This is a genomic window from Kribbella sp. NPDC020701, assembly GCF_055562215.1.
In genome coordinates, this window is the sequence record NZ_JBVHFT010000012.1 from 1 (window position 1) to 57,671 (window position 57,671).

47 protein-coding genes, 1 tRNA gene and 1 other RNA gene are annotated in these 57,671 nt (G+C 69.3%); 22 read left to right on the forward strand and 27 right to left on the reverse strand.

Going from position 1 to position 57,671, the window contains the following annotated elements:
* Window positions 1-183: 183 nt before the first annotated feature.
* Window positions 184-681: an NUDIX hydrolase gene (locus tag ACZ3HV_RS26890; protein WP_465687870.1), complete on the forward strand. Its 498-nt coding sequence runs from the start codon at window positions 184-186 to the stop codon at window positions 679-681.
* 15 nt (window positions 682-696) lie between these two features.
* Here ACZ3HV_RS26890 and ACZ3HV_RS26895 read toward each other — a convergent pair whose 3' ends face one another.
* Both ACZ3HV_RS26895 and ACZ3HV_RS26900 read right to left on the reverse strand, forming a co-directional pair.
* Window positions 697-873 carry a hypothetical protein gene (locus ACZ3HV_RS26895; RefSeq protein ID WP_465688365.1) on the reverse strand — a complete coding sequence of 59 codons (177 nt, stop codon included), beginning with the start codon at window positions 871-873 and terminating at the stop codon, window positions 697-699.
* 63 nt (window positions 874-936) lie between these two features.
* Window positions 937-1,686 (reverse strand): helical backbone metal receptor, encoded by a 750-nt coding sequence (locus tag ACZ3HV_RS26900; protein ID WP_465687872.1) that lies wholly within the window; start codon window positions 1,684-1,686, stop codon window positions 937-939.
* Between the two features lie 292 nt (window positions 1,687-1,978).
* Between ACZ3HV_RS26900 and ACZ3HV_RS26905 the strand changes: the two genes are divergently transcribed.
* Window positions 1,979-2,515 (forward strand): histone H1-like repetitive region-containing protein, encoded by a 537-nt coding sequence (locus ACZ3HV_RS26905; protein WP_465687874.1) that lies wholly within the window; start codon window positions 1,979-1,981, stop codon window positions 2,513-2,515.
* A gap of 161 nt (window positions 2,516-2,676) precedes the next feature.
* Here ACZ3HV_RS26905 and ACZ3HV_RS26910 read toward each other — a convergent pair whose 3' ends face one another.
* Entirely contained in the window at window positions 2,677-2,865 is a 189-nt protein-coding gene (locus ACZ3HV_RS26910) for a hypothetical protein (RefSeq protein ID WP_465687876.1), read from the reverse strand.
* 53 nt (window positions 2,866-2,918) lie between these two features.
* Between ACZ3HV_RS26910 and map the strand changes: the two genes are divergently transcribed.
* Window positions 2,919-3,767, forward strand: a complete 849-nt coding sequence (gene map / locus ACZ3HV_RS26915; protein WP_465687878.1) for a type I methionyl aminopeptidase — start codon at window positions 2,919-2,921, stop codon at window positions 3,765-3,767.
* Between the two features lie 5 nt (window positions 3,768-3,772).
* Here the strand turns inward: map and ACZ3HV_RS26920 are convergent, their stop codons facing one another.
* Genes ACZ3HV_RS26920 through ACZ3HV_RS26930 form a run of 3 tightly spaced genes read right to left on the reverse strand, consistent with a single transcriptional unit; the run spans window position 3,773 to window position 6,491 of the window.
* Window positions 3,773-4,231 carry a GNAT family N-acetyltransferase gene (locus tag ACZ3HV_RS26920; protein ID WP_465687880.1) on the reverse strand — a complete coding sequence of 153 codons (459 nt, stop codon included), beginning with the start codon at window positions 4,229-4,231 and terminating at the stop codon, window positions 3,773-3,775.
* A complete protein-coding gene (locus tag ACZ3HV_RS26925) occupies window positions 4,231-4,998 on the reverse strand; it encodes a hypothetical protein (RefSeq protein WP_465687882.1) in 768 nt (255 codons plus the stop codon). The genes ACZ3HV_RS26920 and ACZ3HV_RS26925 overlap by 1 nt, the downstream gene beginning before the upstream one ends.
* A complete protein-coding gene (locus ACZ3HV_RS26930) occupies window positions 4,995-6,491 on the reverse strand; it encodes a S10 family peptidase (protein ID WP_465687884.1) in 1,497 nt (498 codons plus the stop codon). The genes ACZ3HV_RS26925 and ACZ3HV_RS26930 overlap by 4 nt, the downstream gene beginning before the upstream one ends.
* A gap of 100 nt (window positions 6,492-6,591) precedes the next feature.
* Between ACZ3HV_RS26930 and ACZ3HV_RS26935 the strand changes: the two genes are divergently transcribed.
* Window positions 6,592-6,954, forward strand: coding sequence for a DUF952 domain-containing protein (locus ACZ3HV_RS26935; protein ID WP_465687886.1), 363 nt, complete (start codon window positions 6,592-6,594; stop codon window positions 6,952-6,954).
* Window positions 6,955-6,963: 9 nt separating this feature from the next.
* An RNA gene (gene rnpB / locus ACZ3HV_RS26940) (RNase P RNA component class A) lies at window positions 6,964-7,363 on the forward strand.
* Between the two features lie 149 nt (window positions 7,364-7,512).
* On the opposite strand, the gene ACZ3HV_RS26945 is transcribed toward rnpB, so the two are convergent.
* A complete protein-coding gene (locus tag ACZ3HV_RS26945) occupies window positions 7,513-8,247 on the reverse strand; it encodes a DUF899 domain-containing protein (protein WP_465687888.1) in 735 nt (244 codons plus the stop codon).
* Between the two features lie 88 nt (window positions 8,248-8,335).
* Here ACZ3HV_RS26945 and ACZ3HV_RS26950 point away from each other — a divergent pair, with 88 nt between their 5' ends.
* Window positions 8,336-9,493 (forward strand): alpha/beta hydrolase family protein, encoded by a 1,158-nt coding sequence (locus ACZ3HV_RS26950; protein WP_465687890.1) that lies wholly within the window; start codon window positions 8,336-8,338, stop codon window positions 9,491-9,493.
* Window positions 9,494-9,538: 45 nt separating this feature from the next.
* Here the strand turns inward: ACZ3HV_RS26950 and ACZ3HV_RS26955 are convergent, their stop codons facing one another.
* On the reverse strand, window positions 9,539-10,024 hold the full coding sequence (locus tag ACZ3HV_RS26955; RefSeq protein WP_465687892.1) for a GNAT family N-acetyltransferase: 486 nt from the start codon (window positions 10,022-10,024) through the stop codon (window positions 9,539-9,541).
* A 53-nt stretch (window positions 10,025-10,077) separates the two neighbouring features.
* Between ACZ3HV_RS26955 and ACZ3HV_RS26960 the strand changes: the two genes are divergently transcribed.
* Window positions 10,078-10,644 (forward strand): TetR/AcrR family transcriptional regulator, encoded by a 567-nt coding sequence (locus tag ACZ3HV_RS26960; RefSeq protein WP_465687894.1) that lies wholly within the window; start codon window positions 10,078-10,080, stop codon window positions 10,642-10,644.
* Here the strand turns inward: ACZ3HV_RS26960 and ACZ3HV_RS26965 are convergent.
* The 5 genes from ACZ3HV_RS26965 to ACZ3HV_RS26985 form a co-directional block, all read right to left on the reverse strand.
* Complete coding sequence (locus ACZ3HV_RS26965) at window positions 10,633-12,069, reverse strand: RNB domain-containing ribonuclease (protein WP_465687896.1); 1,437 nt, start codon at window positions 12,067-12,069, stop codon at window positions 10,633-10,635. The two genes, ACZ3HV_RS26960 and ACZ3HV_RS26965, sit on opposite strands and share 12 nt — an antisense overlap.
* Before the next feature lie 61 nt (window positions 12,070-12,130).
* Window positions 12,131-13,249, reverse strand: a complete 1,119-nt coding sequence (locus ACZ3HV_RS26970) for a bifunctional RNase H/acid phosphatase (protein ID WP_465687898.1) — start codon at window positions 13,247-13,249, stop codon at window positions 12,131-12,133.
* Window positions 13,250-13,325: 76 nt separating this feature from the next.
* The gene (locus ACZ3HV_RS26975; RefSeq protein ID WP_360369186.1) at window positions 13,326-14,039 is read right to left on the reverse strand and encodes a zinc ribbon domain-containing protein; all 714 of its coding nucleotides are present in this window, start codon (window positions 14,037-14,039) and stop codon (window positions 13,326-13,328) included.
* A gap of 66 nt (window positions 14,040-14,105) precedes the next feature.
* Window positions 14,106-14,939: a Nif3-like dinuclear metal center hexameric protein gene (locus ACZ3HV_RS26980; protein WP_465687900.1), complete on the reverse strand. Its 834-nt coding sequence runs from the start codon at window positions 14,937-14,939 to the stop codon at window positions 14,106-14,108.
* 18 nt (window positions 14,940-14,957) lie between these two features.
* On the reverse strand, window positions 14,958-16,586 hold the full coding sequence (locus ACZ3HV_RS26985; RefSeq protein ID WP_465687902.1) for a glycoside hydrolase family 13 protein: 1,629 nt from the start codon (window positions 16,584-16,586) through the stop codon (window positions 14,958-14,960).
* Window positions 16,587-16,695: 109 nt separating this feature from the next.
* Between ACZ3HV_RS26985 and ACZ3HV_RS26990 the strand changes: the two genes are divergently transcribed.
* Window positions 16,696-17,907 (forward strand): ROK family protein, encoded by a 1,212-nt coding sequence (locus tag ACZ3HV_RS26990; RefSeq protein ID WP_465687904.1) that lies wholly within the window; start codon window positions 16,696-16,698, stop codon window positions 17,905-17,907.
* On the opposite strand, the gene nagZ is transcribed toward ACZ3HV_RS26990, so the two are convergent.
* The gene (gene nagZ, locus ACZ3HV_RS26995; protein ID WP_465687906.1) at window positions 17,888-19,375 is read right to left on the reverse strand and encodes a beta-N-acetylhexosaminidase; all 1,488 of its coding nucleotides are present in this window, start codon (window positions 19,373-19,375) and stop codon (window positions 17,888-17,890) included. The genes ACZ3HV_RS26990 and nagZ overlap by 20 nt on opposite strands.
* Window positions 19,376-19,610: 235 nt before the next feature.
* Between nagZ and ACZ3HV_RS27000 the strand changes: the two genes are divergently transcribed.
* Complete coding sequence (locus ACZ3HV_RS27000) at window positions 19,611-20,540, forward strand: ROK family protein (RefSeq protein ID WP_465687908.1); 930 nt, start codon at window positions 19,611-19,613, stop codon at window positions 20,538-20,540.
* A gap of 375 nt (window positions 20,541-20,915) precedes the next feature.
* Window positions 20,916-21,224 carry a hypothetical protein gene (locus tag ACZ3HV_RS27005; protein WP_465687910.1) on the forward strand — a complete coding sequence of 103 codons (309 nt, stop codon included), beginning with the start codon at window positions 20,916-20,918 and terminating at the stop codon, window positions 21,222-21,224.
* 166 nt (window positions 21,225-21,390) lie between these two features.
* Here the strand turns inward: ACZ3HV_RS27005 and ACZ3HV_RS27010 are convergent, their stop codons facing one another.
* From ACZ3HV_RS27010 to ACZ3HV_RS27020, 3 genes are all read right to left on the reverse strand, one after another.
* A complete protein-coding gene (locus ACZ3HV_RS27010) occupies window positions 21,391-31,995 on the reverse strand; it encodes an amino acid adenylation domain-containing protein (RefSeq protein WP_465687912.1) in 10,605 nt (3,534 codons plus the stop codon).
* Window positions 31,996-32,387: 392 nt separating this feature from the next.
* Entirely contained in the window at window positions 32,388-32,981 is a 594-nt protein-coding gene (locus tag ACZ3HV_RS27015; RefSeq protein ID WP_465687914.1) for a hypothetical protein, read from the reverse strand.
* Window positions 32,978-33,859 carry a nuclease/transposase family protein gene (locus ACZ3HV_RS27020; RefSeq protein WP_465687916.1) on the reverse strand — a complete coding sequence of 294 codons (882 nt, stop codon included), beginning with the start codon at window positions 33,857-33,859 and terminating at the stop codon, window positions 32,978-32,980. Before ACZ3HV_RS27020 ends, ACZ3HV_RS27015 begins: the two co-directional genes overlap by 4 nt.
* A gap of 696 nt (window positions 33,860-34,555) precedes the next feature.
* On the opposite strand from ACZ3HV_RS27020, the gene ACZ3HV_RS27025 reads away from it, so the two are divergent.
* Window positions 34,556-34,629: transfer RNA gene (locus tag ACZ3HV_RS27025), tRNA-Val, on the forward strand.
* Window positions 34,630-34,703: 74 nt separating this feature from the next.
* Here the strand turns inward: ACZ3HV_RS27025 and ACZ3HV_RS27030 are convergent.
* Together ACZ3HV_RS27030 and ACZ3HV_RS27035 are read right to left on the reverse strand one after the other, a co-directional pair.
* Complete coding sequence (locus ACZ3HV_RS27030; RefSeq protein ID WP_465687917.1) at window positions 34,704-35,168, reverse strand: peroxiredoxin; 465 nt, start codon at window positions 35,166-35,168, stop codon at window positions 34,704-34,706.
* 1 nt (window position 35,169) lies between these two features.
* Window positions 35,170-35,625 carry a DUF3052 domain-containing protein gene (locus ACZ3HV_RS27035; protein ID WP_465687919.1) on the reverse strand — a complete coding sequence of 152 codons (456 nt, stop codon included), beginning with the start codon at window positions 35,623-35,625 and terminating at the stop codon, window positions 35,170-35,172.
* Between the two features lie 254 nt (window positions 35,626-35,879).
* Here ACZ3HV_RS27035 and aceE point away from each other — a divergent pair, with 254 nt between their 5' ends.
* From aceE to ACZ3HV_RS27060, 5 genes are all read left to right on the forward strand, one after another.
* Complete coding sequence (aceE, locus tag ACZ3HV_RS27040; RefSeq protein WP_465687921.1) at window positions 35,880-38,651, forward strand: pyruvate dehydrogenase (acetyl-transferring), homodimeric type; 2,772 nt, start codon at window positions 35,880-35,882, stop codon at window positions 38,649-38,651.
* A gap of 147 nt (window positions 38,652-38,798) precedes the next feature.
* Window positions 38,799-39,104, forward strand: a complete 306-nt coding sequence (locus ACZ3HV_RS27045; RefSeq protein ID WP_360369218.1) for a hypothetical protein — start codon at window positions 38,799-38,801, stop codon at window positions 39,102-39,104.
* A complete protein-coding gene (locus tag ACZ3HV_RS27050; RefSeq protein WP_465687923.1) occupies window positions 39,101-40,186 on the forward strand; it encodes a flavin-containing monooxygenase in 1,086 nt (361 codons plus the stop codon). The genes ACZ3HV_RS27045 and ACZ3HV_RS27050 overlap by 4 nt, the downstream gene beginning before the upstream one ends.
* A 33-nt stretch (window positions 40,187-40,219) precedes the next feature.
* On the forward strand, window positions 40,220-41,836 hold the full coding sequence (locus tag ACZ3HV_RS27055; RefSeq protein ID WP_465687925.1) for a LuxR C-terminal-related transcriptional regulator: 1,617 nt from the start codon (window positions 40,220-40,222) through the stop codon (window positions 41,834-41,836).
* A gap of 74 nt (window positions 41,837-41,910) precedes the next feature.
* Window positions 41,911-42,444, forward strand: a complete 534-nt coding sequence (locus ACZ3HV_RS27060; protein ID WP_465687927.1) for a hypothetical protein — start codon at window positions 41,911-41,913, stop codon at window positions 42,442-42,444.
* On the opposite strand, the gene ACZ3HV_RS27065 is transcribed toward ACZ3HV_RS27060, so the two are convergent.
* Window positions 42,410-43,420: a pirin family protein gene (locus ACZ3HV_RS27065; protein ID WP_465687929.1), complete on the reverse strand. Its 1,011-nt coding sequence runs from the start codon at window positions 43,418-43,420 to the stop codon at window positions 42,410-42,412. The genes ACZ3HV_RS27060 and ACZ3HV_RS27065 overlap by 35 nt on opposite strands.
* On the reverse strand, window positions 43,417-44,460 hold the full coding sequence (locus ACZ3HV_RS27070; protein ID WP_465687931.1) for a PHP domain-containing protein: 1,044 nt from the start codon (window positions 44,458-44,460) through the stop codon (window positions 43,417-43,419). Before ACZ3HV_RS27070 ends, ACZ3HV_RS27065 begins: the two co-directional genes overlap by 4 nt.
* Before the next feature lie 30 nt (window positions 44,461-44,490).
* Between ACZ3HV_RS27070 and ACZ3HV_RS27075 the strand changes: the two genes are divergently transcribed.
* From ACZ3HV_RS27075 to ACZ3HV_RS27100, 6 genes are all read left to right on the forward strand, one after another.
* Window positions 44,491-45,693, forward strand: a complete 1,203-nt coding sequence (locus ACZ3HV_RS27075; RefSeq protein ID WP_465687933.1) for a PucR family transcriptional regulator — start codon at window positions 44,491-44,493, stop codon at window positions 45,691-45,693.
* 78 nt (window positions 45,694-45,771) lie between these two features.
* Window positions 45,772-46,965 (forward strand): acyltransferase domain-containing protein, encoded by a 1,194-nt coding sequence (locus tag ACZ3HV_RS27080; protein ID WP_465687935.1) that lies wholly within the window; start codon window positions 45,772-45,774, stop codon window positions 46,963-46,965.
* A 118-nt stretch (window positions 46,966-47,083) separates the two neighbouring features.
* Window positions 47,084-48,079: a beta-ketoacyl-ACP synthase III gene (locus tag ACZ3HV_RS27085; RefSeq protein WP_465687937.1), complete on the forward strand. Its 996-nt coding sequence runs from the start codon at window positions 47,084-47,086 to the stop codon at window positions 48,077-48,079.
* Window positions 48,080-48,172: 93 nt separating this feature from the next.
* Entirely contained in the window at window positions 48,173-48,421 is a 249-nt protein-coding gene (locus ACZ3HV_RS27090) for an acyl carrier protein (protein WP_130446978.1), read from the forward strand.
* Between the two features lie 136 nt (window positions 48,422-48,557).
* Entirely contained in the window at window positions 48,558-49,793 is a 1,236-nt protein-coding gene (gene fabF / locus ACZ3HV_RS27095; RefSeq protein WP_465687940.1) for a beta-ketoacyl-ACP synthase II, read from the forward strand.
* A 153-nt stretch (window positions 49,794-49,946) separates the two neighbouring features.
* A complete protein-coding gene (locus ACZ3HV_RS27100; protein ID WP_465687942.1) occupies window positions 49,947-51,377 on the forward strand; it encodes a carboxyl transferase domain-containing protein in 1,431 nt (476 codons plus the stop codon).
* Between the two features lie 13 nt (window positions 51,378-51,390).
* On the opposite strand, the gene ACZ3HV_RS27105 is transcribed toward ACZ3HV_RS27100, so the two are convergent.
* The 6 genes from ACZ3HV_RS27105 to ACZ3HV_RS27130 form a co-directional block, all read right to left on the reverse strand.
* Window positions 51,391-52,098: a hypothetical protein gene (locus tag ACZ3HV_RS27105; RefSeq protein ID WP_465687944.1), complete on the reverse strand. Its 708-nt coding sequence runs from the start codon at window positions 52,096-52,098 to the stop codon at window positions 51,391-51,393.
* Window positions 52,099-52,355: 257 nt separating this feature from the next.
* Window positions 52,356-52,853, reverse strand: coding sequence for a DUF3145 domain-containing protein (locus ACZ3HV_RS27110; protein WP_134118487.1), 498 nt, complete (start codon window positions 52,851-52,853; stop codon window positions 52,356-52,358).
* Window positions 52,854-53,152: 299 nt separating this feature from the next.
* Complete coding sequence (locus ACZ3HV_RS27115) at window positions 53,153-54,310, reverse strand: NAD(P)-binding domain-containing protein (RefSeq protein ID WP_465687946.1); 1,158 nt, start codon at window positions 54,308-54,310, stop codon at window positions 53,153-53,155.
* A 187-nt stretch (window positions 54,311-54,497) separates the two neighbouring features.
* Window positions 54,498-55,451: a VWA domain-containing protein gene (locus ACZ3HV_RS27120; RefSeq protein WP_360369260.1), complete on the reverse strand. Its 954-nt coding sequence runs from the start codon at window positions 55,449-55,451 to the stop codon at window positions 54,498-54,500.
* Complete coding sequence (locus ACZ3HV_RS27125) at window positions 55,451-56,413, reverse strand: DUF58 domain-containing protein (RefSeq protein ID WP_465687948.1); 963 nt, start codon at window positions 56,411-56,413, stop codon at window positions 55,451-55,453. Before ACZ3HV_RS27125 ends, ACZ3HV_RS27120 begins: the two co-directional genes overlap by 1 nt.
* 29 nt (window positions 56,414-56,442) lie before the next feature.
* Window positions 56,443-57,477 (reverse strand): AAA family ATPase, encoded by a 1,035-nt coding sequence (locus ACZ3HV_RS27130; RefSeq protein ID WP_465687950.1) that lies wholly within the window; start codon window positions 57,475-57,477, stop codon window positions 56,443-56,445.
* Between the last annotated feature and the right edge of the window lie 194 nt (window positions 57,478-57,671).

Genomic DNA, 57,671 nt, shown 5'->3' on the forward strand with positions numbered 1-57,671 from the left:
TCCAATGAACCGGGGCCTGCTACCCGGCGCTCCGGTACCTACCGGGACGGGACTCACACCCGCCGGCCTGGCCCAGCTTCCAGAACGCAACATGCTTTCGATCCTAGGTGTCCGCGGCAACAACTGTGAGACGCGCCGCATCGGGCGACGCGGAACCTCCTGTGTCGTCTAGCGTTTTGTCGTGTGAGCGAATCCCGATTGCCACCACCCGGCACCGTCGTACGGCGTACGACGGCCCGCGTGCTGCCGGTGCGTCCCGACGGCAAGGTGTTGCTGCTGCACGGCTGGGATCCGCTGAAACCACAGACGCCGTACTGGTTCACCATCGGTGGCGGCGTGGAAGCCGGCGAGACGGTCACCGAGGCGGCCAGCCGGGAACTGCGCGAAGAGGTCGGCATCCTGCTGCCGGCCGAGGCGCTCGGCGCGCCGGTGGCGACGAACACGATCGAGTTCGAGTGGGGCGGGTGCCCGATCATCCAGCACCAGACGTTCTTCGCGGTCGCGGTGGACGGCGTCGACGTGACGTTCGCCAACCAGGAGGAGCTCGAGCTGCAGACGATCAGCGCGCACGGCTGGTGGTACGGCGACGACCTCGAGGCGACCGGTCAGGCCGCACACGTCACCATCCCCGAACTGCTCCGCCGCGCCGCCGACGCGATCACGCTGCGCCGCGCGTCCTAGCCCGGGATCACCTGCTCAGCGCTTGCGGGCTTGTTTCAGCACCTTCTTCGGGACCTTCTTGTCCACCTCGTAGTGCGTGCGGTCGAGCCGCTCGGCACAGCCGGCCTTGCTCAGGCGCAGCAGGACGACCGGGCACTTCTTGCACCTCGGCTTGTCCTTGCAGCACTTCTTCTTCGCGGTCATCGACGGCACGCAGCGAGTGTAGGTGAGGCATACCTAACCGTCTAGCTGAGAGGGCAACGACCGCGTCACACGTCACTGCAGCTGGCCGCTGAGCAACTCCCGCGCCTCGACGAGCGACGGCCCGTACCAGGTGAGATGCCGCCCGGACACGCACTTCGCCGGCCGCGTGAATGCCTCCGGCCCATCGCTCGGTGAAAAGGCATAAGGCTCGTCCGGCAACACCACGATGTCGTAGGCGGGTAACGCATCCGGGTCGATCCGCGGATAACGTTCACCGGATTCACGCAGCACGTTGTCGATACCGATCCTGCTGAGCAGATCACCCGCGAACGTGTCCCGCCCCAATGCCATCCATGGTCTACGCCAGATTGGTACGACGGCCCGCCGGCGCTTCCCGTCGTACGGCGTACTCCACACAACGCGCGCGTCGTACAGCCATCGGGGAACGTCTCCGATGATCGCGGACAGCATGCGACTCAGTGAGTCGAGTGATTCGCCGACAGTCATCGGTGCGGTCACCCAGACCGCGATTCCACTCGCACGCAACGCGTCGAGATCGACCTCACGATTCTCTTCGGCGTTCGCGAGTACGACATCGGGAGCGAGTTCGCGGATGCGCTCGAGGTCGGGATTCTTGGTACCACGAACACGCGTCACGTCGAGGTCCGCGGGATGTGTGCAGTAGTCGGTCGCACCAACGATCAGCGATGCGTGGGTGGCCGCGATCGACTCGGTCAACGACGGCACGATGCTCACTACGCGCGTCACCGCGGACGGCATCGCAACGACGTTGCCGAGGTCGTCGTAGGTGCTCTCTCGCACGTCTGTCACCTCTGTTCGCGGAGGACGTTGCCGACGACAACACTCCCCGATTGCACCGTTCGGCACGCAGATTGTGCGCGTGTCGCCAAGAATTTCTTGAGCACCTCGGGCATGCTCGGAACGCTGCGGAATCCCTTCTGCACAAGGATTTTCGGCATTTGCCCGCTGCTATGCGGCTCACACGCCTTAACCTGCGGACGTTTCGGGTGCTTTACGTAGCGCACAAGTGTTGTCATCATCATGACGACGAGGAATCCACCGTGGTTTTCCTCAGCCGCACCAAGGAGGCAGAGTGCCAGCCAAGAAGGCAGCCGCAGGGAAGGCGACAGCCAAAAAGGCTTCTCCCGCCAAGAAGACTGTCGCCAAGAAGGCCAGCGCCGCGAAGACGACAACCGCGCGCAAGGTCAGCGCAGCGAAGAAGACAGTGACGAAGAAGGTGAGTGCGGCAAAGAAGACGACCGCCGCCAAGAAGACGGTGGCGAAGAAGGCGCCGGCCAAGAAGGTCACCGCCAGGAAGACCGTCGCGAAGAAGGCCCCGGCGAAGAAGGCCCCGGCCCGCAAGACCGTGGCGAAGAAGGCGCCGGCCCGCAAGGTCGCCGCCAAGACGACGACGGCGAAGAAGACCGTGGCCAAGAAGGCGCCGGCGAAGAAGACGGTCGCGAAGAAGGCGCCCGCCAAGAAGACCGTCGCGAAGAAGGCCCCGGCCAAGAAGGTCGCCGCCAAGAAGGCGCCCGCGCGCAAGGTCGCGGCGAAGAAGGCGCCGGTGCGCAAGACCGCGGTGAAGAAGGCTCCGGCCCGCAAGACCGCGGCGCGGCGGGTCACCCGCTGAAGCCGACGTCCACACGACGTCAACTGACACCAAACGCCAAGGGGCACCACCATCACCGGTGGTGCCCCTTGCTGCATCCTCAGGCCTCGCTACAACCACCGCGGAGCGGGGTGTGTCGGTCGTAGTTCCACCGCTCCAGCCACCGCGCGCAGCGCGGTGTGTCAGTCGTCGTTCCAGTTGGGGTCGTTGTCCCAGGACTCGTTGCGTTCCTGGACTTTCTCCAGCGCCCGCGCGGCTTCCTCCGGCGAGTTGTACGGGCCGAGCCGGTCGCCCGACCTCGCCCCCTGGTATTGCTCGACCTTGCCGGTCTTGGTGTTGTAGTACCACTCGTTGCTGTGATCGTCGCTCATCTGGATGACCACCTCCCGGGAGTCTTGTCGCAGCTCACTAGAATGATCTCACCATGTCGACTATCACTCCCGGCATCATCTCGCCGCGCCGCGAAGTACCCGCCTCCATCCCGCGCCCGGAATACGTGGACAAGCCGTCCCCCACGCCGTACGACGGTTCCTACGTCACGGCACCGGAGTTGGTGGACAGGATGCGGGTCGCGAGCAAGCTGGCCGCGCAGGCGCTGCAGGCGGTCGGTGCGGCGGCGAAGCCCGGAGTCAGCACCGACGAGCTGGACGCGGTCGGCCACGAGTACCTGATCGAGCGCGGCGCGTACCCGTCGACGCTCGGCTACCGCGGCTACCCGAAGTCGCTGTGTACGTCGGTCAACGAGGTGATCTGCCACGGCATCCCCGACAGCCGTCCCCTCGAGAACGGCGACATCGTCAACGTCGACATCACGGCGTACCTCGACGGGGTCCACGGCGACACCAACGCGACGTTCCTGGTCGGCGACGTGGACGACGAGAGCCGGCTGCTGGTCGAGCGGACGCAGGAGGCGCTGAACCGCGGCATCAAGGCGGTCAAGCCCGGTCGCAAGGTCAGCATCATCGGCCGCGTGATCGAGTCCTACGCCAAGCGCTTCGGGTACGGCGTCGTCCGCGACTTCACCGGTCACGGCATCGCCACGTCGTTCCACTCCGGGCTGATCATCCCGCACTACGACGACGAACGCTTCGACGACGTGATCGAGCCCGGCATGACCTTCACCATCGAGCCGATGCTCACCCTCGGCACCTACGACTACGACCTCTGGGACGACGGCTGGACCGCCACCACCAAGGACAAGTCCCGCACCGCCCAGTTCGAACACACCCTGGTAGTCACCGACACCGGCGCCGAAGTCCTCACCCTCCCGTAACGCATCTACCCGTCGTGAAAGTTGAGGGCGTTGTAGAGGGTGAGGGCGGGCGTGTTGTTGTCGTCGACTCTTAGGGCGATGGTGACGGCGGAGCAGGTGCTGAGTAGTTGGCGGGCGACTCCGTGGCGGCGGTGGGTTGGGGCGGTGAAGAGTTCGATGATGAAGGGGCAGTCCGGGGTGTCCGGCCAGGGGGCTCGTTCGACCACGAGCAGTGCGCCGACGAGCTGATCGTCGAGCCAGGCCAATCGGCTGAGGTTCAGGTCCAGGACGCCGTACGCGCCGTCGAAGCTGAGCTGGATGTCCTCGACTGCCTCTGTCTCGGTCGACGCGGCGACGCCGGGCTCGTAGGCCTCGAAGTACAACCGGCCCAACGCGGGGATGTCCGCGACGGACGGCGTCCGGAGCACGACACCTGGCACCGAAGGTGTGTCCATCGGACCAGGTGCGCGGACGAGGATGCCCATCAGAGCTCCGTGGCCGAGCCGATCACCGTCCGGCCGAACTCGACCGACTGGCGCACCTCAGCGACGGTGAAGGCGGCCTCGTGCCCGGCGCGGTGGTCGATCGCGCGCGTACAGAGACCGGCGTACGACGGGAACGTGGCGACCGCGTGCTCCCCGGCCGCGGTCTTGGACACAATGTTGCCAGTGGCAAGCAACGCGTGCAGCCGCGGGATCCCGAGGACGTACCAAGGGATGATCCACCCGTCGACCACCTGATCGTCCGCGAAGTCGGCGAAGTGCTCCTCGAGACGGTCGAGCATCGGCGTCCAGTACGACGTGAGGTTCGCGCGGGTGTGGTCGACCAGCGCTTGGTGATCGTCGTGGACCGTCAGCCCCGGCACCTCCCGGACGGCCAGCGACTGACGCGCCAGCTCCGACCACAGCACCGGACTCACAGTGCCGGCCTGCGCCGGATCCTTGAACTCTCCGTCGATCGTGTAGACCACCGGCGTACTGCGATCCGGCGCGACCGCCAACGCATCAGCCGTGAGATACGTGACGTCGAAGTACGGGCGCTCAGGAAGCTTCTCGTGGATCGGGCGGACGTTGGCCTCGGTCACCGGTCCGTCGACGACGACCACACCGTCGATGTCGCTGCGACCGGCGTGGAAGTCACCCAACGGGATCGAGCCCGTGAGGTAGAACCCGAGGATCCGTCCAGGCAGCACGTCGTCGGTCAGCGCGAGGTACTGCGAGGTGATCGCTTCGACTTCGGCGGGCAGCTTCATCGGTTGGAGGCCGCCTGGATGAACGCGGCGAGATCCTCGGACTGCCGGACCCGGGACTCGTCGTGGACGTACATCATGTGGCCGGCCGCGTAGTACTTCGTCTCGATGTTGCCGACCAGTTCGGCCGGGATCTGCAGGCGGGAGAGCGTGTGCTCGGTGGCGAAGTACGGCGTGGCGCCGTCGTAGTGGCCGGATGCCACGTGGATCTTGAGATGCGGGTTGACGCGCATCGCCTCGGCGAGTTTGTCGGCAACACTGATCTGCTGGCCCTCGAACTCCTTGAACGACCAGTTCTTCGCCGCCTCGAAGTTGAGGATCTCGTACGGCAGGTCGTTCTGGTACCCGAGCTCCATCCGCACGTAGTGGTTCAGCGCGGCCGTGTACGGCCCGGTGATCGCGCTGAACGACGGGTCCTTGCCCTGCCGTTCGCCACCCGAGTCCGCATCCCAGCCGAGGAAGCGACCGTCCAGCCGGCCGACCACCTGGCGGCGTGACCGCAACAGCTCGGCGAAGAACCGGCCGTGCTCGATGCGCAGGTTCACCCGGTCGATGTAGTCCTCGCTCAGCCCGGTCAACGAGGCCAGCCGGGTGACCACCTCGGCCCGGTAGTCCGCCGGGATCCGGTTGCCCTGGGCAAGCGCATTCGGGTACCGCCCGGCCGCGAACCGCTCGGCGTCGGCCAGCACGTCCTCCAGAGAACGGTCCGGCACGAGACCGTGGTAGTGCGCGATCGCGGCGTACGACGGCAGGAACAACGTGTACGGCAGGTCGTTGCCCGGCGTGAAGTCGAGCGTGCCGAACTCGAGAACGGCCGAGATCAGCATCACCCCGTTCAGGTACATCCCGTAGCGCTCCTGCAGATGCGCGGCCAGCCCGGCGGCGCGCGTCGTACCGTACGACTCGCCGGCCAGGAACTTCGGCGACATCCACCGCCCGGTGCGCGACGTCCACAACCGGATCACCTCGCCGACCGACTCCAGGTCCTGCGTGAACCCGTGGTACTCCCCCGGCTTCTCGCCTTCGACGGCCCGCGAGTACCCGGTCGACACCGGGTCGATGAAGACCAGGTCGCTGTGCCGCAGCAGGGTCTCGGCGTTGTCCACCAGCGAGTACGGCGGCGGCGCGAGCTCACCGGCGTCACCCGACACGACTCGGCGCGGGCCGAGCAGGCCGAGGTGCAGCCAGATGCTCGACGACCCCGGCCCGCCGTTGAACGCGAACGTCACCGGCCGCTCGGCCGCGTCCGCGTCGTCGAGCGTGTACGCGGTCACGAACACCTCGGCCTTCGGCTGGTACCCGTCGAACTTGCCGTCGGTGAGCACCTCCTGGCGCAGCACGATCCGCCCGGTACTCGCGGTGTAGTTGAGCTCGCGCCCGTCGATCGTCAGCGAGTGCTGGGTCGTCACCAGATCGTCGACCGGCTTCGGCGGCGCCGGCGTACCGGACGTCGGCGATGACGCGGGCGTGGACTCAGCGTTCTCCTCCGTAGCCATGCCGAGCACCTTAGTTCACCTGCTGGATCCGGGCCTTTCTCGTCCGGACACTGCCGCCGTGATCCACGCGTCGGCGCGCTGCCACCACTAGCCTGTGGGCATGGCGACGATTCTGCATCTCGCGTTTCCGGACCAGTGGGCGGCCGCACGGGAGGCGGGCAGCTATCGGTGGTCGACGCGCGGCAAGAGCCTCGACGACGGCGCGACGTTCATCCACGCGTCCCGCCCGGAGCAGGTGTCCATGGTGGCGAACTTCGTGTACGACGACGTGGACGAGCCACTGTGCCTGCTGGTGATCGACACCGAGCGCCTCGTGTCGGCGGTGTGCGAGGAGCAGGTGGCGGAGCAGTTGTTCCCGCACATCTACGGACCGCTCAACCTCGATGCGGTCGTCGACGTACGCCCGTACGAACGGGGTGCTGACGGCCGCTGGCCCGCGGTGACCGCGCAGGCCGTATCCTGAGTGACGGAACGGGTCGGTCGGGCGATCGCGTCGCCCGCGACAGCGGGCGCCGAGGAAAGTCCGGACTCCACAGGGCAGCGTGGTGGGTAACGCCCACCCGGGGCAACCCGCGGGACAGTGCCACAGAGAACAGACCGCCAGCGGCTCCGATGAACCCCGTGGTTCATGGGAGTGCGGGTGAGGGTGAAACGGTGGTGTAAGAGACCACCAGCTCCGCAGGTGACTGCGGAGGCTCGGTAAACCCCACGTGGAGCAAGGCCAAGAAGGGCGATGGGCAACCACCGTCCGCGCGAGCGTCCGAGGGCTGCCCGCCCGAGCTCGCGGGTAGGCCGCTCGAGGTGCCCGGCAACGGCCACCGTAGATGGATGATCGCACGCGACAGAATCCGGCTTACAGACCGACCCGTTCCCCCCAACCCCCCGGTGAACTCTCGGGGCCCTGCACCCCTCCTGGTGGCCTGAGACAAGCAATAACCTGTCCAACCCCACCACGACCTGTCCCAGCTCACAACGCCCGCCCGGCACCGCAGACAGGCTGAGGCGGGCTGGATCAGTCCACCTAGTGGCAGTGGGCCTCGTCTTGCGGGGCGGGGATTCGGCCCGGGGGCTTTTCCCAGGGTTCTTGGCGGCCGAGGGGGGTGAAATCCAGCGCGGTGGGGGTGAAGGTCATGGCGTCGGGGCCTCGGCCGTAGGTGGAGTAGGTGTGGTGGATGGCGTTGCCGGTGTGGAGGAAGCAGCTCAGGCCGTGGAGGTCGAAGGGCTGCTGTGTCTGGGTGTGGGCGTTGTTGGGGAGCAGGCCCCACTCGGCCTTCGTGCGGTAGTTGTACTCGAAGGGGACGACCGACTCGTCCAGCGTGACGTGGAAGTCGTAGTTGAAGTCGCTGCCGTACGACGAGTACCAGGGGAAGCTCCACCCACGCTCAGCCTGGTAGGCGGCCAGCTTCTCGTACGGCGCCCGGGACACGAGCGCGAACGTGGTGTTCCTGCTGTGGAGATACTCCAGCGACCCGATCTCGTCGACGAAGCCGGTGCAGTTCGGGCAGCCGCGGTCCCACTCGGGCTGGAACATGAAGTGGTAGACGACCAGCTGTAGCCGGCCTTCGAACAGGTCCGCCAGGCCCGCCGAGCCGGATGGTCCGGTGAACACGTACGGCTTGTCGACCAGCACCATCGGCAACTCACGACGGCGCGTGTTCAGCGCGTCGCGGCGCTTGGTGAACTCCTTCTCCTCCGCCAGTAGCGCCTTGCGCGCGACCAGCCATTCGTCCCGGGACACGACATCCGGAAGATCCATCACAATTCCTCCATCGCTCAGCACTGATATCGGTAACGTCGGAGCCGAGATCCGACTTTCGACACCGTCCGAGTGGCACGCTTGGGGTATGGCGCGCAGAGGACTCCGCCGGATGCGCACGGGGATCGTGATCCTGGTGCTGTGCGCCCTGCTCGCAAGCGCCGGGTACGTCGGCTGGATCATGGTGAAACGGTCTGAGCCGGTATCGCTGCCCGAGCCGACCGGGAACTTCCAGGTCGGACGCCGTACGTTCGAGTGGACCGACTCCCCGCGCCGCGACCCGTACGCCGATGGGCCGCGGAAGCTCTCCGTGTGGCTCTGGTACCCGGTCGCCAAGGGCACCACCGGCCGCAAGGTCGAGTACGCCCCCGGCCTCTGGAACGGACTCCGCCTGAAGGCACCGCTGGCGCTGTTCCAGGGACCGTTCAACACGCTCGAGGACCGAGCCCTGGATCGCGTCGCCATCGCACCCGGCCGCTTCCCCGTCGTGGTGCTGATGCCGGGGATGGGACTGTCCGCGCCGATGTACGCGAGCCTCGCCGAGGATCTCGCCAGCCACGGCTACCTGGTCGCCGGCGTGACCCCGACGTACAGCGCGAACCTGACCGTCCTCGACGGGCAGACGATCGCAGGCAAGCCGGACGCCAACCCGCCGAACCTCGGCGAGAGCAACGAGCAGGCGCAGAAGGTCGGCGATCACCTCGTCGGCGTCTGGGCCGCCGACGCACGGTTCGCGGCCGACATGGTGGCCAGGCAACTACCGAACAGCGTCGAGCCCTCGATCGGACCGTCGTACGTCGGGCACTCCTTCGGCGGCGCGGCTTCGTTGGAGGCCTGCCGGCTCGACCAGCGGTGTGCGGCCGCGGTCGATCTGGACGGTGCGCAGTTCGGCGACGTGGTGACCAAAGGTGTGCAAGCACCGATCCTGCTGCTCGGCGCCGATGACTCGTGCATCACCAGCGTGTGCGGCCCGGACGCGAAGACCGACGCGGACCGCAACCGCGCCCTCTCGTTGCTCAAGGCAAGCAGTGGTACGTCGTGGTGCGCGACGGTCCCGGGCACCCGGCACTTCAACTTCACCGACTACGGCGCCTACTACCTGGCGTACCCGCTCCGGAAGTTCCTGCCGCTCGGCACCGCCGGACCCCGCCACGCACTCACCGTCCAGAACGGCTACATCACCACCTTCTTGTCGCACGCGATCTACAACACGCCGACCCCCGGCGCTCCCGCCTGCGCGACCTGACGCTCGCTCAACGCGAGAGCACGCCGGCGCTGAACGGCGAGTAACTCAGAGGTCGATCTCGTACGTCTGCCCGACCAGGCTCTGGCCCCACAGCTCGTGGGGTTCGGAGCCGGTCAGGCGGAAGCCGCGCGACAGGTAGATGTGCCGCGCCGCGACCAACGGTTCGTTGGTCCACAGCACCATCCGCTTGTACCCGGCCCCGCGCGCGAAGGCGAGGCAGGTGTCGACCAACTCGGCACCGAGGCCGAGACCGCGCGCGGCCGGCGTCACCAGGAGCAGCCGCAACTGAGCGGTCGCCTCGTCCGGACCCCGGACACAGAAGATGCTGCCGGCCCGCTCCCCGTCCACCTCGGCGATCCAGGCGGCCTCGCGCTCGTCGTCGTGCTCGGCGCCGTACGCCGAGACGATCTGCGTGATCAGCACCTCGTACGGCAGGCCCCAGCCGTACTCGGCCGCGTAGATCTCGGCATGCGACTGCACCACCCAGCCGAGATCTCCCGGCGTTCCCAGCTTCCTGATCAGTTTCGTCATCGATCCCAACCCGTTCTACTGACACGACTGTTTCAGTACGCGATACTAGCCCTGTGCCGACCACGAAGCCAGCCCCTTCCGCGCGCCAGCAGGAACTGCTCGAGCGCGCGTACGCCTACTCGCTCACCCACGGGCTGGCCGACCTGTCGCTGCGACCGCTGGCCACCGCGATCGGCTCCAGCCCGCGCGTGCTGCTGTTCCTGTTCGGCAGCAAGGACGGCCTGATCCGCGCCCTGCTGGCCCGCGCCCGCGTCGACGAACTCGAGCTGCTCCGGCAGCTCGACGAGCGGTACGACGAACCGCCCGGGCTGACCGTGGTCGCGCGGGAGCTGTGGACGTGGCTGGCGGAGCCGGAGCGCCGGCCGCTGATGAAGTTCTGGGTCGAGGCGTACGGGCGTTCGCTGGTCGCGCCGGACGGTCCGTGGGCCGATTACGGTCGCTCGACCGTCGACGACTGGCTCGAGCTGCTCAAGGCCAGTCAGCCCGATCCAGGATCCGCCGCGGCCGAGGCACGGCGTACCGGCGTCCTCGCGATGCTGCGCGGTGCGTTGATCGACCTGCTCGCGACCGGCGACCTCGATCGCACGACCGCGGCGGTCGAGGACTACCTACGGGATTAGCTCGAAAGCGACGGTCCGCTTGGCGATGTCGGCCTCCACCAGCTTCACGCGAACCGCCTGACCGAGCGGCAACGGTGCCGTACCGGTGACGCGGCCTTCGATCGCGAGCGTGGACAGCGCGACGATCCCGCGGGTGTTCTCGCGTTGGTCGACGTCGGTGATCACTCCGTCGAAGGCGGACCCGATGTGGTCCGCGACCAGGCCGGCCTCGACCATGCTCACGATCGAGCGCTCGTACGCGTGCGCCCGCCGATCCGCCTCGTCCATCACCTTCGGGATCTCGTCCATCGACTCGCGCACCCAGGCCGGCACCTCGGTGCCCGCGGACAGCGCGACGCAGATCTCGCCGGTCCACCGATCCACCAGGCGTCGCAGTGGCGCGGTGACGTGCGCGTAGTCCGCCTTCATCGCGGCATGTTCCGGAGTCTCGGGCACACTCCCCGCGAACGCCGTGTACCCGGCGCCACGGAACAGCACTGTGCACGCCGCCAGCATCGCCGCGTGCGCCGGCACCTTCGGATCCAGTCCGTGGATGAATGCGGCGTACGACGTCTCGTCCGGCCAGACGATCCCGAGGGCCTTGGCGGTGTTCCCCAGCTTGCGGCGAAGGTCGTCGTGCGACTCGGGCAGTGTGCGCAGGATGCCGATCTTGCCCTTCATCATCAAGTCGGCCGCGGCCATGCCGGTGAGCAGCGAGATCTGCGCGTTCCACCCCTCGACCGGCAGCGGCGCGCGGAACTCCAGACCCCAGCCGTGGTTGGAGGTGACGACCTCCTGGTCCGGGATGGGCAGGTTGACGCCGCCGCGGTCGAGCTCACGCTGCTCGCGCAGCTTGCCGACCTCGCGCAGCAGTTGAATGGACTCCGACGCGTTGCCGGCGTCGAGATCCTTCTGTACGCCGGCGTAGTTCAGCTTGGCCCGCGACTTCACCAGCGCGCGTTCACACACGACGCCCGTACCTTCGCCCGTCGCGTCGACGGTGATCGTCCACAGCAACGCAGGACGGATCTGGTCGGCCAACAGCGACGCCACACCCTCGGACAACTCCGGTGGGTGCAGCGGAGTCCGCTTGTCCGGGGCGTACAGCGTCTCGCCCCGGCGGCGGGCCTCCTGGTCGATCGGATCGCCGGGCTGGACGAACGCTGCGACGTCCGCGATCGCGTAGTGAACCGTGTATCCGTCGCCGGTGCGCTCGATGTGCAAGGCCTGGTCGAGATCCATCGAGTCCGGTGGGTCGATGGTGACGAACTCGATGTCGGTCCGGTCCAGCTCGGGCAGACGCGGGTTCTGCGCCGCCGTGAGCGCCGCGGCGACCACCTCGGGTGGGAACTCCGCCGGCACCTCGAGCTCACGCCTGATGTCCTGCAGCGACGCCCGGAAAACCTCAGGAACGTCTTCCGCGAAGTGAACCCTCTGCAGCGGCACGTGAGCTCTCCGTCCTCATCAGCGCACGTCGGTGTGCGTCTGAGGTCAGACTAGCGAGGTACTAGGGCTGCACGTTGAAGGAGCGGAGTGACGCGAGGCCGTCGGCGTACCAGTGGATCTCGGTCAGGGTTGCCGGGCGCAACTCCATCCGGAACAGCGAGCTCATCGGGGCCTGCAGCACCGACCGGACCATCAGCTTGATCGGCGTGACATGGGTGACCACGACGACGGTCTTGCCGGGGTACTTGGCGAGGATTCCGTCCCGGGCCGACCGGGCCCGCCGGGCGCAGGTGTCGAACGACTCGCCTCCGGGCGGCGCGACCGCGGTCGAGTCCAGCCACGCGTTCATCGCGTCCGGCCACTTCTGCTGGATCTCGGCGAACGTGTGCCCGTCCCAGTCGCCGAACGCGACCTCTCGCCAGTTGTCGTCGACGACCGCGTCGAGCCCGAGCTTCGCCGCGACGACCTCGGCCGTCTCCCGAGTCCGTCGCATCGGCGACGTCACCAGCGCATCGACGCCACCGATCCGGGACAGGTACTCGGCGGCTGCCTGCGCCTGAGCCCGGCCGGTGTCACTCAACCCGGGGTTGTCACCACCAGAGCCCGAGAACCGCTTCTCGGCGGTGTGCGGCGTCTCGCCGTGCCGCAGGAAGATCAGCTGGGTCGGCGGCTCGGCCTGTGCACCCCAACCCTGCAACGCCCTCTGCAGATCCGTCGGCTCCTTGGCCACCGTCGGCGCGGGTCCGGCCGGCTCCGGCGTGAGCGGAATGTCCACACCGTCGAGCGCCATGTTCGCCAGCGCGTCGGCGGCCGCGTTCTGAGCGCGCGGCACCCAGGTCCACTCGGTCCCGAACGGCGCCAGGCCTTGCGCCTTGATCGCCAGCGGCTGAAGGTCCGGATGCTTGATCCGCCAGCGGCCGGCCATCTGCTCGACGACCAGCTTGGAGTCCATCCGGACCTCGATCGAGGCGTCCGGCGCGTACTCCGCAGCCAGTTGCAGACCCGCGATCAGACCGGAGTACTCGGCGACGTTGTTGGTCGCGATCCCGAGCGTCTTCCCGTCCTGCGCAATCACTTCACCGGTCGCCGCGTCGCGCACCAGAGCGCCGTACGCCGCCGGTCCCGGGTTCCCGCGCGAACCACCATCGGCCTCCACGATCACATGGGAAGGACCGCTCATCCACGTCCTCGCTTCGCTCCGGGCGCGGATGAGACACGATGCGCGCTGTGCTTGATGATGAGCTCGCTACGCTCGCTCATACCGCGCTCTCCGACGTTCGCACGAGGATCCGTCCGCACTCTTCACAGCGCAGTACGGCGTCCGGCGCGGCGGCCTTGATCACGTTCAGGTCGGACGGCGCGAGCTCCATCCGGCAGCCCATGCAACGCTTGCCGACCAGTGGCGCGGCACCGATCCCGCCGTTGTGCTCCCGCAGCCGCTGGTACTGAGCGATCAGGGCGTCCGGCAGCTCGGCGGCGACCGTGGCTCGCTTGTCACCCAGCTCAGCACGCTGCTCGTCCAACTCCTTCAGCGCGGCGTCCCGGGTGGTCTCCAGCTCGGACTGCTGGCCCGCGAACGCCTCGGCGCGGGTGCGCAGATCCGCCTGGACAACCTCGGCCGCCTCGAGCTTCTCCATCACCTCGAGCTCGGCGTCCTCCAGGTCGGAGATCCGGCGCTCCAGCGACCCGATCTCGTGCTGCAGGTTCTCCAGATCCTTCGGCGAGGTGATCTGGCCGGAGTCGATGCGCTGCTGGTTCCGTGCCTTCCGCTGACGGACCTGATCGACATCGGAGTCGGCCTTCTTCTGCTCCCGCTGCAGGTCGCTGACCTCGGTGTCCGCGGTGACCAGGTCGCGATCGACGACGGCCTTCTCCGCGACCAGGGCGGTCAGGGCCTGGTGCTCGGGCAGTGATTTGCGCTTGTGCGCGACCTGATCCAGCTGCAGGTCGAGATCCTGCAGGTCCAGCAACCGGCGTTGGACGGCGGGCTCGGCGTTCAGAGTCGGCTCCTTAGATCGTTCAGTTGTCAGGTGCGCTCAGAACCGCAGGGTCCATGCGTCCGTGCAGAGCGTCGAGATGTGAGTGTCCACGGTACTGCCTCGGGCTGCCAAGCCTTCGACCAGGAGTCGCTCCGCGTCCCGCAACCACGGCCATTCGCTGGCCCAGTGTGCGACGTCGACCAGCGCGGGATCGTCGTACGCGCGGGCCTCGGTCGCCGGGTGATGCCGCAGGTCGGCCGTGAGATAGGCGTCGACCCCGGCGGCCCGGACGCGCTCGAACTCCGAGTCGCCCGCTCCCCCGACCACGGCGACGGTCTCGATCATCCGCTCCGGATCCCCGGACACACGGACGCCGTGCTCCGTACGCGGAAGCCTGTCGGTGACCAGTCGGGCGAACTCCTTCAGCGGCAGGGCTTCCGCGAGTACGCCGACCCGGCCGCCACCGCGCTGACTCCACAGCTCGTCCGTCGGGTCGGACGGCATCGGCTTGAGCGGACGGGTGTCCCGCAGGCCGATCGCGGCGGCGAGCGCGTCGCTCACGCCAGGGTGCGCGTTGTCGGCGTTGGTGTGGCAGACGTGCAGCGCGGTGCTGCTCCGGATCAGGTCGTGAATGACCCGACCCTTCGGCGTCGTCGCGGCCACGCTGCTGACCCCGCGCAGCAACAGGGGGTGATGGGTGACGAGGAGATCGAAGTCACCCTCGATCGCCTCGTCCACCACGGCTCGCATCGGATCCACGGCGAACAGGATCCGTCGTACCTCTTGTTCCGGATCGCCGGTGACCAGCCCGACCGCGTCCCAGGACTCCGCCCAGGCGGGGTTGTAGAGCCGGTCGAGGACAGCGATCACATCAGCGAGGATGGGGGTCACGACCCCCATCCTGCCGCATCAGATCAGCCAGGCAGTCGTGTCACTCGGGAGCTTGTCGCCCTCCAGCGGACCGCTCGACAGCACGACCGCGGCGTCGGGCAGTTCGACCGGTGCGGCGCCGAAGTTCGTGATGGACTGCCACCCGCCGGGACGGGTGAAGTGCAGGACCCAGTCGGTGCCGTCGACCCAGGTCAGCGAGTTGCTGGCCTGGAGTCCGCGGCGAACGGCGAGAGCCTTGCGGTACAGGCTGAGCGTCGACTCCACGTCGCCCTCCTGCGCCTCGACGGAGTACGCGCCGAACCACTTCGGCTGGACCAGGTGCGACCCGCCCGAGCCGAAGCCGAACGACAGCCCGCCGACCGTCCACGGGATCGGCACCCGGCACCCGTCGCGGCCCTTCTCCGCACCCTTGGAGCGGAAGTACGCCGGGTCCTGCAGGTTCGCCGCCGGCAGTTCGCCGACCTCCTGCAGACCGAGCTCCTCACCCTGGTACAGGTACGCCGATCCCGGCAGCGCGAGCATCAGCAGCACCGCGGCCCGGGCCCGGCGCAGTCCGAGCGCGACGTCGTTCGTCGGGTCGGTTCCGTCGCTCAGCAGCCAGTCCTTGCCGTCCTGCCAGCCGCCCTTCGGGTTCTTCGGCAGGCCGTACCGGGTCGCGTGCCGGACCACGTCGTGGTTGGAGAACACCCAGGTCGACGACGAGCCGTTCTGCTCGGCCTGCGCGAGGTTCTCCTCGATCACCTTGCGGAACTTCTCGTACTCCCAGTCGGCCTGCAGCAGGTCGAAGTTGAACGCCTGCCCGAGCCCGTCGGCACGCGCGTACCGGGCCCGCCGGGCCGCCGGTACGAACGCCTCCGCGACCGCGGACCGGGGCGGGTCGTACTCGTTCAGCACCATCCGCCAGTCCCGGTAGATCTCGTGCACGCCGTCCTGGTCCCACAACGGGTGCTTGCCGTTCGACTCCGACTGCCGGGGCAGCGTCGCCTTCGCCGGGAACGGCTCGGACAGGTCCTTCACCAGGGCGTGCGCGACGTCGACGCGGAACCCGTCGACCCCGCGGTCGGACCAGAACCGCAGCGTCTGGACGAAGTCCGCCCGGACGTCCGGGTGCGCCCAGTTCAGGTCGGGCTGCTCGGCCGCGAACATGTGCAGGTACCACTGGCCGTCGTCGGTGCGTGCCCAGGCCGATCCGCCGAACACCGAGTCCCAGTCCGACGGCGGCTGGTCGCCCTCGCCGTCACGGAAGATGTACCGCTCCCGGGCCGGCTCGCCCTTCGCGGCGGCGAGCGCCTCGGTGAACCACTCGTGCCGGTCGGAGGTGTGGTTCGGGACGATGTCGACGATCAGCTTGATGTGCTCCGCGTGCAGTGCCTCGACCAGCCGGTCGAAGTCGTCCAGGGTGCCGAGCCGCGGGTCCACGTTGCGGTAGTCGTCGACGTCGTACCCGCCGTCGGCCAAGGCGGACGGGTAGAACGGGCTCAGCCAGACAGCGTCGATGCCCAGCGCCACCAGGTACGGGACTCGGCTGATGATGCCCGGCAGGTCACCGACGCCGTCGCCGTTGGAGTCGGCGAAGCTGCGCGGGTAGATCTGGTAGACGACTGCCTGCCGCCACCAGTCGGGGTCGGTCGTCTGCGGACTGGTCACGATGCCTCACTCGGATGTCAGTCTTGCCCGGATGTTTATATAGGCTCTAAATTTAGAATCTGCAGTATTCTGCGCACGGAACCACGACGAGGTCAAGAGGGCTTTTTTCATGGCGAAACCACCAGCCACGCCGCCGACGGCGACGCCGCCGATGCTGCGCCGGGTGAACGCGGGGAAGTTACTCGGCGTGCTGATCCGGACCGGGGTGATGACCGGCACCGGCCTGATCGAGGCGACCGGGATGACCCGCGCTACCGTGCACGCCGTCTGCAACGACCTGATCTCGATGGGCTGGGTGATCGAGCACGACCCCGGCCGCGACGACGTCTCGGTGGGCCGGCCATCACGGCGGTTCGAGTTCAACAGCCGGGCCGGCTTCGTGCTCGGCATCGACCTCGGCGCCGCCAAGACCACGGTCCTGCTCACCGACCTGCGCGGCGCGACGATCGCCAAGGCCGGGCGCTCGGTGGCGGACGTCACGCCGGCGCAGCGGACCGAGCTCGTGCACGAGACGGTGGTCGAGGCACTCGCGTCCGCCGGCGTCACCGACGGCGAGGTGCTCGCGGCCGGGGTCGGCGTCGCGGCGCCGGTCGACCGGGACGGAAACATCCTGGTCGACGACGAGTTCTGGCGGCGGTTCGACGCCGGGCTGGCGAACCGGCTGACCGAGCTGCACGGCTGGCCGGTCCTTCTCGAGAACGACGCCAACCTGGCCGCGCTCGGCGAGCATTGGCGCGGTGTCGGGCGGGAGGTCGACGATCTCGTCGTACTGCTGGCCGGCGAGCGGTTCGGATCCGGCCTGATGGACTCAGGCCGGCTGCTGCACGGCAGTCGCGGTGGTGCGGGCGAGATGGTTTTCCTCAAGCTCGTCGAGGGCGTCGGCGACACCCACGGTATCGCCCGCATCGCCCGCGAGCGCGGCGCCGAAGCGGTCGCCGACCCGACCGTCGAGACCACGCTGCGCAAGCTGGCCGACGACGATCCGGTCACGGCCGAGCTGGTGTTCATTGCCGCGGCCGACGGCGATGAGGTCGCCCTAGGGATCCTTCAGGACGTGGCCGGACGGACCGCCCGGGTGGTGGCAACGCTCGGCATCCTGTTCAACCCCGAGCTGGTCGTCCTCGGCGGCGCCGTGGCCGAGGCGGCCGCGGCGCTGCTCCCCGACCTCGAGCGGCAGCTGGCCGGCTTCACCAGTACGCCGCCGCGCGTCGCCGTCTCGTCCCTCGGCGACGCGATCGTCTCGGTCGGAGCGGTCCGGCACGCCCTCAACTACGTCGAGCAGCGCGCCCTGGACCTACACCTCAGCTGCCGGCCCGAGTAAGCGCCTTCGCAACCGCCTCCAGCACGATCACGTTGCGGCCGGAGGTGGTCGCCGAGCAGATTCCGGCCGGGACGATGGCCCGATCCTCGGGGATGCCTGTGCACAGCACGAAGACGTCGTCACCGCGGCCCTGCACCAAGTGAGCCAGTGCGTCGCGCATCCACGGCGTACGCACGGCGTCCTGGACGGCGATGACCAACGGCCGGCCCTCGGCTGCCTCGGCTGCTGCCGAGATCGCGTCGCCGGCCGGGGAATCGGCCTCGGACAGGTGATGCACGCCGCGCAGCACCACGCCGTCCGATGCGGGCGCGACGCGGGCGAAGACCTCCGGAAGCCCGCTGAAATAAGGGTTCCAGGCCGGGTGCAGCCCCTGGGCCAGATCGATCACGTACGGCGCCGCACCGAAAGCGGGGAACGTCTGGCCGGCCACGACGCGGGCGGCGACCTCGCGGATCGGCGCACCGTCCAGACCGGGCTGCCAGGTGCGCTGGGCGAGCGTGGCGGCGAGCGCGCGGACCCGGGCCGCGGCGTCCGCGACCCGGTCGGCGGCGAGCGTACCGTTGCCGACGGCATCGACCACGCGGGCGGTCAGCGTCCGCGGGTCGGCGGATCCGACCGCGATCATGGCCAGATCCGCGCCGGCCTTGATCGACGCGACCGCGGCGTCCTCGATCGAGCGGGTCTTGGTGATCGCCTGCATCTCGAGGGCGTCCGTGGTGATCACGCCGGTGAAGCCGAGCTCCGCACGCAGCAGGCCGGTCAGCACCCGGTGTGAGAGGGTCGCCGGCTGGTCGTCGTACGCCGAGAAGACGATGTGGGCGCTCATCACGACATCGGCACCGGCCGCGATCGTGGCCCGGAACGGGGCGAGCTCGACGGCCTGGACCTCCTCGATCGAGCGGTCGACCCGGGGCAGGCCGATGTGCGAGTCGACAGCGACGTCGCCATGGCCCGGGAAGTGCTTGGGACAGGCCGCGATGCCGGCCTCGTGCACGCCCTCGACGAACGCGACGCCATGCCGGGAGACCACGTCCGCGGTCGTGCCGAACGAGCGGGTCGAGATGACCGGGTTGGCCGGGTTGCTGTTCACGTCGACCGACGGCGCGAGCATCAGGTCGATCCCGAGCGACGCCAGGGTGGCGGCGGCGTCCCGGGCGGAGGCCCGGGTCAGGTCGACGTCGTCGAGATCGCCGAGTACGCGCGGCGACGCGAGCGGCCACCGGTTCGCCGGGGCGAGGTGGCTGAACTCACCGCCCTCGTGGTCGATCGCGATGATCAGGTCGGGTCGCTCGGCCCGCAGCGACGCCGTCAGGGCGGCGACCTGGTCGGCGTCGGCAACGTTGCGGGTGAACAGGATCACCCCACCGAGCCCGCCGGCGACGGCGCGGCGCAGCTCATCGGGGGCGGTCGTCCCGGGCAGACCGACGATCAGGGCGCCGGCGGCATCACGATCCAGTTCATCACTCATTGGCCTACCCTCTCGTGCCCGCGAATCGGGCGCCACCCCGGGCCGGACCGTCACGGACAGCTAATAATTAGCCGTCTCTGAAGGCCTTCAGTGCGATCGTTGTCAGGACCTGCCATGGCACATAATTGCCTTGTTCCTGCGGGTTCGCCAGGGATTCCTTCAATTGACCCCTGTCTGTCCGGGCCGACTACGGATAACGTTGTCTCTCGACCTTGACCGCCCTGACGGGGGGACGATGAGCGACGAAGCAGCGATGGCGCAGGGAACCGTACTCGGGATCGACATCGGCGGCACGAAAATGGCCGCCGCTCTGGTGTCCGCGGACGGCACCATCCGCACCGGTGACCGGATACCAACCCCGGACGGTGACGCGGATGCGGTGTTCGCTGCGCTCGCGGAGTTGATCGAACGGGTCCGGGGCGACGCCTCGCCGCTCGCGGTCGGGATCGGATCGGCCGGACCGCTGGACCAGCAGCACGGGCTGGTCTCGCCGGTGAACATCACCGGCTGGCGGAACTTCCCCCTGGTCGATCGGGTACGCGCGGTGGCCGGCGACGTACCCGTGACGCTCGGAGTGGACGGGCACTGCTTCGCGCTGGGTGAGTTCTGGACCGGCGCCGGGCGGGATGTCGACACGCTGCTCGGCATCGTGGTGTCGACCGGGGTCGGCGGCGGACTGGTCGTCGACGGCAAGCCGCTGATCGGGCAGTCCGGGAACGCCGCGCACATCGGTCACGTGGTGATCGACCAGGACGGCGAGGCGTGCGCGTGCGGGTCGTTCGGGTGCGTCGAGGCGTACGCGAGCGGGCCGCGGATGGTTGCCCGGGCCAAGCGTCGCGGCTGGCGTACGGACGAGGACGTGGATGCGGAGGTCCTGGCGGCGGACGCGGCGGCCGGCGACGAGTTGGCGGTGGCGACCTTCGACGACGGCGCGCAGGCGCTTGCCGCCGGCATCGTCGCAACGGCGGTCACGGTCGACCTGACTACGGTCGTCATCGGCGGCGGGGTGGCGAAGGCGGGTGCGGTTCTGTTCGACCCTGTGCAGGCGTGGGTGAAACGCCTGGCCCAGCTCCCTTTCGTCACCGACCTCACTGTTGAGCCCGCCCAGCTGGACAACGCCGGCCTCCTCGGCGCCGCCCACCAAGCCTGGTCCGTCCTGGCCTGACCCGCTGCCCCGTCCCGTCACCGCCCATGTGCTGGGGGTGGCGGGCATTTCAGCGTCGGCACACAGAATTCGCGCGCGCAAAAGCTTCTCGCGCGCACCTTTGCGCAATTTTTACCGAATCCCCGAAACCGTGTAACGACGGCCCCGTTCCACGCGATGCAACGGATGGATGGGGTGGGGGCACGTCATCCAGGGTCGGTCAAGGGGGGCCTGGACCGGCTGGAAATGGTTGATCGAGGGGGGCCTTGGATCAGCCGAACGCGTGAGCGGCGGGCGAGGAAACTCTCCCGCCGCCCTCGCGAAACCCACAGCAGTGAGGCATCCAGTCAGCCAGCGTTGTCCTGGGCAACGCTCGACCAGAGAGACACAGTCCGGATGGACGTCGCGGTTCTCCTGCTGTTCGCTCTCTTCTTCACCGCACTGGTCGTTACCACGACATCGCGGTACGACGTTCTGCGCGGCTCGATCCGGCGCCCGCGAGCGGTCGTGGCCCTGGCCGGTGGGAACGACGCACTGTCCGGTGGGAACGGAAGCGGTTCGGCCGGCGTCGGATCATCGGCCGGTGGTGCCGGATCCACGGCCGGATCCGCACTTGCGGTCTACTCCTTGCTCGTCTGCCTGATCAGTGCCTCATCACTGTTCCGCCGGCGAATGCGGAGTGCGATCGATCCTCAGGAGGGATGAGGATCGTCGCGGGTTCTGCACCGCGGACGGCGGACCGGTGGTTGCGGGAGGGCCTCCACCGACCTGACCCCCCGTCCACGGTGCAAAACCAAACGTCCTGGGCCAAGACCTCGCCCGGACTTCGTTCGGGCGGGCTCGAGCCACTCGGCTCGAGCCTTCTTACCTCTTACGGCCTGAGCCATTCCGGCTCGGGGAGCAGGCTGCGGTCCAGGCGGCCGTTGTCGTCCAGCGGGAGCTCCTCGATCGGGATCAGATCCGCGGGGACCAGGTAGATCGGGAGCTCCTTGCCCAGGTCGAGCATCAGCCGGGCCAGGACCGCGGGGTCGCTGTCCTCCAGGACGACGTACCCGATCAGGCAGGTGTCACCACCCGGGTCCGCACACGCGACCACGACCGCGTCGATCACACCGGGCTGATCGGCCAGCACGTGCTCGGTCTCGCCCGGCTCCACGCGGTGGCCGCGGATCTTGACCTGGTCGTCCGCGCGACCGAGGTACTCCAGCGTCCCGTCCATCCGCCAGCGACCGAGATCGCGGCTGCGGTAGAGCCGACCGCCCGGATGACCCGGGTCCGGCACGAACGCGCGCTCGGTCTCGTCCGGCCGGCCGATGTAGCCCTGGGCAACGGCCGCACCACCGAGGTGGATCTCGCCGACCGCACCGACCGGCACCGGCCGCAATGCCTGGTCCAGCAGGCGTACGACGACGCCCTCGACCGGACGCCCGATCGACGGCCGGTCCTCGGCCGGGTCGACCTCGTGGATCGTGGTGACGATCGACGCCTCGGCCGGCCCGTACTCGTTGAACAGCCCGCAGTCCGGATGCGCCTCGAGGAAGTCGCGCACCTTGTGCGTCAGGACCATCGCCTCACCGCCGGCGACGATCTCGCGCAGCGCGGGCAACTCGGGCAGCCGGCGCATCGTCGCGAGCAACGCCGTCAACGGGCTGAACGCCATGAACAGCCGCTCGACCTTGTGATCCCGCAAGGCCGCGACCACTGCGTCCGGGTCGTACCGATCGTCCTCGCCGATCAGGACGAGCGCAGCACCGGAAGCGAGCGTGGTGAACATCTCCTGCACGTGTACGTCGAAACCGAACGACGTCCACTGCAACGTCCGCAGCGACCGCCGGGTCCGCAGGTAGTGCCGGACCAGGTTGACCGGGCCGCGGTGCGGTACGACGACACCCTTCGGGTTCCCGGTCGAGCCGGACGTGTAGATGCAGTAGGCAACATCATCGGCCGCGGCCCGCACCGGCGGCGCCTGCCGCGCCCGCGGGTCCCCATCCGTCGCGGCGACCGGGACCAGTCGCACCCCGAGCCGATCGGCCAGCGCCGCATCGTCGCCGACCAGCGCGACCGCGGATGCGTCCTGGATCATGAACGCCCAGCGGGATTCGGGTACGCCGGGATCCAGCGGCAGGTACGCCGCACCCGACTTGAGAACGGCGAGCACGGCGACGACCAATTCGGTGCCTCGGGCAACGCGGACGGCGACGAGCTGCCCCGGTTTCACGCCGAGGTCGGTCAGCTGCCACGCGACCGCGTTCGACCGGCGGTCCAGTTCGGCGTACGTCAGTTCTCGATCGCCCTGGATGAGCGCGATCGCGTCGGGGGTGCGGGCGACCTGCTGCTCGAAGAGGGTGTGCAGTCCGCTGAGTTCGCCGGCGACCACGGCGTCACGACGTACCCGGCCGAGGAGGCCCGTCGGCTCCACATCCCCCTCGAGCTCGCGGAGTGCTTCCAGGTCGGACTCGATCGGGAGCATCAGGTCGGGCAGGCGCAGCCGCGGGCTGGTCGTTGCCCGGCGCAACACTGCCTCGAGGTACGCGAGCAGGCGGTCGATGGTGCTCTGGTCGAACAGTCCGGACCGGTAGTCCGCCGTACACGTGATGCCCGCGCCGTGGTGGGTCAGCCGCAACCGCAGGTCCACTGTCGCCGGGAGCTCGTCGTCGCCGTCCTCGAACTCGACGAGGATCTGGAAGAGCGGGTCGCGTTCGAAGAAGGCGAGGTCGGCGCCGGCGTGGTCGAACGCGCCGGTCGCGACGTCCCGGACGCGCTGGGCGAGCTCGCCGAGGTCGGGTTCACCGGAGAGGTCGATCCGGAGCGGGAGCGCGCGGCGGGTCGTCGTCGAGGTGTCGCCCTGCGGACGGGTCAACGCGGAACCGATGGTCACGTCGTCCTGCGCCGCGAACCGGCCGAGCACGGTGCCGACCGCCGCGAGCATCGTCATCAGCGGGCTGACCTTGCGCTCCCGGCTGAACACGAACACCGCGTCGCCGAGCTCCTCGTCCAGCTCCTGCTTGACCGAAGCCACCCGCGGCTCGACCGCCGGCCACACCCGATCCGCCGGCAACACCAACGGCTCAGCCCCGGCCAGCGCCAACTCCCAGTACCCAAGATCCCGCCGCCGCGCAGCCTCCGCGGCCCCCGGTACGACGCCCGCCTCCGCGACATCCGATCCCGCCGCCTCGCCGCCGGACTCACAGACGGCAGCCCCGCCCTGCGCGGACCCGCCCTGCGCGGACCCGCCTTGCGCGGACACGCCCTGCGCGGACTCGGCTGACGGGACGCCCGGCTCGCCTTCAGCGGACTCGGTAGCGCCTCGCTCAGCCGCTGCCCCGTCGGCCCGTGCTGCGTCGCCCTCGACTGGTGCGGCGGGCTCGTCTGTGGAGGGTTCCGCCTCGGCGCCTTCTGGTGCGGTGTCGTTGAGGAGCGCGAGTTGTTCGCGCATCAACTGCGTGACACCGTCGACCAACTGACCCGCTACCCGGAGCTGCTGCGACATCAGCGCAGCCATCCCAGTGCCCGGCAACTGGGCTTCGCTCGTCGCAGCCGCAGCCTCATCCACCTTCGCCGCCAACTCGGCCAGCCCGGACCCCAACACCGCCAGCGCAGCCCGCGGATCCCGAGCCGGCAGCTCTTCCTCGGCTACGACGTCGTCGGCATCCGGCTCGGTGTCTGCCGGCACGACAGCTTCCTCGACCGGCGCAGCAATGTCCTCCGACGCCGCAGCAGACTCGACCGCCTCCGCAGCCTCCACCAACTCAGGTCCAGCAGCCGCCGCCGAGACAACCCCGGCAGCCGCTACCGACTCAGCCCCGGCAGTGTCGACCTCAGCCCCGGCAGCGTCCACCGACTCAGCGGCGGCGGCGTCCGACTCGGTGCCTTCGGCAACAGTCGCGACGGCGGTGGCGAGCTTGTGCGGGGTGCTGTAGCTGCCGAACAACTCGTCGGCTGTGAGCTCGACCGCGAAGCGATCGTTGATCTGCGAGATGACCGGCGCCAGCTTCTCCGGCGTCGCGCCGAGTTCGGCGAAGGTGTGGTCGACGGTGAGGTCGTACGGGTCGAGGTTGAGCTCCGCACAGGTCAGGTCGAGGATCGCGTCGAGCGAGTCGCGATAACGCTCGGCCGACACCTCGTCACCGGCCAGCGAACCAGCCTGCGCGAAGTAGTCCGCGTCGATCTGATGCGTCTCGGCCGGCAATGCGAACGGCGACCGCTCCGCGGCCTCGTCCACCGGCTCGACTTCTGCCGCAGCCGATTCGTCCGGCGGATCCAGCGGAATCCGCTTCACCGCGGCACTCGACGGCTCGAACACCACCGCCTGCGCCCGCGCCGCCCGCTCGAACGCAGTCGGCCGCGCCACACCGGCGTCCGCGGCACCCGCCGTACCCACGGCCGCAACTGTCACGGACGGATCGACCGGGTGGTGGACGCGACGGAACGGGTACGTCGGCAGCGGCACGCGACCGCCGTCCGGATAGACCTTCGACCAGGTGATCTCCGTGCCCTGCTCGTACAGCTCGGCGAGTCCGTTCATCGTCGCGAGCACCGCATCCTGGCCCAACCGCTGCGCCGGGATCCACGTGCTGTTCGGCGCGATCCGTCGACCGGCAGGACTCAGTACGGCGTCCGGCCCGAGTTCCAGGAACCGCCGGCAACCAGCCGCCGTGACTGCCTCGACCGCGTCACCGAACAGCACCGGCTGCCGCAGCTGCCCGACCAGGTAGTCACCGTCCAGCACGGTCCCGGACTCGAGCAGATCACCGGACCAGCTCGACACCATCGGCGTCCGCAGCGGCTCGAGCGTGATCTCCCGGACGATCTCCGCGAAGTCGGCCAAGATTGGATCGACCAACGAACTGTGGAACGCCCGATCCACGTCCAGCCGCTGCCACGCGACCTCCAGCCGGTCCAGCTGCGCGGCGAGCTGCCCGACGATCACCTCGGACCCGGTCAGCACGAACGACTGCGGACCGTTGCCTGCAGCAACTTCGACGCCGGTCGTCTGCGCGAGTTCGCGGACTCTGTCGGCATCCGCGCGTACGGCGACCATCGCGCCAGGCACCGTGCCACGCTGCATCAGTTCGCCGCGCTTGGCGGTCAGCCGTACGCCGTCCGCCAGTGACAACGCGCCGGCCACGCACAGAGCGGCGTACTCCCCCACGCTGTGACCGACCACCAGCGCGGGCTGCACACCGAACGACTGCCACAACCGCGCCAGCGCAAGCTCGAACGCGAACAACGCCGGCTGTGCGGTCTCGGTCGGCCAGACGCCTTCCGACCCGGCAGCCGGTGTCAGCAACAGCTCGAGCAGGCTGCCGCCGGTCTCCTCGTGGTAGACGCGGTCGCACTCGTCCAGCACCGATCGGAACGCCGGGAAGCGCGCGGCCAGCCCAGCCGCCATCCCACGACGCGCGGCGCCCTGTCCGGTGAACGCATAGCCGAGTGGGCCGGGTCCACCGCGCGGGACCTCAGCTGCCTGGGCGGAGCCGAGTGCGTCGACCAGCTCGGCTTCCGTGGAGCCCGCGACCGCGATCCGGTGCCGGTGCGCGGGTCGGCCGAGCGCCGCCGTACCAGCGAGGTCGATGAGGCGGTGACCGGTGCCATGGCCGAGGTCGGTGCGGTACAACTCGACCAGGTCGGACAGTGCGTCCGGATCCGGGGCCGACAGCGCGAGTACGACAGGGCCGTCGTCGCCGCGGCGGATCTGCCGGGGCGCCTCCTCGAGGATCACGTGGGCGTTCATGCCGCCGGCGTCGAGGGCGCTGACGCCGGCGCGCAGCGTCGTACCGGCTTCCCAGTCGCGTACGTCGGTGCCGATCACGAACGGGCTGCCGTCGAGGGCGAGGTCCGGGTTCGGCGCGGTGTAGTTGATGGTCGGGACCAGCATCCGGTGCTGCAGCATCAGGATCGTCTTGATCAGGCCGGCCATGCCCGCGGCGCTGTCGAGGTGGCCGATGTTCGGCTTGACCGAGCCGATCGTGCAGAAGCCGACCTGGTCGGTGTGCAGGCGCAGCGCTGCCGTCAGGGCCTTGACCTCGGCGGCGTCCGCGGTGGGGCTGCCGATCCCGTTCGCCTCGATGTAGCTGAGCGAATCCGCCGCGAATCCGGCCCGCTCCAGCGCGCGCTCGATCAGCTCGACCTGGTTGCCCGACGGGGCGTCCTCGTTGCTGACCGCGGTGCCGCGGATGACGGCGTACACCGTGTCGCCGTCGGCGATGGCCTGGTCGAGGCGCTTGAGCAGAACAGCGGCGACGCCGTTCCCGCCGACCGTGCCGTCGGCGTCCGCGGCGAACGCACGGACCTGGCCGCTCGGCGACAACACCGACTCCGGCGTCGGCTGATAACTCGTTGCCTGAGGCACCTGTACGGCGGCGGCCCCGGCGAGCGCCAGATCCGCGTCACCGGACCGCAGTGCCTGACAAGCGAGGTGTACGGCGACCAGCGACGAGGACCACGCGGATTGGACGCCGATCGCCGGCCCGGTCAGCCCGAGACGGTAGGCGACGCGCGTGGCGATCGAGTCGCGGGACTGGTGCTGGCGGTTGTAGAGGTTCATGCCGGAGCCGGCGAAAACGCCGACCCGGCTCGAGGTCCCGGCGTACCCGCCGTGCTCGAGCGCCTGGTGACAGACCTCGAGGAACAGCCGCTGCGCCGGTTCCATCAACTCGGCCTCACGATCGCTCAACCCGAAGAACTTCGCGTCGAACGACTCCACGTGGTCGAGCACCCCACTGACCGCGACCATCCCGTCCCCGACCTGCCCCACCTCCTCAGCCGAGAACCGCCGAACGCTCTCAACCCCGCCCACAAGGTTGTCCCAGAACTGCTCCAGCGTCTCCGCCCCCGGAAACCGCCCAGCCACCCCCACCACAGCCACCGGCTCCACCACCACACCGCGCGCCCCCGCCACACCAGAAGCCGCCAAAGCCGAGCGCCCCGCCGCCCGGGCAGCACCTCCCCCAACTCCCGCCGCAGCCCGAGCCTCAGCCCCAGCAGCATCTCCCGCAGTCCCCGCCGCAGCCCCAGCCCCCGCTACGCCCGCAGAACCCGACCCACCCGCCAGCCCCGTCACACCCGCACCAGCCACCGCGCCGTCAGCACCTTGTGCCATCTCAGCAGCCGACGCCGACTCAGAAGCCGATCCAGCCACCGAATCCGACGCAGTCGCCAGAGCCGCCGGAATACCAGCACCCACCTCGCCAACCGCCGCGGACTCATCCCCCGCCGCAGCCTCATCCCCGGCCGCGGACTCATCCTCCGGCGCGGTCGCAGAAGCCGATCCGCCCGCAGCTACATCGTGAACCCGCGGGGCCTCAGCAGCCGACGCGACCACCAAACCCCCCGCCGTCGTAGGAGCCGCCTCAAGCGCCGGCCGAGACTCGCCGTCGGCGACCGACCCAGACTCAGCGTCGGCGACCGGCGCAGGCTCGCCCTCGGCGACCCCCTCGGACTGCCCCTCACCGACAGGCTCGGCCTCGGCGACACGCTCGGGTTGTGCCCCGGGCTCGACAGCTGACTCGGCGTCCGCTTCGGGTCCGGCCTGAGACTCGGCTTCGTCCGCGACCTCGACGACCGGCTCGGACTGCGCCTCACCGACAAGCTCGGGGTCGGCGACAGACTCGGGCTGTACCTCAGGCTCGGCAGCTGACTCGGCCTCTGCTTCCAGTCCGGTCCCAGCCTCAACTTCGTCGCCGACCTCGGCGACCAGCTCGCCTTGCACCTCAGGCTCGGTGGCCGACTCGGCGTTCGCTGCCAGTCCCGTCTCCGGCTCAGCTTCGTCCCCGACCTCGGCGGGCTCAAGCCCGCCGTCTGGGGTGTCCACCGCCGGCTCGATCGGCTCGGGCTCACCGAGTACCGCAGCCTCGACCGGTACGTCGACCTCCGGCTCCACGACCACCGCAGCCGCACCCTGCTGGACCGCACCCGGCTCCGCCGCCGCATCACCCTCGACCACGGCCTCCGCAGCCGCGTCCGGCTGTGTCAGCCCCTCCGCCTCGGCCGCCGCCTCCGCGTCAACGTCTCCCGCCGACGCGCCCTCGGTCGACGCAGACGACTCCTGCGCAACATCTGCCAGCGCAGGCGACTCCGCCTCCGCCTCGTCCTCCGCAGTCGGCGTCGCGCCCTCCGCAGCCACCTCGGGCTCGGACTCGATGTCTGGCGCAACCTCAGCCACGACCGGTGCAGACGACTCCGATTCCGCAGCTGCCTGTGCGCGCACCTCTGACTCGACCGCGGCCGACGCCTCAGTCGGTGCATCCGACTCCGGGCGCGCGTCATCCTCCGCAACAGGCGTCAGCTTGCCGTCCCCAACTGCCTCTGGCTCGACGTCTGCCGCAAGCTCACCCACGGCCGGTGCAGGCGGCTCCGCGTCCGCCGCCATCTCGTCGTCTGCAATTGGGGTCCCCTCGCCAGCCGCCTCCGGCTCGAGCCCGACCTCGGTCGCCTCGGCATGTGCAGACGGCTCTGGGTGCGCCTCGTCCTCTACAGTCGCCGCCTGATCGCCCTCCCCGGCTGCCTCCGGATCGACCTCTGCGCCCGTCTCCCGCTGCTCGAGTTCTGCAGTCGGCTGCGGGCCCTCCTCCGTCAGCTCGGCTCTTGCCTCGGCCGCCTCGGACTCGGCGACTTGCTCGGCTGACTCGGGGTTGGTGGATTGGTCGGCTGAGTCGTGCTCGGCGGGTGCTCGGTCTTCGGCGGACTCGGCGTCGGCGGTTTCGTGGTCGGCTGCTGGCTGGGCGACCTCGTGAGCGTCGTCTTCGCCGGGCGTGGGGTTGGGCTCGGGCTCGGGCGCGAGTACTGCTTCCGGGGTGGGCTCGGCCTGGACGGGCTGGAGCTCGGTGTCCGCCTCGATCCGAGTGAGGATCTGAGTATCCGGCTCCGACGACGCGTCGAGCTCGGCTGTCTGCTCGGTAGGCTCGGGCTCTTCGTCGGCTCCTGCTGTCGAGGGCTCGGGTGCCGAGTGGTCGGCGGGGGCGGCGGGTTCAGCGGCACCCGGCTCGGCGGCTTGGTCGGCTCGCTCCTGCCGCGCGGCTTCGTCGGTCAGCTCCGGCTCAGCCTGGTCGATCAGCTCCGGTTCGGCTTCGTCGGCCGGGTCGTCGGCGGGCTCCGTGAGTACCTCAGATGCGGCGGACTCGGTCAGGGCCTCGGGTGTGGCAGGCGGCGCCGGCTGTTGTTGCGACTGCTCGGGGTCTGTTGGATTGAGGGCGAAGGCTTCGCTGTCGAAGTACGCGCCGTGCTCGTCGTCTGGTTGTGTGGAGAATTCAGCCGACTGGTCGGGCTGCTGTGCCTGCGAGTCCGAGGTCTGTGTGTGCTCCGGCTCCGTAGCAGCCTCGGGCCTGGCGGACGCTGGCTCTTTCGTGGGCGCGGAGTCGGCGGGTGCAGACGCAGGTTCGGTTGACGCCAGCTCGGCGGGGGTCCCGGCGGCCGCAGGCTCCGCGGGTGCAGACGCAGGCGCGGCTGAGTCCGCGGGAGCGGGAGCAGCGGACGCCGGCTTGGCTGGGGTTGGCTCGGCGGGGGCGGGCGTGGCGGGTGCCTGGTCGGGGCGGGCGCCGAGGGTGGGGCGTTGGGGTGGGGTGGGGATGGATTGCTGGAGGGTGCGTTTCCAGGCGAGGCGGACGACGGGGAGTTCGGTGGTGCGTTCGGAGGGGTCCTCGTCGGGGGCGGCGGAGGGGCCTTCGCCGGTGGGGCCGGAGTCGGAGCTGGCGCCGGCGGGTTCGATGTGGGGGCCGTGCGGGGTGATCAGGCTGCCGTCGATCCACCGTTGTTTCAGGAGGGGGCGGAGGATCTTGCCGCCGGGCGTGGTCGGGAAGTCGCGGCGCGGTACGCCGATGACCTCGGCCGAGAGGCCCAGCCGACCCTGGATGAGGCTGCGGATCCCTTGGTCCATCCCGGGGATCGAGTCGGGCGTGAGCGCGTAGAAGACCACCAGCCGATCGGTCCCGGTGTCCGCGTCCGCGACGCCGCAGGCCGCGATCAGGCCCTGTTCGGCACCGACGACCGTCGCGGCGACGGTCTCGATGTCGTGGGCGTAGTACAGCTTGCCGGACATGATGACGCGTTCGCTGTCCCGGCCGGTGATGACCACCTGCCCGCCGGTGATGAAGCCCTGGTCGCCGGTCGCGAGCCACTTGCGGGCCGGCCAGTTGCCGATCGGGAACGCGGACCGGTCCGCCTCCAGGTTGCCCAGGTAGCCCGGCGTAACGCGAGCCGACGCGACCTGCAGCTGACCGATCCGGCCCTCCGGCAGTACGGCGCCGTTCGGGGCGACGATCCGTACGGTCGTTCCCGGTGCCGGCGCCCCCACGGACACCAGGCTCAGCACTCCGGGAGCCTCCGCGCGCGCCTTGCCCGGCCGGGCCACCGCGACCTTCCCGGTCGCGGGCCGCTGGTCGACCCACTCGACGACTCCGGTCGGTGGGATCCGGACGCGGTGCACGTTCGGCGTCAGGCCGGGCCGGGCGAACGTGATCCCGGTGACCGTCTCGGTCATCCCCCAGGCCGCGACGAAGGTCTCGGGTACGACGCCGAACCGGTTCGTCACCCGAAGGAACTCCGACATCACCGGCACGGTGATCTGCTCGCCACCGCTGACCAGACTGCGCAGCGCGGACAGGTCCCAGTGCCGATCCGGCTCCCCCGCGATCGCCTGCGTCGCCAGGCGGTACCCGAAGTTCGGCGACCACGAGTGGTTGACCCGGTGCTGGTCCATCAGGTCGAGCCAGCGCAGCGGGTTCGACAGCACCCAGTCGGTGTTCACGTGGATGTTCGTGCAGCCGGTGAACACGGGCAGCAGGTGGTACAGCAGGAACGCGCCGCTCTGGTCCAGCGGCAGCCAGTTGAGCGTGGTCTGACCAGGCCGCACCGGCAGCATGGCCGGCGTACCGGCGGCGAACTCGACCAGCCCGCGATGCGTGAGCTGCACGATCTTCGGCGTACCGGTGGTGCCGGACGACATCATCAGTACGGCGACGTCGTCGGCAGCCGGCCGGTGGAAGTCAGAGGTCGGCTCGTGGCCGGCCATCGCGTCCGGGTCGAGGACGGGCAGGCCGAGGTCGTTCGGGAGGTCGGACGGGCGGCCGATGAGGACGGTCCAGCCGAGCAGGTCGGTGATCTTGCGGAGCCGCTCGCGGCCGGCCTCGGACCGGTCGCCGTCGGGACTCGGGGCCACCAGCAACGGCCGGATCCCGCCGAGTGTGCAGGCCCAGAACGCGGCGAAGAACCCGACCGGCTCGGTGCAGTGCACGACCGCGGGATCACCCGCGCGTACGCCGTTCGCCCGCAGGCCGGCCAGTATCCGGGCGGCGAGCTCGAGCAGCGTCGGGAAGTCGAGCTTGGTCTCGCGGCCGTCCGCGCCGATCTCGACCACACCGGCGCCGCCGAAGTCACGGGCGGCGCGCAGCAGGGCGCTCGGGAGATCGCGCGGGTACCCGGCGGGAATCATCAGGGCCGGCCCGGTGGAGATCGCCGGCCGGTCCACACTGCTCCTCACCACGCCGATGCCACCACCGAGAGGACGAGCGGTACGGCGTCACGCGGGCACGTCACCGGAACAACGGTGGCGCCAGCCAGTTGGCGACCCACGGACACGCGCCTCCCCAACTGGACGGAGCCGGGCTCAGGGCACACCCGTCTCGCTCTCACCGACGACAAGCCCCGTTTTCCGCCTGCCGAAACAATGCCGTGACCGGGCGCACCCGGTGGGTCATCGCGCCGACCGACAGCCGTGAACCCTACCAGCCGCAACCGGCCCGGGAGGAGCCCGTTCTCACCAGCCGACAGTTAAGAATTTCACCGACCGCCGCCACTGTGGACAACGACGCTCACGGCCTCTGGATACGCTCGATCGACAGACCGTCCGCTCACCGGAAACCACCGCCGCACTCAGCCGCGCAGCTCGGCGTCGATGCGGTCCGGACAGTCGCCCCAGGGCCGCGCCGGTACGACGGGCAGCCCGGCAGCGCGCGCCCGTTCGACCAGCCGGTTGTTCACCTCGACGCTGACCCGAGCCCGATGCCGCTGCTCTCCGTACTGGGGTTCGCGGGCCAGGAAGTTCGCGACGATCTGGTCCTCGTCGGACTCCTCCAGGACGAACGCACGAACGCGCCCGCCGAAGCCGAGAGCCAAACTCGGCAGCAGGACATCACTTTCGAGCACGACAGGCGTCCGGGACTCCACGTGGTCGGCAACAACAGCCCGATACGCGACCTGCACAGACTCCGCAGCCGCGAGATGCAGGTCGGCGGTCTTCGCAGGCGACCAACTGCCCGCCTCCGGATAGCTGTCCCAGTAGTGCAACAACGGCTGCTGCTCAGGCGTAGTGAGCGCCTTCAGCGCCGTGTAGACGTCGTCGGCCTCGCCCAGCGGCACGCCGTACCGCGAAGCCAGCCGCACCGCGACCGACGTCTTCCCGATCCCGGCCGCACCGCACAACAAAGTCACCGTCCAGGACGGCGGCACACCAGCAGCCTTGCTCATACCACCGAAGTGTCCCGCTTCTGGTGGGCGAAGAGGGGATCGAACCGTCCCTGAGCACTGGGCAGGGTTCTGTCCTGGCCAGTGGGCGGCCCCGAACGGTGTTGGGTCGCCTGGTCGCCCGCGTACGTGGTCCCGGTCGGGCCGACAGATCCTGTCCGTGGTCCGGGTCCGGGGTGGCGGGCTTCCTCGCGGCCTGGGGTACCTGATCCGGCCTGGACGGTCCGATGCCCGGCAGCATCCGTCTGGTGCTGCCGGGGCGGTGTCGTCCGTCGCCTGATCCGGCGCCCGAGGGCGCGCCGTCCGATCGCGATGGCGGCCGCCTCGTGTCGGGTGGTCTTGTGGGTGTGGGTCGCGGTGGATTTCTGCCAGTGCTGGGCACCCCACCGACTGGTGTAGGCGGGGTCGACGGCGATCACGGCGATCCCGACATCGGCGGTCATGGCGAGTAGTCGGGTCCGAAGTCTGCTGGTCGGCAGACCGGACACCAGCTGCCGGAACCGTTTGCGTCGGCCGTGTTGTTCGCGGGTCTTGGAGTCGGTGAAGTCGAGGTCTTCCTCGGCGATCGCCTTCGCCCCCGTGTGCTCGGCCCAGCGCAGGAGTCGCGTCAGAGCGTGCCGCATCTGTGCGTCGCGGTGAGTGGCGGTGCCGGTGAGGTCGTAGGTGAAGGTGCATGGCTTGCCAGTGGGGTTGCCGTGGGTGTCGAGCCGCCAGGCGGCGAGGTGGTCGGCGTTCATGTCCACCCCGATTACTGCACCGGTCCGGGGTGTCTCCAGCGGCACGGCCGGCGAGCTCTTGCGTTGCCAGGAGGCGTCCAGATACCAGCGGTCCTTTCCCGGGTTGCGGTGAATCCGGTAGGCGACGGCCTGGTTCGCTGCCACACGGTCGCGCCACTCGTCCCCGCGGTGCGGAAAGGTGACTCTGCCGCTGAGGAGGTACCTGCCGTGTGGGGCGTTCGCCAGATGTGTCAACGGTGTTGGGAGGCGGAGACTGACTTCGCCTGCGGGAGTGACGCCACTCCTGCCGGGAGCGGTACCCACCCGGCAGGCCTCTGCTGCCGCGTTCACCGACCGCCAGCGACAACCGGTGTCGGATCATGGCGACCCCCGCTTGCAGCGACTGGATCTGGGCGCGCTGGGCTCGGCGGGCCAGACTCCACTGGTCGTTGGTTGCCTTCGTGATCGACCCTGCCCATCGCGAAGACGACAACGCCGTCAGCTCGCGCTTCCGGTCCGCCCACCGTTCACTGTCATGGCCCAGTCCGTCCCGGACTCTCCGAGCGAGGTCACCAGCGGCGAGCCGGCCCAGATGTCCGCCCACCAATCGCAACACCCGCTCGTCCACGGCAGTGAGGCCCTTGATCCGGTCACGGATGCACACCCCTGTCGCGGGCGACGCCACGAACGAGGGCGCGATCACTCGGAGTCGGATCATGACAACATTAGAACATATTTTCGTTTACCGTCAGACGGGATGTTAGCCGGGAGATGCACCGTCCGTGATACGGTCGGACCGCCTGTTTGCCAGGTGAGCAGACTCCCCCGGTGCTTCGCTGTACCGGGGCTTCGTTTGCACACGGGCTGTTAGCTCAGTTGGTTAGAGCACCTCGTTTACACCGAGGGGGTCGGGGGTTCGAGTCCCTCACAGCCCACCCGTTCTCATCTCATGGCCACGCACTGCGATGTGGTTCAACTCGTCATGTTTCGCGGCGTCCAGGCATGCCACCTAGGGCCCTGTGGCCAAACTTGCCAGTGCCTTCGCGTAGTTGTCGGGGTTGCGGGCTTCGGGGGTGGGGTTGACGACGGACCAGCGGATGAGGCCGGCGCGGTCCACCACGAAGGTGCCACGGAGGGCGCAGCCTCGGGCGGTGTCGAAGACGCCGTACGAGGTTGCGATGGATCCGTGCGGCCAGAAGTCGGTGAGCAGGCTGAACTCGAGCTTCTGGGCGTCGGCGTATGCCCGGAGGGTGAACATCGGGTCGCACGAGATCGCCAGGAACTCGGCGGCCGCGAGCAGCTCCGGCCGGTCCCGCAGCGCGGCCAGTTCGCTCGTGCAGACCTGGCTGAAGGCATACGGGTAGAAGACCAGTACGACGTCCCGCCGGCCGCTGAAGTCGCTCAGCCGGACCTGTTCGCCGTACTGGTTGCGGGCGCTGAAGTCGGGTGCCCGGCTGCCGACGGCAGCGGCCACCTCAGCCTCGGCGGCCCGACTTCGGCACCACCAGTTTGGTGGCCGACCAGTCGTCGGTGACGCTCAGGGTGCTGGTCGTGGCCAGGCCGGCGACCGGAGCGGCCTCGGCGATGTCACTGGTCTCCACGTAGCCGTCGCGGCCGACCTTGGGGGTCAGTAGCCACACGACGCCGCCGGCCTTCAGATCGGTGAGGATGTCGAAGAAGGCATCGACCAGGTCTCCGTCGTCCTCACGGAACCAGAGCAGCACCACGTCGACGACCTCGTCGGTCTCGTCGTCGACGAATGCTTCCCCGGTGATTTCCCGGATCGCGTCGCGGAGCTCGTCGCTGCAGTCCTCGTCGTACCCGATCTCCTGAACGACCCAGCCGGCCTCCAGGCCGAGCCGGGAGGCCATACTAGGCACGGTCGGCACGCCGTTGCCCTTTCCGTCCGCGTGGTCCGCGGTCGCGCTCACGTGTCCTCCTCCGTGGTCCCCGCTTGCCCGGGGGTAGGTTTCAGTAGCGATAGTCCATCGTGACGTACCGCGTCGCGCAAGTATGCACCAGACTTCCGTGACGTGTCCGGTATCCGCGGGGTGGGTACAGTCCGTGTCCGCTCAGATCACGCGCGAACGACCGGAATCGGGCGCCTGTGGAAGGCGAAGTAGAACGCATTCCGAACAGGTGACAGGATTGCGGTGAAGACAACCAGAGAGAACGGCAGGACACCGTGGCTTCCGGACACGAACCACCAGCCATCATCACCGAGGGGATGCCCACCCAGCTCCCCGACATCGACCCCGACGAGACACGCGAGTGGGTCGAATCGCTCGACGCCGTCCTGGACGAACGGGGCAAGGCGCGAGCGCGCTACCTGATGCTCAAGCTGATCGAGCGGGCCCGGGAGCGACAGGTCGGGGTGCCCGCGCTGCGGAGCACCGACTACATCAACTCGATCCCGCCCGAGCGCGAGCCGTGGTTCCCCGGTGACGAGCACATCGAGCGCCGGATCCGGGCCTTCATCCGGTGGAACGCCGCGGTGATGGTGAGCAAGGCCAACCGCAAGGGCCTCGAGGTCGGCGGCCACATCGCCACCTACCAGTCCGCGGCCAGCCTGTACGAGGTCGGTTTCAACCACTTCTTCCGCGGCAAGGACCACCCCGGCGGCGGCGACCAGATCTTCATCCAGGGTCACGCCTCCCCCGGGATGTACGCGCGGGCGTTCCTCGAGGGCCGGCTGTCGGCCGACCAGCTGGACGGCTTCCGCCAGGAGGTGTCCCGCGGTCCGCACCACGGCCTGTCGTCGTACCCGCACCCGCGGTTGATGCCGGACTTCTGGGAGTTCCCGACCGTCTCGATGGGTCTGGCCGCGCTGAACTCGATCTACCAGGCGCGCTTCAACCGGTACCTGCACCACCGCGGCATCAAGGACACCAGCCAGCAGCACGTCTGGGCGTTCCTGGGTGACGGCGAGATGGGCGAGCCGGAGTCGCTCGGCGCGATCGGCCTGGCCGCCCGCGAGGAGCTGGACAACCTCACCTTCGTGATCAACTGCAACCTGCAGCAGCTGGACGGCCCGGTCCGTGGCAACGGCAAGGTCATCCAGGAGCTGGAGGCGTTCTTCCGCGGTGCCGGCTGGAACGTGATCAAGGTGATCTGGGGCCGGGAGTGGGACAACCTGCTGGCCCAGGACCACGACGGCGCGCTGGTGAACAAGATGAACACCACGCCGGACGGCCAGTTCCAGACCTACTCGGTCGAGTCCGGTGAGTACATCCGGAACAACTTCTTCGGCGGCGACCAGCGGCTCCAGCAGATGGTCAGCAACCTGTCCGACGAGGACCTGCGCAAACTCCCCCGCGGCGGTCACGACTACCGCAAGGTGTACGCCGCGTTCAAGAGCGCGACCGAGCACGTCGGGCAGCCGACGGTGATCCTGGCCCAGACCATCAAGGGCTGGACGATCGAGGCGCTGGAGGGCCGCAACGCGACCCACCAGATGAAGAAGCTGACCTCGGACGACCTGAAGGCGTTCCGCGACCGGCTCTACCTGCCGATCGAGGACTCCGCCCTCGAGGACGCGTACAACCCGCCGTACTTCCACCCCGGCACCGACTCGCCGGAGTACCAGTACATGATGGATCGGCGCAAGCAGCTCGGCGGCTCGCTGCCGCAGCGGCGGGTGGCGCCGAAGACCTCGTTGACGCTTCCTGGTGACGATGTCTACAAGCCGCTCAGCAAGGGCAGCAACGGCCCGGTGGCGACCACGATGGCCCTGGTCCGGCTGTTCCGGGACCTGATGAAGGACCCGGAGATCGGCGACCGGATCGTCCCGATCGCCCCGGACGAGTACCGCACGTTCGGCATGGACTCGATGTTCCCGACGGCCAAGATCTACAACCCGCACGGGCAGAACTACGAGGCCGTCGACCGCGCCCTGCTGCTGTCGTGGAAGGAGTCCCAGCAGGGCCAGCTGCTGCACGAGGGCATCAGCGAGGCCGGCGCGATGGGCTCGATGATCGCGGCCGGTACGGCGTACGCGACGCACGGCGAGCCGATGATCCCGTTCTACATCTTCTACTCGATGTTCGGCTTCCAGCGGACCGGTGACTCGCTCTGGGCGTTCGGCGACCAGCTCGGCCGGGGCTTCCTGGTCGGCGCGACCGCCGGGCGTACGACGCTGACCGGTGAGGGACTGCAGCACGCGGACGGTCACTCGCCGCTGCTGGCCTCGACCAACCCGGCGGCGGTGCACTACGACCCGGGCTTCGCCTACGAGGTCGCGTACATCGTGAAGGACGGCCTGCGCCGGATGTACGGCTACGGCCTGGACAAGGACAAGCCGTTCGGCGAGGACGTCTTCTACTACCTCACCGTGTACAACGAGCCCGTTCCCCAACCAGCAGAGCCGGCCGATCTTGATGTCGCGGGGCTGCTCAAGGGCATCTACCGCTTCAACGAGTACGAGACCGCCGAGGGTGACGACGTACCGCGGGTGCAACTGCTCGGGTCCGGGGTCGCGCTGCCATGGGTACGCAAGGCCCAGGAGATCCTCGCCGAGGAGTACTCGGTCGCCGCCGACATCTGGTCGGTGACGTCGTGGAACGAGCTGCGCCGGGACGCCGTGGCGGCCGAGCAGCACAACCTGCTGCACCCGGACGAGCTGGAGCAGGTGCCGTTCATCACCGAGCAACTGAAGGACACCAAGGGCCCGGTGGTCGCGGTCAGCGACTTCATGCGCGCGGTGCAGGACCAGATCTCCCGCTGGGTGCCGAACGACTACACGTCGCTCGGGACCGACGGCTGGGGCCTGGCCGACACCCGGGCCGCGGCGCGGCGGCACTTCCAGGTCGACGCCGAGTCGATCGTCGTCGCCACGCTGGAGATCCTGGCCAAGCGCGGCGACGTCAAGCCGGAGGTGGCCGCCGAGGCGGCCCGCAAGTACCGCATCGACGACCCGACCGCGGTCGCCGGCGTGAAGCAAGAGGGCGCCGGCGCCTGACGCCATCCGTCCTGACAGGCCCCTGGACCGGTTGGTCCAGGGGCCTGTTGTCTTGCGGCTCTACGACAAACCTCGTAGTCGGCGGCGTTCGCCAGTTGCGCATTCCGTCCGACGCGGCGGGTGGGCCTGGATTTCTAGTGTCGTGGCATGACTGGCGCAAGTGTTGCTCTACTCGCGGGGACGGTGTCCACCCTCCTCTTCGCGTCGAGCACGCTGCCGATGGTGTTCAAGGCGATCCGGACCCGCGACCTCGCGTCGTACAGTCCGTGGAACCTCGTGCTCGCCAACGTCGGCAACGCCGTCCACTGCATCTACGTGGTGCACCTGCCGCCGGGGCCGATCTGGGCCCTGCACGGCTTCTACGTCGTGACGTCCGCGCTGATGCTGCTGTGGTGGCTGCGGTTCAACACCGCCCGGCGGGGCGTCGTCTCTGACGAGCGGAGGCTCGCATGAACACCATCATCATCGGCGCCGGCCAAGCAGGACTCGCGACCGGCTACCACCTGCAACGGCTCGGTCAGCCGTTCACGATCCTGGACGGCAACGCCCACGTCGGGGACCAGTGGCGCGCCCAGTGGGACACGCTCAAGCTCTACACCCCGGCGAAGTACGACGGTCTGCCCGGACTGCCGTTCCCCGGCCACCGGTGGAACTACCCCGGCAAGGACGAGGTCGCCGACTACCTCGAGTCGTACGCCGACCACTTCAAGCTCCCGATCCGGTCCAGCACCCGGGTCGACCGGCTGGAGCGGGTGAACAGCCACTGGGTCGCGCAGATCGGCGACGAGCGGATCGCGGCCGACAACGTGGTCGTGGCGACCGGCACCTTCGGCCGTACGCCGAACCTGCCGGACTTCGCCGTCGACCTCGACCCGGCGATCCGGCAACTGCACTCCAGCGAGTACCGCCGGCCGGGTCAGCTGAAGCCGGGGCCGGTCCTGGTGGTCGGCGGATCACACTCCGGCACCGACATCGCCTACGAGGTCGCGCAGACCCACCGAACCATCCTGTGCGGCCGCGACCCCGGACAGCTCCCGGTCCGGCCCGGCAAGCCGGGGCAGTCACTCTTCTGGCCGGTCTTCCTGTTCGTCGGGCGGCACGTCGTCACGCGGCGGCTGCCGGTCGCGGACAAGGTGATGGAGGACCTGCGCTTCCGGGGCGGCCCGATGATCCGGGTGAAGCGCGCGGACCTGCTCGCGCGAGGGGTCGAGCGGGTCCACGACCGGGTCACCGGCGTCCAGGACGGCTTGCCCGTGCTGGGTGACGGCCGGGCCCTGGAGGTGGCGAACGTGGTCTGGAGCACCGGCTTCCGGCAGGTGTTCGACTGGATCGACGAACCGGTGATCGGTGCCGACGGCTGGCCGCGGGAGCTGCGCGGGGTCGCCGCGGACGCGCCCGGCCTGTTCTTCTGCGGGCTCAGCTTCCAGTACGCCTTCAGTTCGATGACCCTGCCCGGTGTCGGCCGGGACGCGGCGTACGTCGCCAAGCGCATCGCGACCCGATCCCGTGCGGACCGGAGTCTTGCCGCCGCCTGACTCCGGGGCGCATCCTCGCAGGAGGGGATGGCTATGAACATCGTGGAGGATCTGGAGCGCGCCCGGGCGGCGTTCGACCGGCGGGACTGGGCGACGGCCTACGACCGGCTGTCGTCCACGACCGACCTCGGCGGCGGCGATCTGGTCACGCTCGCCACCGCCGCATACCTGGTCGGCGACAACGACGCGTGCGTCCGCGCGCTGCAACGCGCGTACCGGCAGGAAGTTGACGAGGGCAACGTCCTGGGCGCGGTCCGGGTCGCGTTCTGGCTGGCGCTGGTGTTCAACATCCGCGGGGAGGTCGCCATCGGTCTCGGCTGGGCGGCCCGCGCCGAACGGCTGCTCGCCGATCAGGGCGACGTGGTCGAACGTGGATACCTCCTCATCCACGATTTCTTCCGCCACCTCAACCAGGGAGATACCACCGGTGCCCTGCGCATCAGCGCCGAGATGACCGAGGTGGGACGCCGGTTCGGCAATGCTGATCTGCTCGCCCAGGGCCTGGTCTGCCAGGGCCGGACCCTGATGTACGCCGGTCGCGTGCCGGAGGGACTGGCGTTGCTCGACGAGGCGATGGTCGGCGTCGCGGCCGGTGAGCTGTCGCCGATCTTCGCGGGCAACGTGTACTGCGCGATGATCGAGGCCTGCCAGGAGGTGCAGGACTTCGCCCGCGCCGCGGCGTGGACGGCGGCGCTGACCCGGTGGTGCGACACGCAGCCGGACCTGGTGCCGTTCACCGGACAGTGCGCCGTACATCGGGGTCAGATCCTGCGGCTGCACGGTGCGTACGGCGAGGCGCTGCAGGAGTACGACGATGCATGCCGGCGGTATGCGTCGTCGGGTGCGCAAGCGGCGGCCGGGCTGGCCTTGAGTGAGCGTGGCGATGTCCTGCGGATCCGTGGCGAGCTCGTGGCTGCGGAGAAGGCCTATGACGAGGCGGCCGGCTTCGGGTACGAGCCTCAGCCGGGACGGGCGTTGTTGCTACTCGCCCGCGGCCGCACGCCGGCGGCGGTCGGGACGGTACGGCGATTGCTCGCGGAGACGATCGGAGCGGTGTACCGATCACGCCTGCTCGCGGGAGCGGTGGAGGTCCTGCTGGCCGATGGGGCTGTCGACGAGGCCGAGTCGGTCGCGGACGAGCTGGCGAGCATCGCGGCCGGCTTCGGGTGTGCCGGGTTGCGCGCGTGGGCGGCGTACTGCTTGGCGTTGGTGGCGCTGGAGCGTGGTGATCCCGATCGGGCGTTGCCGCAGGCGCGGGTTGCGCTACGACTGTGGACCGAACTGCAGGCGCCGTACGAGGTCGCGCGGACGAAGGTGCTGATCGGGCGGTCGTTCCGGTTGCTCGAGGACGAGGACTCGGCGGTGGCCGAACTGTCTGCCGCGGGCAAGACCTTCGCCGAGCTCGGCGCGATCCCGGCCCGGCAGGAGGTCGAGAAACTGCTCCACGTCAGCACCGCGGGCGGTCTCACCGCGCGTGAGCTCGAGGTGCTGCGCCTGGTCGCGGACGGTCGCAGCAACGCGGAGATCGCGGAGCAGCTCGTGCTCAGCGACAAGACGGTGGCGCGGCATCTCACGAACATCTTCACCAAGCTCGACGTACCGTCCCGGACCGCCGCGGCGGCGTACGCCCGCGACCACGACCTGCTGTAGAAGGCTCTCGCGAGGGATCTCGTTCACTCTCGGGAGTGAGGTGCGGACGGGGTGTCCGGCCGGATGCTCGGAGGGTGCACACGACTGAGCGTCCCGTCCCGCGCTGGGCCTACCGTTTGGCTCACGTCATCCCGTTGCTGACCCTGCCGTCCGGGTTGTGGCGCCTCGGCCTGGTCACCGGTTCCTCGATGGGCATGCTCGACGACTCCGGCCGGCCGGCTCACCTGCAGGGCTTCGGCGAGGCGACGTACGTCGTCTTCCTCACCGTCTTCTCCGAGGCGGTCGCCCTGATCGCCTTCGGGCTGGTCAAACCCTGGGGCGAGGTGGCACCGCGCTGGATCCCCGTCATCGGCGGCCGTCGGGTCGCGCCGTACGCCGCGATCGTCCCGGCCGTCCTCGGCGCCCTCAGCCTGATCGCCATCTGGACCTTCGGCTTCCGCGACGTCTTCACCGACCACTTCATCCCGTTCTCCAGCACCGCCTGGAAGGCGCTGATGATCACCTGTTACGCCCCACTCCAACTCTGGGGCCCCGCCCTGCTCGTCCTCACCTACGCCTACTACCGCCGCCGCGTCAGCGCGAGCGGGGACGTGGTTTCAGTGCGATAGCGGGTAGGGGTGGAGCAGGCAGCGGGTCGCCGTCGTAGCCGGGGACCATGTCGAAACGGTCGTTGCCGTTCGCCAGGATGGCGGCCTGCCAGGCGTCGCGGGCAGCGACGATCTCCCCGTGCGAGCGGCCGATGAAGTTCCACCACATCACCAGGTGCTCCTCGAACGGTTCGCCGCCGAGCAGGAGGAAGCGCACACCGTTGCCAGAAGCGACCAACTCGACGGACCGGCGCCCGCCGCCGAGGTAGACCATCTCGCCGAAGCCCGGCGTCAGCTCCCCGACCGACAGCGAGCCGTCGACGATCAGTACGGCGTACTCGTTCGACACCGTCAGCGGCAACGAGAGCGTCCGGCCGGGCTCGATCGTGATGTCGGCGCCGACGAGCGCCGAGTAGGCCGGCGCGGGTGAGGTGACGCCGGCGACCGTGCCGATCATCACCGTCCCGCGGGCGCCGTCGAACTCGAGCGACGGCAGGTCGGCGTAGGCGTTGAAGGCGGGTGCGACCGTCGTACGCACGGAGTCCGGCAGAGCGACCCACAGCTGGGCACCATGCAGGACCGGCGGCGCGGTCGGGGCCGAGACCTCCGAGTGCGCGATGCCGTTGCCGGCCGTCATGATGTTGAGCTCCCCCGGCCGCACGAACGCGTGCGATCCGACGCTGTCGCGGTGCTCGATCTCGCCCTCGAACAACCAGCTCACCGTCTGCAGACTCGTGTGCGGGTGCGGTGGGACCCGCATCCCACGCGCCCCCGGTACGTCGTACGAGTCGACCCGGCTGGTGAGGTCGTCCGGTCCGTAGTGGTCGACGAAGCACCACGCCCCGACCATCCGGCGGTTCTTGTTCGGCAACAGCCGCCGTACTGTCGTCGTCCGCCCGAGCACGACCTCCCGCGGCTCCAGCAACTCCAACGTCGGACCCTCGCCGTCCGAACCGTCGCACACCACCTCAGCCGGATCCTTCTCGAGATCGCTCATGACGCTGTCCATTCCAGGAGTTCCTTCTGGTCCCAGGTATTGATGACGCGGTCGGGCGTGACACCGCAGTCTTCCGCGCGTTCGCAGCCGTAGACCTGCCAGTCGAGCTGGCCGGGCGCGTGCGCGTCGGTGTCGATGGAGAAGATGCATCCGGTCTCGACCGCGAGCGACAGCAGGCGCTTGGGCGGGTCGAGGCGTTCGGGCCGGGAGTTGATCTCGACCGCGGTGCCGAACTGGCGGCAGGCCTCGAAGACGATGTCCGCGTCGAAGTCGGACTCCGGCCGGGTGCCGCGACCTCCGGTGATCAGCCGGCCGGTGCAGTGGCCGAGGATGTCGACGTGCGGGTTCGCGATCGCACGAACCATCCGCTCGGTCATCGGATCGGAGGCCATCCGCAGCTTGGAGTGCACGCTGGCGACGACGACGTCGAGCCGGGCCAGGATCTCGGTGTCGCAGTCGAGCGTGCCATCCTCGAGGATGTCCACCTCGATCCCGTTCAGGATCGTGAACCCGTCCAGCTCGGCGCCGAGCCTTTTGTTGAGTTCGGCAACGACCTCGAGCTGCTGCAGCCGGCGCTCGCGGGACAGTCCGTTCGCGACCGTCAGCCGCGCCGAGTGGTCGGTCAGCGCCAGATACTTGTGCCCGAGCCGGTACGCCGTGCGCGCCATCTCCTCGATCGGGCTGCCGCCGTCGGACCACTCCGAGTGCAGGTGCAGGTCGGCCTTCAGCGCCGCACGCATCGCCGTACCGGCCGTGGTCAGGGCGCCGGCGGCCTCCTCCAGCTTGACCAGGTACGACGGAGTGGCGCCGTCCATCGCCTCGAGAATGACGGCCTCGGTCTTCGGGCCGATGCCCGCGAGCTCGGTCAGCGTGCCGGCTCGTCGGCGCGCTCGTACCTCCGCCGCCGGCAGGGCCGCGATGGTGTCGGCCGCTCGTCGGTAAGCCTTCACGCGGTGGGTCGGCTGCTGGTCGCGTTCCAGGTAATAGCCGATCGCTCGCAATGCCGCGACCGCCTCCGCCACACCCGCCTTGTCGCTCATACCCCCATCATGGCGGACTAAGGTCGGGGCGTGGCGAAGAGTGGCAAGGCGCATCTGGCCCGGGCCGAGCGGTTGCAGAACGCGACCGGGGCGCTCGCCACCGCGGCGATGGCGGCGATGGACGAGAACCTGCCGTGGTTCGGGAAGCTGTCGGCCCAGGACCGGTCCTGGATCGGGCTGGTCGCGCAGTCCGGGATCTCGGCGTTCGTCGAGTGGTTCCGCGATCCGGGCGCGCACTCGTCGATGCCGACCCGGATCTTCGGCTCGGCGCCGCGCGAGTTCACCCGGGTGATCTCGCTGCACCAGACCGTCGACCTGGTCCGGACCACGATCGAGACGATCGAGGACACCATCGGGGACCTGCTCCCGGCGGACGACGTACCCGTGGTCCGGGAGGCGATCCAGCGGTACGCCCGCGAGGTCGCCTTCGCCGCAGCCACGGTCTACGCACAGGCCGCGGAGATGCGCGGCGCGTGGGACGCCCGGCTGGAAGCACTCCTGGTCGACTCGGTGATCCGCGGCGAGGCGGACGAGTCGGTCCGCTCCCGCGCCTCCGCCCTTGGCTGGACCGGAGTCGCCGGTACGTCGGGATCGGCCGAGGTCACGGTGGTGGTCGGACGCGCGCAAGCCACGGACGGGAACGCCAATCTGGCCGACGCCATCCGGCACGCGGCCCGCGAGGCGGGTGCTGACGCTCTGTGCGCGATGCAGGGCGACCGGCTGGTGGTGGTACTCGGTGGTACGAGTAAACCTGTCGAGATCGTACAAAAACTTGCTCAGTGGTTTGGACCTGGACCGATCGTCGTCGGTCCGGTCGTGAAAGACCTGATGGCGGCCGTGACCTCGGCCCGCGCGGCGGTGGCCGGGCTCCGTGCGGCACCGGCGTGGCCCGGTGCGCCCCGACCGGTCGAGGCCGACGAACTCCTGCCCGAACGGTCACTCTCCGGAGACGGCCACGCCCGTCGCCAGCTCGCCACCGACGTCTACGGCCCACTCACCGTAGGCGATGGCGTCCTGTGCGACACGGTTTCGGCGTACCTGGACTCCGGCGGCTCGATCGAGGCGACCGCCCGGGCGATGTTCATCCACGCCAATACCGTCCGGTACCGGTTGAAGCGTGTGGGCGATCTCACGGGCTACAACCCGCTGAATCCCCGCGACGCTTTCACACTTCGTGTCGCACTGACCTTGGGCCGCCTGCTCAATCCCGAGCCGGGAAGCTCCATTTTGTAGGATCTCCACAAGATCGGCCCAGGAGAATTCGTGCTGCTTTCCGGCTCACGATCGGCCGGGAGGAGGGAGAGTGGTCACGTGCTCGTCATCGTCGCGCCCGGTCAGGGTGCCCAGACCCCAGGATTCCTCGCGCCGTGGCTGGCAGATCCCACGTTCGAGAGCCGGCTCAACTGGCTCTCCGCGGTGGCCGGCCTCGACCTCGCCCACTACGGCACCGAAGCCGACGCGGACACGATCCGGGACACCGCGATCGCGCAGCCGCTACTCGTCGCGGCCAGCATGCTGGCCGCGCTGGCGGTGATCCCGCACCCGGCCGACGCCTTCAGCAAGGTCGGTGCCGTCGCCGGGCACAGCGTCGGTGAGATCGCGGCCGCCGCGGGTACCGGCGTACTCAGCGCCGAGCAGGCGATGGTTCTGGTCCGCGAGCGCGGCAAGGCGATGGCCTCGGCCGCCGCGCAGACCGCGACGTCGATGACCGCCGTCCTGGGCGGCGACCGGGACGAGGTCCTGGCCAAGCTCGCCGAGCACGGCCTGACCCCCGCGAACGACAACGGCCCCGGCCAGATCGTCGCCGCCGGCACGGTCGAGGAGCTGGCCGCGCTGGCCGCCGACCCGCCGGCCAAGACCCGGCTGATCCCGCTGTCCGTCGCCGGCGCGTTCCACACCAAGCACATGGAGCCGGCGGTCCAGACGCTGGCGAAGTACGCGACCGCGATCAGCACCCACGACCCGCGGACCCGCCTGATCTCGAACCGGGACGGCCAGGTCGTGCACGACGGCCGGGACGTGCTGCAGCGCCTCGTCACCCAGGTGAACGCGCCGGTCCGCTGGGACCTGTGCATGGAGACGATGGCCGATCTGCAGGTGACCGGCATCCTCGAGCTGCCGCCGGCGGGCACGCTGACCGGGATCGCGCGCCGGGCGCTGAAGGGCGTCGAGACGTTCGCGCTGAAGACGCCGGACCAGCTCGACGACGCCCGCGCGTTCGTGGACAAGCACGGCAGCCCGTCCGAGATCGACGCCTCGCCGACGTGGCGGCTGCTGGTCGCTCCGATGAAGGGCACGTTCACCCGCTCCGAGCAGGTCGGCCGCGAGTCCGGTGACACGGTCGAGGCCGGCGAGGTGGTCGCGAAGGTGCAGAGTCTGCGCGACGAGCTCGAGGTCAGGGCCCCGCACGGCGGCATCGTCGTCGAGTGGCTCGTCGAGGAAGGCGACCCGGTCGCCCCGGGTCAGCCGCTGGTCCGCCTGCACCCCAACGGAGGCAACGCATGACTGTGCTTTTGGCCGGGCCTCCGGCGCCGGCGTGGTCATGGGGCCTTGGCTCCCGGCCTTCCCTCGTCACTCCAGTCGCTGCGCTCCTTGCGCTCCTCAGTCCAGGCCGGGAGGCCCCATGACCGCGATCACTGCTTCGACGGGTTCGACGTACGCCGGTGTCCTGGGGATCGGGTCGTACCGGCCGCGGCGCGTCGTACCGAACTCGGAGATCCTGGAGCAGATCGACTCCAGTGACGAGTGGATCCAGACCCGGTCCGGCATCAAGGAACGCCGCTGGGCCAGCGACGACGAGACCGTCCTGATGATGTCGGTGAACGCGGCCAAGGACGCGCTGGCCGAGTCCGGGATCGACCCGGCCCAGATCGGCTGCGTCATCGTCGCCACCGTCACGCACCTCTACCAGACCCCGGCGATCGCGACCCGGGTCGCGGTCGAGGTGGGCGCGCCGACAGCGGCCGCGTTCGACATCTCCGCGGCCTGCGCCGGCTTCTGCTACGGCATCGCGATGGCCAACGACATGGTCCGTGGCGGCAGTGCGAAGTACGTGCTGGCGATCGGGGTCGAGCGACTCAGCGACATCACCGACCGGACCGACCGCGGTACGGCGTTCATCTTCGCCGACGGCGCGGGTGCGGCAGTGGTGGGCCCGACCGACGAGCCGGGCATCGGCCCGGTCGTGTGGGGTTCCGACGGCACGCAGCACAAGGTGATCAGCCAGAAGGAGTCGTGGCAGGAGGCGGCCGGGAGCTACCAGTGGCCGCACCTCACGATGGACGGCAACCCGGTGTTCCGGTGGGCGTCGTTCGAGATGGCGAAGACGGCACAGCAGGCTCTCGACGTGGCCGGCGTGAAGGCCGAGAACCTCGACCTGTTCGTGCCGCACCAGGCGAACATGCGGATCACCGACGCGATGCGGCGGGCGCTCAAGCTGCCCGAGCACATCAAGGTGGCCCGCGACATCGAGCGGCAGGGCAACACCTCGGCCGCGTCGATCCCGCTCGCGATCACCGCGATGCGCGAGGCCGGCGACGCCAAGAGCGGCGACCTCGCCCTCATCATCGGCTTCGGCGCCGGATTGGTGTACGCCGCGCAAGTGATCCGGCTCCCCTAGCCGATGCTCCGGTAGCCCATAGTTGTCCGGGGCGGCTCAGGTGGCCGGCCCGGCTGTAGTCAGCCAGCGAAGATCCGAAAGGGAAACAACAAGATGGCCAGCACCGAAGAGATCCGTTCCAACCTCGCCGAGATCGTGAACGAGATCGCCGGCATCCCGGTCGAGGACGTCCAGCTGGACAAGTCCTTCACCGACGACCTCGACGTCGACTCGCTCTCCATGGTGGAGGTCGTGGTGGCCGCCGAGGAGAAGTTCGACGTGAAGATCCCCGACGACGAGGTCAAGAACCTGAAGACCGTCGGCGACGCGGTCGCGTTCATCGAGCGCGCCCAGAACGGCTGACACCCGCCGTACCTGTGCCGGCCGGGTGCTCATCGGGATTCCGGTGAGCACCACGCACAGCACCGCAGTACCGCAGTACCGAAGTACCCACCCCTCGCTCCCAGTCCCCCGATCTCTCGCAAAGGATGAGGTAAAGATGTCGAAGACCCGAGTCGTGATCACCGGGCTCGGAGCCACCACCCCGCTCGGGGGTGACGTGTCCAGCACCTGGGAAGGCCTGCTGGCCGGTCGCTCCGGCGCCCGGCGGCTGACCGAGGATTGGGTGCAGAACCTCGCCGTCCAGATCGCCGCCCCGGCCGCGGTCGAGCCGACCGAGATGCTCGAGCGGGTGAAGGCTCGCCGCCTGGACCGGAACGCGCAGCTGGCCGTGGTCGCCGCCCGTGAGGCGTGGGCCGACGCGGGCCTGGAGGACTCCGGACTGGACAAAGAGCGGCTCGGCATCGCGGTCGCTTCCGGCATCGGCGGCCTGGGCACCACCCTGTCGAACTACGACGCGCTGAAGACCAACCCCCGCCGGGTGTCGCCGCTGGCGATCCCGATGCTGATGCCGAACTCGGCCGCGGCGTACGTGAGCCTGGAGTTCGGCGCGAAGGCCGGTGTGCACGCCCCCGTGTCCGCCTGTGCCTCCGGCAACGAGGCGATCGCGCTCGGCCTGGACCAGATCCGGCTCGGCCGCGCGGACGTCGTCCTGGCCGGTGGCACCGAGGGCGTGATCATGGCCCTGCCGCTCGCGGCGTTCGGCCAGATGATGGCGCTGAGCAAGCGCAACGACGAGCCGGAGCGGGCCTCGCGCCCGTGGGACGTGGACCGGGACGGCTTCCTGCTCGGTGAGGGCGCCGGAGTCCTGGTGCTGGAGTCGTACGAGCACGCGAAGGCGCGGGGCGCCAAGATCTACGCCGAACTGGCCGGAGCGGGGATCTCCGCCGACGGTCACGACATCGCGCAGCCGGACCCGACCGGTTCCGGTGCACGCCGGGCGATGGAGCGGGCGCTGGCCGAGGGTGACCTCACCCCGGCCGACATCTTCCACATCAACGCGCACGCCACCTCGACCCCGCAGGGCGACATCGCGGAGTCGCTGGCGATCCGGCTGGCGCTCGGCAAGGACGCCGACCACGCGGTCGCGACCGCGCCGAAGTCGATGATCGGCCACCTGCTCGGCGCGGCCGGTGCGGTCGAGTCGATCGCGACCGTGCTCGCCCTGCACCACCGGGTGGTACCGCCGACGATCAACGTGGACAAGCTCGACGACCAGATCGAGCTCGACGTCGCGACGGAGCAGCGCAAGCTGGCCGACGGGGACCTCGCGGCGCTGAACAACTCGTTCGGCTTCGGCGGCCACAACGCCGCCATCGCCTTCAAAACGGTCTAACAAGCAGTTCCTTCACCACCCCCCGGAGGACCACATGACTCTCTTGATGCCGCGCCTCCGGCGCGGCGGGTCATGGGGCTTTGGCTCCCGGCCTTCCCTCGTCGCTCCAGTCGCTTCGCTCCCTCCGCTCCTCAGTCCAGGCCGGGAGGCCCCATGACCAGCGCCCCCGCGGCTCCCAAGCCCGCCAAACTGCCCCGTGAGCTGGACCCGCGGAACCCGGTGACCCGGCTGACGAACCTGGTCGACCCGGGCAGCCTGGAGCTGATCACCCCGGACAACCTGTCGGGGATGATCGCGGCGCGCGGGACGATCGCGGGGGCGAAGGTCGTCGCGTTCTGCTCCGACGCCACCGTGATGGGTGGCGCGATGGGTGACGAGGGGTGCGACGTCGTGGTGACGGCGTACCAGGTCGCGCGCGAGGAGCAGGTGCCGATCATCGGCCTGTGGCACTCCGGTGGCGCGCGGCTGGCCGAGGGCGTGCTCAGCCTGCACGCGGTCGGCAAGATCTTCTACGCGATGACGCAGGCGTCGGGCAAGATCCCGCAGATCTCGGTCGTCCTCGGCCCGGCCGCGGGCGGAGCGGCGTACGGTCCGGCGCTGACCGACATCGTCATCCTCGGGCCGGAAGGCCGCATCTTCGTGACCGGGCCGGACGTGGTCCGATCCGTCACCGGTGAGGACGTCGACATGCTCCGGCTCGGCGGTCCCGAGCCGCACGGCCGGCGGTCCGGCGTCGTCCACATCACCACGGACACCGAGGCCGCCGCGCTTGCCCAGGCGCGCCGGCTCGCGGACCTGCTCGCGAACCAGGGCACGGTGTCGACCGACGTGACGGACACCGATCTGTCCGGGTTCCTTCCGGAGTCGGCCAAGCGTGCGTACGACGTGCATCCGCTGGTTGGTGGGGTGCTCGACGAGGAGTCAGGCGTCGAACTGCATCAGCGGTGGGCGCCGAACATCGTGACCACGCTCGGCCGGCTGGGCGGGCGGACGGTCGGGGTGATCGCGAACAACCCGCTCCGGCTAGGTGGTTGCCTCGACGCGTTGTCGGCGGAGAAGGCGTCCCGGTTCGTCCGGATGTGCGACGCCTTCGGGGTCCCGCTGGTCGTGCTCGTCGACGTACCGGGCTATCTGCCGGGGGTCGGTCAGGAGTGGGACGGCGTCGTACGACGTGGTGCGAAACTGCTGCACGCGTTTGCGGAGGCCGTCGTACCGCGGGTGACGCTGGTGACGCGGAAGACGTACGGCGGTGCGTACATCGCGATGAACGCGCGATCGCTGGGCGCGACCCGGGTGTTCGCGTGGCCGCGGGCCGAGGTCGCGGTGATGGGCGCGGTCGCCGCAGTCCGGGTGCTGCACCGCCGCAAGCTCGCCGAGGTCGATCCCGAACTGCGTCCCCAGGTCGAGGCGGAGCTCGCGATCGAACACGAGAAGATCGCCGGCGGTATCGACCGGGCCCGCGAGATCGGCGTCGTCGACGAGGTCGTCGACCCTACGCGCACCCGCTCAGCCCTGGCCACCGCACTCGCCAAAGCCGAGTCGACCGGCCAGATCCGCGGCTACCACGGCAACATCCCGCTGTAGCCGCGCCGGCTGGCTACATGCCGGGGCCGATGTCGCCCAGCCCGTTGGCCGCGCCACCGTCGCCGATCCGATGGAGCGGGCCCTGGATCTTCGCCTCGGTGATGTACTGGGCACCGCCACCTTGGCTGAAGTAGCCCGAGCTGTAGGGCAGGACGGCCTTGCCGGCCTCCCAGTACGGAACCCGTCTGTTGCCGACCACAACCATTCGGACCTCGGGCTCCTCGCCCGCCCGCAGCCGCGCCGCGTCCTGCGCGCAGACCGCGATCTTCCGGGTCCCGTGCTTCGGCTGGTTCCAGACCACATCGGTCGTCGACGGACCGTGCTGCGGGTTGAAGAAGCACGGCACCCGCCGCTCCGGCACCGGCTGGCCGGTACTCCGCGCGCGCACGCAGACGATCGCGTACCGCCCGGTGGCGAGTGTGTCCGTGATCGTGCTGACGTCGTGCGCCGACTGAAGCTTCTCGACAGCCTGCTGAGCCGCCTCGTACGCCGCCAGCGCGCGCTGGTAATCGAGCCGCCCGTCGGCGTCCAGGTCGTCGGTCCGGACCTGTTCGCCCAGCCGCGTCAGCTCTTCGCCGAACTCCGTCACGTCCTCGCCGGCCAGCCGCTCGATCTGGGCCAGCTCCTCGGCATCGACCTTCCGAGCCGCCCGGCGCACCAGCAACTGGCGCCCGGCCCCCACCATCGCCCCACCCGCCAAGACCACGAGGATCCACTCCATCGACCCACCATAGGTCGGGTACCAGTCCACGTCAGCCGCGTTTTGATCACGACAATGCACGAAGGGCGCGGACCCTGAGGTCCGCGCCCTTCACGTGGTGCGGCCGCTGTTTGCGACAACCGGGGGTGTCCCGACACCCGGTGGCCCAGCGGCCACGGCCCCTCCCACCCAGGTGAGATGTCTGATGCTCAGTCTCATCGAAAAGTTCGGGGAAGTCCTGCCCTTCATGGCTTTCTTCTGAAGTTCTCAGGATCCGTTCAGACGACTTGATGGAGCCATCGCACCGGCGCGCCGTCACCGGCGTACCGGAACGGCTCCAGCTCGTCGTCCCAGGGGCGGCCGAGCAAACGCTCGACCTCCTCGGTCAGATCGGCCTCACCGCTGGCCGCCTTCAGCATCGCGGCCTTCAGTCGCTCCTCCGGAACCATGATGTCGCCGTGGACGCCGGTCGTCGCGTGGAAGACGCCCAGCTCGGGCGTGAAGGAGTATCGCTCGCCTTCGACGCCGTTGCTCGGCTCCTCGGTCACCTCGAACCGGAGCTTCTGCCATCCGCGCAGGGCGGACGCCAGCTTCGCCGCCGTGCCGGCCTCGGCCTGCCACGACAGCTCGGCCCGGTACTGGCCCTGGGCCGCGGGCTGCGGCGTCCAGTCAAGTTTCACGGGCACGCCAAGGATGCCGCCCGCGGCCCACTCGACATGCGGGCACAACGCTGACGGCACCGTGTGGACGTAGAGAACGCCACGAGTCGTCGCCACCGGGACCTCCTGTGCTCGAGGGGCGCCTTCCCCAGCGTTCTCGAACAACCGCGTCGAACCCGGCGGTACCAGCATCCCACCGAGCACAAAGGCACCCCGCGGAACACTGCGTACATCTTGCACCACCGCCCCCACCAACACCAGCAACCTCGCCGTGTCAACTACATCACCGTCGTGTCGCGATCCTTCCGCGGCCGACTTTGTGCATCCCTCGGCCGACTTTGTGCATCAGATCCGTACGCCGAATACTGCACCGCACGGATCTGAGGCACGAAGTGAGCTTGCTCGGGAACGCAGGCCTACGGGAAGCGGGTCCGGTTCGGTGATCGCATCATGTCTGCGATGGCGATGCGTGCGGCCGACGGGCACCCCTTGGTGAACCCGTAGAAGGGGCCGAAGTCGCGGATCGACGCGAACCCTGTCATGTACAGCCCGGCCAGGGACGTCTCGAGGCCCTCGGTCAGGACGGGGAACCCCTCGGTTGTCGAGACCCGATCCACAACACCGCCCAGGTAAGGCACGCGAGCAAGGTCAGCCCGGTAACCGGAAGCGAAGACCACATGATCGGCTGTCAGCGCCGTGCCATCGGAGAGCGACAGCGTCAGGTCGTGTTCGCTGACAGTCGTGTCGACCACCGCACACCCCGGATGGCTGGTCACGACGGCGTCAGGGATCCGCGGCACCAGCCAGGGTTCGAGGGTGAGGCGCCCGACCTGCCAGAACTCGGCAGCGATCGCTGTCTGCCGCTCGACGGAGAGGCTTCGCCACCATCCCCGGTGTGTCAGCGTCTGGTCGACGTACTGGTCGACGAAGCGCCAGCTCACCTTGGCGAACTTCGGCGTGCTGTGGCGATGCACCACGTCCACACGCTCGGCGTCGTGGTCACACAGTAACGCCGCCCACTCGTAGGCGCTTTGCCGGCCGCCGATGATCACCACCCTGGCACCGGCGAGCGAATCGAAGGAGACCAATTCGGACGTATGTGAGCGGCGAGCAGGCGGGACATCGGCGTACCACTCCGGCAGGTTGAGGAAGTAGCCGATGCCAGGTGCCGCGAGTACCTTGTCCGCGGTGATCGTCGTACCGTCGTCCATCGTTGCCACGAAGCCTGCGTCCGGCTTGGTCAGGCCGGTCACGAGGCGGTCGTCGAGGTCGAGCCACTTGCGCTCGCGGAACCACTCCGTGTAGTCGAGGAAGACCGAGATCGGGATCGGGTCGAAGTCTTCGGGACGCATTCCCCGATCCTCGAAGAACGCCTCGAACGTGTACTCGCCGCTTCCGTCGAGATGCCAGTCGGGGCCCGAACGCAGGAACATGTCAGCCGGCATCTGCTCGCGCCAGAAACCCATCGGGCGGCCGACGATGTGGGACTCGATGCCGTTGTCACGGGCAAACGCGGCCGCAGAGTAGGCATAAGGGCCTGCGCCGACGACCAGCAGATCCGTCCGGTCCGGCATCGTGTCTCCTGAAGGTGTGGCCAGAACGCGAGGTTGCGGGTGATGAGTCCGACAATCCTCTCCCTGATGCGTTCGCGCCACCATGACCTCGGCGAAGAACGGGTCCGCGAACACCTGCGGGGTGTCGCTGGACATCGGGAGTACGACGACCTGCTGGGTCGCCAAGGGCACGAGCTGAAACGCGGGCTTACGGGAAGCGGGAGGCGAGGGCGATGCAGGCGCCGGCGGCGGCCAGCGTGAAGAGCATCGCGATCCCGGCGAACCGTGAGGTGACTTCCTTGTCGACCTTGTCGTAGCCGACCGAGGAGCCGATGTCCTTGTAGACGTCCTTCAGCTCGCCCGCGGACTCGGCCGTGTACGCCTCGCCGCCGGTGGTCTCGGCGATGCTCCGCAGCTCGGCCCGGTCCGGTGGCACCCGCTGGCGGATGCCGTCCATCTCGATGAATCCGGAGTCGGTGCCGAAGCAGATCGTGTAGATCGGCGTGTTCTTCGCCTTCGCCGCCTGCGCGCCTTCCTGCGCGGTCCGGCCGACCGTCCGCTTGCCGTCGGACAGCAGCACGATCCGCGCCGGAGCCGGGTCGTTCGGGTGCGCCGGGTCCGGCGGGACCTGGGTGAGCGCCTGCAGCGACGTGAAGATGCCCTCACCGGTCGCGGTCGACTCGGCCAGCTCGAGCCCATCCACCGAGCGCAGCACGGTGGCGCGGTCGGTGGTCGGCGGCACGATGATGGACGCCGTACCGGCGAAGTTGACCAGGGCAACGTTGAACTTGGCCGGCAGTTGGTTGATGAACTCCTTGGCCGAGTCCTTCGCCGCTTCCAGCCGGTTCGGCTCGATGTCGGTGGCCATCATCGACAGCGACACGTCGATCGCTACCACGATGGTGGCCCGCTCGCGCGGCACCTTGACCTCGTCCTTCGGCTGCGCGAACGCCACGATGCACGACAGCGCGGCCAGCAGCGCCAGCGTGACCGCCAGGTGCCGCCGCCACTGCGGCCGGCGCGGCGCGACCCGGTCCAGCAGCGCGATGTTGGTGAACCGGAGTGCGTACTGCGCCCGCCGGTGCTGCAGGAAGATGTACGCCGCGACGACGACCGGGATGATGAGCAGGAACCACAACCTGGCCGGAGACAGGAACTCCATCAGCGAGCCACTCCCTTCGGCGGTTGGTGCAAGCGGGGCGCCACTCGCCGGTAGGCGAGGACGAACCGCACCGTGTCGGCGACCCAGTCACGGTCGGTCCGCAACACGAGGTGCCCCGCACCTACCCTACGCAGGGCGGCCCGGGTTCGTTCCCGCTGCGCGAGCGCGGCCACCCCGAACGCCTCCCGGATCTTGCGCCGGCGGGTGTCGATCTCCCGCACCTGGCCGGTCTCGGGGTCACCGATCGTGACGACGCCGATATTGGGGAGTTCCAGCTCGCGCGGGTCGACGATCTCGACCGCGAGGACCTGGTGCTGCGCGGTGAGCTTGCGCATCGCGCGCTCCCAGGACGGCTCGAGGCGGCTGTCCACCTCGCCGTCTTCGGGAGTGAGGAAGTCGGACACGATGACCCGGAGTCCACGCTTGCGTTGCGTCCGCGCCATCGACTCCAGCGCGGCGGCCAGGTCGCTGCGACGGGCCTCCTCGTCACCGCTGAACTGCTCGGACAGCAGCGCCCGGAGCAGACCGTAGAGCGCGAGCCGCCCGGACCGGGCCGGCCAGCGCCGCAGCGCCGAGTCACGCAGCATCAACCCACCGAACCGGTCGCCCAGGCGGTGCGTCAGGAACCCGACGGTGGCAACGGCCGCCACGGCCAGCTCCCGCTTCTCCAACTGCGACGTACCGAAGTCCATCGAGCCGGACAGGTCCACGAGCGCCCAGGTCTCGAGCTCACGGTCCGCGATCAGGTCCCGGACGTGCGGGATCGTGGTCCGCGCGGTGACCGCCCAGTCCATCCGCCGTACGTCGTCGCCGACCTGGTACTCGCGGGCCTCGGCCAGCTCGGTGCCCGGACCCGGCAGCAGGCCCAGATGCTCCCCGTGCAGATACCCCTCGAGGCGCCGTACGACGGTCAGCTCGAGCCGCCGGAGCGCACGTTCGGGTGCGAGCTGCGAGATCGTCATCGCAGCCCGCGGGTCTGGTCGGTTGGGCACTACACGAACTCCGGGCGGCCGGTGCCGTCGGCTCCGTCGCGCCAGACCGGCTGCGGCGGCGGGACGGTGGCCAGGATGCGCTCGATCACGGCCCGCGGGTCGATGTTGTCGGCGACCGCGTCGAAGGTCAGGCCGAGCCGGTGACCCATGACGTCCAGCGCGACCGTCTGGACGTCGCTCGGCAGCAGGTAGTCCCGGCCGTGGATCAGCGCGAGCGCCCGGCCGGCCGCGATCATGCCGAGGGTGGCGCGCGGGCTGACGCCGAGCTCGATGATCGGCTCGAGGTCGGGCAGGTGGAAGTCGGACGGCGTCCGGGTGGCCATCACCAGGCGGACGGCGTACTCCGCGACGAGGTTATGGACGAAGACCTGCTCGGCGGAGCGCTGCAGCTCCAGGATCGTCTCCGGCTTGAGCACCTGCCGCGGCTCCGGCGGGTCGACGCTCATCCGGCGGAGGATCTCGAACTCCTCGTGCCCGCGCGGGTGCGGCACGTCGATCTTGACCAGGAACCGGTCCCGCTGCGCCTCCGGCAGCGGATAGACGCCCTCGGACTCGATCGGGTTCTGGGTCGCGATCACGATGAACGGCTTCGGCATCGGGAAGGTCTGGCCGCCGATCGACACCTGCCGCTCGGCCATCAGCTCCAGCATCGCCGACTGCACCTTGGCCGGGGCCCGGTTCACCTCGTCGGCCAGGACGAAGTTCACGAACGTCGGGCCGAGCTCGATGTCGAACGCCTCCCGGGTCTGCCGGTAGATCCGGGTACCGACGATGTCGGACGGGACCAGGTCAGGGGTGAACTGGATCCGGGCGAACGTCCCGCCGACCACGCTGGCGAAGGTACGGACGGCGAGCGTCTTGGCGACACCCGGAACACCTTCGAGCAGACAGTGACCCTTGGCCAGCAGCGAGACCATCAAGGTCTCGACCATGTGCTCCTGGCCGACGATCACCCGCTTGACCTCGCTGATCGCTTCGCCGATCAGACGGGACTGCTGGGCCACCGATCCAGCCGGCACAGTGGTTTCGGTCATGCCTGTCCTTCCGGGGTCCACGCTCGGACCTTGTCATTCCCCACTTCACGCAACACCGGTCATTCCATCAGATCCCCGGGTCCCCCGGGCGCGTGGCCCACCAGACCCGTCTTCATCCTCCCCGCCCGGGCAAATCGGCACACCTGGGCGCGAGGTGAGTGCAGGCTTGTGGCGACAGTGCTACCAGGGATGTG

Coding starts and splice junctions, on each gene's coding strand:
- ACZ3HV_RS26910 (WP_465687876.1), bottom strand. CDS start 2,865: ATGAGCGACGATCACAGCAACGAGTGGTACTACAACACCAAGACCGGC.
- map (WP_465687878.1), top strand. CDS start 2,919: ATGTCGACTATCACTCCCGGCATCATCTCGCCGCGCCGCGAAGTACCC.
- ACZ3HV_RS26920 (WP_465687880.1), bottom strand. CDS start 4,231: ATGGGCATCCTCGTCCGCGCACCTGGTCCGATGGACACACCTTCGGTG.
- ACZ3HV_RS26925 (WP_465687882.1), bottom strand. CDS start 4,998: ATGAAGCTGCCCGCCGAAGTCGAAGCGATCACCTCGCAGTACCTCGCG.
- ACZ3HV_RS26930 (WP_465687884.1), bottom strand. CDS start 6,491: ATGGCTACGGAGGAGAACGCTGAGTCCACGCCCGCGTCATCGCCGACG.
- ACZ3HV_RS26935 (WP_465687886.1), top strand. CDS start 6,592: ATGGCGACGATTCTGCATCTCGCGTTTCCGGACCAGTGGGCGGCCGCA.
- ACZ3HV_RS26945 (WP_465687888.1), bottom strand. CDS start 8,247: ATGGATCTTCCGGATGTCGTGTCCCGGGACGAATGGCTGGTCGCGCGC.
- ACZ3HV_RS26950 (WP_465687890.1), top strand. CDS start 8,336: ATGGCGCGCAGAGGACTCCGCCGGATGCGCACGGGGATCGTGATCCTG.
- ACZ3HV_RS26955 (WP_465687892.1), bottom strand. CDS start 10,024: ATGACGAAACTGATCAGGAAGCTGGGAACGCCGGGAGATCTCGGCTGG.
- ACZ3HV_RS26970 (WP_465687898.1), bottom strand. CDS start 13,249: ATGAGCGGTCCTTCCCATGTGATCGTGGAGGCCGATGGTGGTTCGCGC.
- ACZ3HV_RS26990 (WP_465687904.1), top strand. CDS start 16,696: ATGGCGAAACCACCAGCCACGCCGCCGACGGCGACGCCGCCGATGCTG.
- nagZ (WP_465687906.1), bottom strand. CDS start 19,375: ATGAGTGATGAACTGGATCGTGATGCCGCCGGCGCCCTGATCGTCGGT.
- ACZ3HV_RS27000 (WP_465687908.1), top strand. CDS start 19,611: ATGAGCGACGAAGCAGCGATGGCGCAGGGAACCGTACTCGGGATCGAC.
- ACZ3HV_RS27005 (WP_465687910.1), top strand. CDS start 20,916: ATGGACGTCGCGGTTCTCCTGCTGTTCGCTCTCTTCTTCACCGCACTG.
- ACZ3HV_RS27015 (WP_465687914.1), bottom strand. CDS start 32,981: ATGAGCAAGGCTGCTGGTGTGCCGCCGTCCTGGACGGTGACTTTGTTG.
- ACZ3HV_RS27045 (WP_360369218.1), top strand. CDS start 38,799: ATGACTGGCGCAAGTGTTGCTCTACTCGCGGGGACGGTGTCCACCCTC.
- ACZ3HV_RS27050 (WP_465687923.1), top strand. CDS start 39,101: ATGAACACCATCATCATCGGCGCCGGCCAAGCAGGACTCGCGACCGGC.
- ACZ3HV_RS27055 (WP_465687925.1), top strand. CDS start 40,220: ATGAACATCGTGGAGGATCTGGAGCGCGCCCGGGCGGCGTTCGACCGG.
- ACZ3HV_RS27065 (WP_465687929.1), bottom strand. CDS start 43,420: ATGAGCGATCTCGAGAAGGATCCGGCTGAGGTGGTGTGCGACGGTTCG.
- ACZ3HV_RS27070 (WP_465687931.1), bottom strand. CDS start 44,460: ATGAGCGACAAGGCGGGTGTGGCGGAGGCGGTCGCGGCATTGCGAGCG.
- ACZ3HV_RS27085 (WP_465687937.1), top strand. CDS start 47,084: ATGACCGCGATCACTGCTTCGACGGGTTCGACGTACGCCGGTGTCCTG.
- ACZ3HV_RS27090 (WP_130446978.1), top strand. CDS start 48,173: ATGGCCAGCACCGAAGAGATCCGTTCCAACCTCGCCGAGATCGTGAAC.
- fabF (WP_465687940.1), top strand. CDS start 48,558: ATGTCGAAGACCCGAGTCGTGATCACCGGGCTCGGAGCCACCACCCCG.
- ACZ3HV_RS27100 (WP_465687942.1), top strand. CDS start 49,947: ATGACCAGCGCCCCCGCGGCTCCCAAGCCCGCCAAACTGCCCCGTGAG.
- ACZ3HV_RS27105 (WP_465687944.1), bottom strand. CDS start 52,098: ATGGAGTGGATCCTCGTGGTCTTGGCGGGTGGGGCGATGGTGGGGGCC.
- ACZ3HV_RS27115 (WP_465687946.1), bottom strand. CDS start 54,310: ATGCCGGACCGGACGGATCTGCTGGTCGTCGGCGCAGGCCCTTATGCC.
- ACZ3HV_RS27120 (WP_360369260.1), bottom strand. CDS start 55,451: ATGGAGTTCCTGTCTCCGGCCAGGTTGTGGTTCCTGCTCATCATCCCG.
- ACZ3HV_RS27125 (WP_465687948.1), bottom strand. CDS start 56,413: ATGACGATCTCGCAGCTCGCACCCGAACGTGCGCTCCGGCGGCTCGAG.
- ACZ3HV_RS27130 (WP_465687950.1), bottom strand. CDS start 57,477: ATGACCGAAACCACTGTGCCGGCTGGATCGGTGGCCCAGCAGTCCCGT.